Genomic DNA, 57,671 nt, shown 5'->3' on the forward strand with positions numbered 1-57,671 from the left:
TGTTAGAGTTCGATTATTAAGTTTAATATTATTGTTATTCTCCTTAATTCCATCATTAGTATCCTTATATGTTTTAGTTAAGCAAAACGACTTAATCAGAACTCAAAATGCACTTGTTGAAAGCTCTAGAAAAAGTGGATACGGATTTCAACTTTCTAGTATTTTTGATGCTGTAGATAGAATATACAAAACAGATGCTAGTGGAAAAGTTTTAAATGACGGAGTGATTGCCAGAATAGTTGGTATTACAAGTAGCTTAAAACCTTATAAAATTCTAGAAGAAGATGGTTTATCTACCAAACTTTATAGTCCGGAGAGAACGCAATTATTATTGTACTTACTTAACGCTGATATTAGCACTAATTCATTAAAAAAAATATATGGTGTTGCAGATTTTTCACATTGTGATTTACGTAACACCAATTTATCTCAAAAATATTTGGTTGGTATAAATTTAGAAAACTCTAATTTAGAAAACTGTGAACTAAATAGTAGTAATTTAAATGATGCTAATTTAAAAAACGCGAATTTAAAAGCTATTCAATTCTCAAACGGTAAAGCTATTGAAGCTTTTTTTAACAATGCAGACTTAACCAATGCTAATATTACAAAAACAAACCTGACAGGTGCAGATTTTACCGAAGCCACTGTTAGAAATATAAATTTAAACCTATCAGTAACAAAAGAAACCAAAGGTTTATAAGCATAAAAAAAGCGGCTAAAGCCGCTTTTTTTTATATTCTAAATAGATAAATCTTACCAATCAAAAGAATAAATAACACCAATATTTAATCCAAATGATGAATATGGCGCTTGGATAGATTCAGTTTCAGGCTGACCTAATGTTGGATTATCAACATATGTTACTTCATCAGCAATTAATCCACCTATTTGTAATTGAGACTCTAAAGGTAACGTAGCTAAAACAGCACCTAATTGCTCAGCACTAATTTCTTGACCACCTAAATAAGCAGTGTAAGTATCTAATACAGATTTTTCTGCATCAACATTAATACCTTGGTATTCCATTTCAGCAAATACTTGCCATTTGTCAGCAACTTTAAACTTAACACCAAAAGCAGCATTAAATCCTAATGGAAAACTTCCTTTATTGTCTCTTTCAAAATCAATTTTTAAACCGCCTTGCTCTAAAGTACCAACAATATCAGTTCTTCCTCCTAATTTAGATAATAAACCTGCTCTTACATAAACGTTTTCAGATAAGTTTACAACACCTGCTAAAGAAATACCAAAAGCTCTTGCTCTACCAACAACATCTAAACCACCACCTTCAGCAATTTGTTGATCGTTACCATATAAATAACCAACTCCTAAATCTACACCAAAAGTTTTATTGAATAAGTACCCCATTCTTAAATGAGCCTGGTAACCATCACCATAACTTCCTTGTAAATCACCACCAGTTCTCAAAGTTTTTTGTGAAGCTGCTCCTGTTGCTCCAGCACTAAATGCCGCATAAAAATCTTGAGCACTTACACTTACTGTAGCTAATAAAAAAGCTCCAGCTAAAATAATTTTTTTCATTGTTTTTATTATGTTAAATTAATTATTGATTCGTCACGAAATTCGCAAATTTTATCAGTATTTTTGATAAAATTATGTAAAAAAATTACGCTTTTTTGAATACTAAAATTTTACAATCTGAGGTTCAGCAATTTATTATAGATAATATCTCTTCAAATATAACCAAACTAGCCTTAAAAGGCAGTCCTTTTAATGAAATATCTACACAAGAATTAATAAACCAAGTGGTTGCGAAGCAGAAATCAGTAAAAAAATTACCTACTTGGTTTCAAACCAAAAATATATACTATCCTCCTAAAATTTCGATAGAACAAACCTCTTCTGAAATTACAGCTAATTATAAGTCAAATATTGTTTCAGGAAATTCTCTTATTGACATTACAGGTGGTTTTGGTATTGATGCTTATTATTTTGCCAAGAATTTTACAGAGGTAACACATTGTGAAATTAATGAGGAGCTATCCAACATTGTTAATCATAATTTACAGCAACTAAAAGCTACTAACATAAAAACAATTGCTGGTAGTGGATTGGAACACCTTAAAAAAAATAATAAAACGTACGATTGTATATATATTGATCCTTCCAGAAGAGATGATATAAAAGGTAAAGTTTTTTTATTAAGTGACTGTTTGCCTAATGTACCTCAAAATTTAGATTTTCTATTTTCAAAATCACACATAATATTATTAAAGAACTCTCCTTTATTAGACATCAAAGCAACAATTAACGAATTAAAATTTGTAAAAGAAATTCATATCGTTGCTGTACAAAATGAAGTAAAAGAATTATTGTTTCTGTTACAAAAAGGATATGATAAACATATTTTCATCAAAACTATAAACCTAGGTAAAAACAATAATAATGAGGTTTTTAATTTTACTTTTGATGATGTATTGGAACCTAGCTATAGTGAGCCTCAAGAATATTTATATGAACCAAATGCAGCTATATTAAAATCTGGAGGATTTAATACTGTTTCTAACAAATTAAAAATAAACAAACTACACAAACACTCCCATTTATATACTTCTGTAGAGTTTAAAGACAACTTTCCTGGGAGGTCTTTTAAAATTATAGAAGTAACAAACTACAATAAAAAAGAATTAAGAAAAATAAGTAATGGTAAAGCAAATATTACCACTAGAAACTTTCCAAAAACTGTTGCACAAATAAGAAAAGAAACCAAAATAAAAGATGGCGGTGATTTGTTTATCTTTTTAACAACAGACATAAACAGTAAACTATGTGCAATAATTTGTAAAAAATATATTAATTAGTGTAATCTATACAATTACCCAAAAATCATCAACATTTGAATCTGTATATTTGAATGTTTTTAATTGCGGAAATGCATAAGTGTTTCAACTGGGGGGTAGAAACATTTTGTTTAAGCTTCGGAATTGTTTCCGAAGCTTTTTCTTTTTTAGTAAGTTTGTTATGTGCAATTCAACAACTACAATGCTATCAAAATAACAAATCATTCATCAAACAAAATTGATGATGCAATTGTTATTGAAGCTCCTTTACAAATAAACATTAATAACAAACCTTATACTGTAGTAATGAGAACTCCCGGAGACGATTTACAATTAAGTTTAGGTTTATTATATGCTGAAGATATTTATAAAAATTCTGAAACACCAAAACATATATTAACTGTTGAAGACGATTATGCGGGTGTTATTAATTTTAATATTGATCAGCAACTATTAGGAAAAGGATATTTAAATAAACGAACTTTATTATCTGTTTCTTCTTGCGGAATTTGTGGAAAAACAGAACTAGATCATATAGCAATAAAAGGCAATAAATTAGCCAATACATTTCGTTTAAATCAAAATTTAGTTTCTGGTTTATTTGCAAAAATGCAAAAGCATCAAGATACATTTAAAATTACTGGAGGAAGCCATGCTTGTGCTATTTTTAATACTGATAAAGATTTAGTAATTTTAAAAGAAGATATTGGAAGACATAATGCGGTTGATAAATGCATTGGTGAATTATTAACACAAAATCAGCTATCAGAAGCTCAAATTATGCTTGTTAGCGGAAGAGTTTCTTATGAAATAATATCTAAAGCATTTTTTGCAAAAATCTCTATCATTATTGCAGTTTCTGCATGTTCATCATTAGCTATAGATTATGCTAAAGAATTTGGAATCTGTCTTATTGGATTTAGCAGAAACCATAAAATGACCATTTACGCCAATCCACAATATATAAACTATGAGTACTAAAAAAACTAACGCACAACCACCCAACAAGTTAACAGGAATACAACTTACAGAGGTACCTCAAAAAGCTGTAGGAACCAAAGCAATTCAATCTGCTCTTTCACATGTTTTTGAGGAAACAGGAGTTTTAAAAGGTATTGGTTTATTAAAAAACTTAAATCAAACCTACGGGTTTGATTGTCCGGGTTGTGCATGGCCTGACCCTGATGAAAAAAGAGCTTTTTTAGCTGAATATTGTGAAAATGGGGCTAAAGCGGTTGCAGAAGAAGCTACAAAAAACAAAGTGTCACCTATGTTTTTTGCCACTCATTCTGTTGAAGAGCTTTCTTCATGGTCAGATTATGAAATTGGTAAAAGTGGAAGAATTACACATCCAATGGTATTAGAAGAAGGTGATACTCACTATAAAGAAATAAGTTGGGAAAAAGCTTTTAACTTAATTGCAAATCAACTTAATAAATTAAACTCACCAGACGAAGCTATTTTTTACACTTCAGGTAGAACGAGTAATGAAGCTGCATATTTATACCAACTATTTGTAAGACAATTTGGAACCAATAATTTACCAGACTGTTCTAATATGTGCCATGAAAGTAGTGGCGCTGCTTTATCTGAAACACTTGGTATTGGAAAAGGATCTGTAACTCTTGATGATTTTAATCACGCTGATTTAGTTATTGTTATGGGGCAAAACCCTGGTACTAATCACCCAAGAATGCTGACTGCATTGGGAGAAACTAAAAAGAATGGTGGAAAAATAATCACTGTAAATCCACTACCAGAAGTTGGATTAATGCGTTATGTAGATCCACAAAACCCATTAGAATGGTTTGGTAAAGGACAAGAACTAACCGATTTGTTTTTACAAGTTAAAATAAACGGTGATGTTGCCTTGCTTAAAATTATTTTAAAATTGATGAAAGCTAAAGAAGATGAAAATCCAGGCGCCGTTTTTAATCATCAATTTATTAATGAAAAAACACACGGACTTGGTGATTTTTTAAATGATTTAGATCAATATACAATTGAAGATTTATTACCTCAAACAGGATTAACTCTAGGTAAAATTGAAAAAGCTACAGAACTAATAATTAATAACGATAAAATTATTATTTGTTGGGCCATGGGTTTAACTCAACACAAAAATGCTGTAGACAATATTAGAGAAGTTGTTAATTTACTTCTTTTAAAAGGTAGTATTGGTAAAAAAGGGGCAGGAACTTGTCCTGTAAGAGGTCACTCTAATGTACAAGGAGATAGAACGGTTGGTATTTGGGAAAAACTGAAACCTGAATTTGGTGAAAAATTAGCTAAAGAATTTGATTTTACACCACCAACTAAAGAAGGTTATGACGTTGTTAACGCCATTGAAGCCATGTATCATAAAAAAGCAAAAGTTTTTATGGGAATGGGTGGTAATTTTGTTTCTGCAACACCAGATACAGAATATACAGCTTCTGCCCTACGCAATTGTGAATTAACAGTTCATGTCTCAACAAAACTAAACAGAAGTCATCTTATTCACGGTAAAACTGCATTAATACTCCCTTGTTTAGGAAGGTCTGAAAAAGATATTCAACAGTCTGGAGAACAATTTGTTTCTGTTGAAAACTCAATGGGAGTTGTTCATAGTTCTAACGGACATTTAACTCCATGCTCTAATCATTTATTGAGTGAGCCTGCAATAGTTGCTGGTATCGCTAAGGCAACACTTAATGGTTCTAAAGTAGATTGGGAAAAACTTATTTCTAATTATGATTTAATTAGAAACAAAATAGAAGCTACAATACCCGGTTTTGAAAATTACAATCAAAGAGTTAGATTAAAAGGAGGGTTTTATTTACCTAATAATGCTAGAGACAATAACTTTTCTCCAACATCAACTGGAAAAGCTAATTTTACTTTAAACAAACCCTCAGACATACATTTAAACGATAATGAATTTATGTTAATGACTGTTAGAACTCATGATCAATACAACACCACAATTTATGGTTTAAATGACAGGTATAGAGGTGTTTTAAATGAGCGCAGAGTTGTGTTTATGAATTCTGATGATATGCTAAAATTAGGGGTTAAAAAACTAGATAAAGTGAACCTTATTAGCAATTTTAATAATGAAAAAAGAGTAGCTAATGGTTTTATAGCACTACCTTACAGCATTCCAAAACAATGTATGGCAACCTATTTTCCTGAAGCTAATGTATTGGTAGCTATAAAAAATAAAGCAAAAATTAGTAATACACCAGCATCCAAAACTGTGGTTATTACAGTGGAAAAAATTGATAATTAAAAAAGATTTGTATTTTTAGCAACCGATAAACCCTTAAACCTAATTAAATATGCCTTTTTTAGACGAACAAGAGCTAGCTAATCTACGTCAAGAAATTGATGAAGCAAATGCAAAAAGTGAGAATTTAGAAAATGAACTTCAAGAAAAAGAAGAAAAGATTCTAGATGTAAAACATGCAGCAAGAAATCAAAATATTGTACTTAGTGTACTTTTGGGTGTAGCTGGTTGTTTAGCATATTACTTTTACGCTAATCAAACTGTATCTAATATAGATGTTGCTGAAGTTAAAAGAATGGAAGCAGAACGTGTTATTGACAGCTTATCTTCAGTGTATGCTGAAAATTCAAATTCTTCTGAAGAAGTTGCATCTTTTTCTGTAGAAGAAGGCGCTACAGAAATTAGTAATCAAATGGATGGAGAAACGATATACTCTGTTCAAATAGGTGTTTTTACCAAAAGAAAGCATCCCCTATTATCAGAAACCTTTTTAGGAACTGCTTCTAGAGGTAATTTGTTTAAATATTCTGTTGGATTATTTAAAACATTACCTGAAGCACAAAAATTTAGACAAGAATTAGTAAGCATTGGTTTTGAGGACGCCTTTGTGGCTTCGTACATTAACGGTGTTCGTCAACAGATTCATAATCCAAATTAATAAATACAACACATGATACAACGTTTATCATTAAAAGCACTCATAATTATTTCAATTATGAGTGTTTATTTTTTAAAAGCACAAAACACCCCAGTAAAAAACACAGAAAACGGCTTTGGTCAAATAGATTTTCTATCTATTAAAATGCCTAATAACGAAGTTAATATGGATTATGCGGGAATCCATTATAATTTAAAGTTAAACGACTGGAGCTATGCTGGTGTAGGATTTTATGGTTCAATAGGAGGCATTAGAGGAGGTTTTTTTACATTAGGTGTTAATGCGGGAATTCAATATCCTATTACAAATAATTTGTTTGTAGATACAGGAATCCACTTTGGTGGTGGAGGTGGTGCCGCTGCTCCTGATGGAGGTGGTGCTTTTATTTTACCTCATTTTAATTTAGGATATGATTTAAAAAAAGTGGCATTAACAGCTGGTTGGAGTTATGTTAATTTTTTTGATGGTGGTGCAATAAATAGTAATCAACTATATGTAGCTGCACAAATACCTTTATCATTTGATTTTACAAATTTTAATCAAAAAGAAAAAGAATTTAAAATTGCCGATTTAGAAAATACACAATGGAATAAAACTACCAATAGAGTATCATTACTTGTACATGCTAATAATTTAAAAGTAGAAAGTGATGCACCTTCTTTTGCAAACGGTACAACTTTAAAAGGAAAAACTATAAGACTCGCTGGGTTTGAATTAAATAGTTACCTTAACAAAAACTGGTTTTATTTTATAAAAGCTGATGGTGCATACCACGGTATTAAAGCTGGTTACATGGATATTATTTTGGGAGCTGGTTATCATTTTTCTATGAATAAAAACAGAACCAATATCTTAGCAAAGTTTGGTGCTGGTGCTGGAGGTGGCGGTGGAGTTGATACAAAAGGAGGTTTTTTAATTTATCCTGATCTTTCTATTGAGCAAAAGTTATTTGGCAATGTGTATGCTTCAGTAAACAAAGGATATTTAATGTCTCCTGATGCTCATTTTAAAGCATCAACGTTTGGTTTTGGATTAAAATATTATGTAGATAAAGAAGGTATAAATTCTGAAGAAAGAACTTATACTACTGCTAAATTTAAAGGTTTAGAAACTATTATAAAACAAGATTGGTATATGGATGCTGCTAGAGATGGTGGTTTTGAACAAGACATGCATCAAATATCTTTGCAAATTAACTTCTTCTTCAATAAACATATATACGGTGCAGGACAAACCTCATTTGCTAATTTTGGAGATGCAGGCGCTTATGCTGAAGGTATTGTTGGTTTAGGAATACAATCAAATTCTTTTTTGAATAATAAATTAAGTACTTATCTACAACTTTTAGGAGGAGCTGCAGGTGGAGGTGGAATTAGTACAGGACAGGGTTTGATTGTTAAACCAAGTACTGGATTAACGTATCATATCACTGATAAACTTAATATTAGAGCTGGTGTTGGATATGTAAAAGCTAGAGGAGGAAATTTAAGTAGCTGGTATGGTAATTTTGGTATAAGTTACAATGTTTCTTTTTTAAGTTCGAAATAAAAAAAGCTCCTATTAAGGAGCTTTTTTTAATATTCTTCTAAGGTCATATTATCTACCTTTTTATTTTCATCTAACTTAATAAGCATTATCATGGTTGCTTTTTCAAACTCTAAAGTATACCCTACTCCTTGTTCTCCTTCCATCCAATACTCATAAGATGTTATTTTACCCAAACTATCATGCATACCATCTAATTTAGCTTTCATAGCTTCAACAGGAAGTTTTGCTTGGTAAGAAGGCGATAATAATTCGAATATAGTAGTAGCTTCTTTATTATTGAATAGCTTTGTGACGTTTTCTACAACCGCTTCATAATCTTGTTCGGTTTGTGTAAAACTAAATTGAGAAATTAGAAAAAAGGCTACAATTAAAATCTTTGTTTTCATGGGATTAGGTTAAATTTATAAATTAATTAAAATTAATAGCCACCCAATGCAAAGATACTTCTCAAGTTAAAAAATCACAAAAATAATGATATAAAAAGCTGATAATGTGACATTATTATCATTAATCTAAATTAGGCAATACAAAATCATTTAAAATGCTTTTTTTGGCCATCATTTTTTCAATATTCTCAACAGTTCTTGGTGCTTCGCCAGATAAATTTACAGGACCATTTTTTGTAATTAAAATATCGTCTTCAATTCTAACTGCAATTCCCCACCATTTTTTATCACATGGGCTTCCTTCAGGAATATAAATACCAGGCTCAACTGTAATTACCATATTTTCTTTAAAAGCACCATAAGTTCCTGGGTCATGAACATCTAAACCAATGTGGTGAGATGTACCATGTGGAAAATAATTATGCTTTGCAGATGGTGAACTTATGATACCTAAAGCTGCTAAACCTTCATTAATGATATTTTTAGTTTCTTGACCTGGTTGCCAAAATTGATTTCCAGGTTTGCAAACCTCAATTCCAGCATCTTGAGCTTCTAATACTAACTCATAAATAGCTCTTTGTTCAGGTGAAAATTTACCATTTGCAGGTATCGTTCTTGTAACATCAGCTGTATAACCTCTATATTCCGCTCCTAGATCCATCAAAACTAAATCTTTACCAACTTTCGTTTTATTGTTTTCGATGTAATGTAGAATACAACCGTTGTTACCTGCTCCTACTATAGATGGATAACCTTCATATTCTGCTCCGTATTTTTTATAAACAAACTCATGAATTCCTTGAATTTCTGTTTCAGACATTTCTGGCTGCATGGCTTTCATTACTTCAATTTGACCAACCGCAGAAATTCTAATAGCTTTTGTTAATAATTTTAATTCCTCTGGCGTTTTTACCTCTCTCATTTCTGCTAATACCTCTGGAAGTAATTTAAAATCGATGTTAGACTCTCTTTTATTAAGTGATAGTTTAATTTTTTGTTTTAATTCTTTTCTTAAAATATCAGAATCTGCGCTTATGTATTCATTAATTAAAGGATCTTTTTTATACTCTGGATAAATTTCTAGACTTTTAGATAAATTTTTAGCCAATTCTTCTAATCTAGCGTCTGGCACATTGGCTATAGCTTTATGAATATATTGAACATTTGGGTTTTTAATTTTCATACTATGATAGCCCGATTTATTTTTAAAAGCATTTACCAAATCGTATGTTTCACCTTTATCTCTTGAATTGTTTCTGTAGTCATCAGAAAATTTTACAATATGTACGTTATCAAACTTTTTAAAATCTAAAGATTCCATAGTAAATTCCTCTGATGTTTTAGCCATTGTAAAACCTAATTCTTCTTTAGCTCCGGCTACTCCTAACCTTTTTCCATTCCACATTTCAGAACGTGGATCTCTTTTAGGTACATAAATAATTTCATTGTAAGAATTTCCGTTAGCATCTGTTTGGTTTTCTGAGAAAATTAAAACAACTGCATTAGGTTCTCTAAATCCTGTTAAATAATAAAAATTAGGATCTTGATGAAAAACATAATCAACATCATTAGCCCTATTTCTTAATGGATTTGCAAAAACTACGGCCACAGAATTTGAGGGCATTTTACTACGTAAAATTTCTCTTCTTTTTTTATGAAATTCTTTTGGTAAATAATCCGTTGGAGTTTGTGACTTTAATAAGTTGGTACAACTTATAGTTAATAATAACACTAATAATTTAAGCTTCATAGATTTTGACATTTCGTTATTTCTATCAAAAATAAATTTATTTATGATTAATACTTAGTAATTAACAAAAAATTAGAGTTTGTACACTTAAATATTGCAGATAAACAAAAAGAATTTCATCTATTTTCAATATTTTTGAACATCTAAAAAAACAAACAAACTATAATGAAAAATACTGCATTAACGCATATTCATGAAGCTTTAGGCGCTAAATTAGTTCCGTTTGCTGGTTATAATATGCCTGTACAATATGAAGGAGTTAACATTGAACACGAAACTGTTAGAAATGGTGTAGGTGTTTTTGATGTAAGCCATATGGGGGAATTCTTTTTAAAGGGTGAAAACGCTTTGGCTTTGATTCAAAAAATAACTACTAATGATGCCTCTAAACTTGTTCCTGGAAAAGCTCAGTACACATGTATGCCTAATGCTGATGGTGGTATTGTAGATGATTTAATAATTTACATGATTGCCGAAAACGAATATATGTTGGTGGTTAACGCCTCTAATATTGAAAAAGATTGGAACTGGATTTCACAACACAACGATTTAAACGTTGTTATGGAAAATCGTTCTGATAACTGGTCGTTACTAGCCATTCAGGGACCAAAGGCTGCTGAAGCAATGCAATCTTTAACCTCTGTAGATTTATCAACCATTAAATTCTACACTTTTGAAATTACAGAATTTGCTGGAATTCCCAACGTTGTTGTTTCTGCTACTGGTTACACTGGTTCTGGCGGATTTGAAGTATACGTTAAAAATGAAGATGTAGAACAACTTTGGAATAAAGTTTTTGAAGCTGGTAAAGATTGGAATATAAAACCAATTGGTTTGGCTGCTCGTGATACTCTTAGACTAGAAATGGGATACTGTTTGTATGGTAATGATATTGATGACACTACTTCTCCTATAGAAGCTGGTTTAGGTTGGATTACCAAGTTTTCTAAAGACTTTGTAAATGCAGAAGCTTTAAAAGAACAGAAAGAACAAGGTGTTTCTCGTAAACTTGTTGCTTTTGAGTTAACGGAAAGAGGTATTCCAAGAAAAGACTATGAAATAGTTGATAGTGAAGGAACTATTATTGGTAAAGTTACCTCAGGTACAATGAGTCCTAGTTTAAGCAAAGGTATTGGCTTAGGATATGTTACTATTGAAAACTCTAAATTAGACGCTGATATTTTTATTCAAATACGTAAAAAACAAATTCCTGCTAAAGTGGTAAAATTACCTTTTTATAAAGGATAATCTTTTACACATAATTCAGAATAATAAAAAACCTGCTTTATAGCAGGTTTTTGTTGTTAAAAAGCGATGGTTTTGCTCCTTTAATATCTTTATAAAATTGATAGAAATGATTAAAATCAGCTTGCATATCGTCCGTTAAATAATAAGGTTCCGATAATTCAACTTGTTTATTACCAAAATCAAAAGAAAACATTACAATAGGTACATTAGCTCCTTTTGCTATGTAATAAAATCCTGTTTTCCATTTTTCTACATATTGCCTAGTACCTTCTGGAGAAATTGCCAATCTAAATTCATCGTTTTCATTAAAAACATTTATAATAGCATCTACTAAGTTGGTACTTTTTTGTCGGTTAACAGGTGATCCTCCAAGCCATTTAAAAATAAATCCAAAAGGTGGTTTAAATAGTGATTTTTTTCCAACAAAATTTAACTTTTCACCAGTAGCAAATCGTACTAAAACACCAATCATAAAATCTTTCCATGATGTATGTGGTGCTCCAATTAAAACATACTTTTTTTCGTTTTTAGGAAAACTTCCTACTAATTTCCATCCTAAAATGGTTTTAAATATAAATTTTGAGAGTAATTTCATTTAAAAAGTGAAAATTTAAAGGTTGCCAATGATACATCTTTTTCATAAAACAATAACTTAAAATCTACTTTTATTCGTAGTTATTTGTAATTTACTACTTTAAATTAACAATTATGAAAAAAAGTATCTTTTTAACGCTATTTTTTATTAGTCTTTTCGCTACTTCTCAAAACTTACAACCAATCATAAATAATTATGGAAAAACGTTTACAGTAAAAAATGTTGATTTACTATTAAACACCAACAAAACTTATAAGGTTATTTTTGATGTTTATACGGATAGTAATAGTCCTAAAAAAATAAATAAACACATAGAAACTGTAGCCCGATTTTTAAATATGCATGCAGCACAAGGTGTACCTAAAGAAAATATGAAAATAGCGCTGGTTTTGCACGGTAAAGCAACCAAAAACACTTTGAATAATGAGTATTATTTAAAAGAATACAAAACTAAGAACCCTAATTTAAACTTAATGGATGCCTTACAAAAAGCAGGTGTAGAAATTTTTGTTTGCGGTCAATCATTTGAAGCTTATGGTTATAAAAGAAAACATTTAGCTACTAGTGTTCAATTATCACTTTCCGCATTAACAGCCTTAGTTGAATACCAATCAAACGGATATCAAATCATTAATTTTAATTAGTAATAGTTTAAAAAAATTCATTTTAAAACAATAATTTTACTTTTCAATTTTAATTCAATGAGTGAACAACTAATCTATTTATTATTAACAGGTTTTATTGGTACTATTTTAGGTTTTTTAATCGCCTATGTTATCCAAAAAAACAAAACTAACGAGGTAGAACGTGAAAAAGCATCGTTATTAGAACGAACTTCCATATTAGAAGAGCATAAAATTAATGCTGAGCAGATATCTGAAGAGCTAAAAACTTCTCTTCAAAATATACAATCGGAAAAAGATACTTTAAAAGAAAGAAATAATACCTTAACTGAGTATAAAGCCAATGCTGATAAAGCTCTAGAAGAGTTAAAACATGAATTAAAGTTTTTACAAACAGAAAAAGAAAGTTTAATAAAGGTAAATACTCGTCAAGATGTAGATTTAAAAAACTTACAATCTAAACTAGACGAACAAAAAAGTGAGGTAGAAAAATTACAAGATAAATTTACCAAAGAGTTTGAAAATCTCGCTAATAAAATTTTGGAAGAGAAATCAACAAAATTTACCTCTCAAAATAAAGAAAACATCAAAACTATTTTAGACCCTTTAGAGAAAAAAATAAAAGAGTTTGAAGATAAAGTAGATAAAACACATAAAGAAAGTATTGATTATCATTCTGCTTTAAGACAACAAATTGTTGGTTTAAAAGAACTGAACGCTCAAATGAGTAAAGAAACTTTAAACTTAACCAAAGCTTTAAAAGGAGATAGTAAAACACAAGGAAATTGGGGTGAATTAGTTTTAGAACGTGTTTTAGAAAAATCTGGTTTAGAAAAAGATAGAGAGTATTTTGTTCAGCAATCCTTTACTAATGATGAAGGTAAACGTATTATGCCTGATGTAGTTATACATTTACCTGATAATAAAAAAATGGTAGTAGATAGTAAAGTATCTTTAACTGCATATGAGCAATTTGTAAATACCGAAGATGATTCACAAAGAGAATTGTTTTTAAAAGAACATGTAAACTCTTTAAAACGACATGTAGAACAATTAAGTGAAAAGAAATATGAAGATATTTATAAAATTGAATCTCCAGATTTTGTTTTACTATTTGTTCCTATAGAACCTGCTTTTGCAGTCGCATTAAGTGAAGATAATACACTTTATAACAAAGCTTTTGAAAAAAATATAGTAATTGTTACGCCAACTACTCTATTAGCTACTTTACGTACAATAGACACCATGTGGAATAATGAAAAACAGCAAAGAAATGCTTTAGAAATTGCTCGCCAAGCAGGAGCACTATATGATAAATTTGATGGGTTATTAAAAGACTTAATCAATATTGGTAAAAAAATTGATGCCACAAAAACAGACTACTCTGCTGCAATGAACAAACTTGTAGAAGGAAGAGGAAACTTAATAACGAGTGTAGAAAAACTTAAAAAAATGGGAGCTAAAGCTAAAAAAGCACTACCCGAAAGTATTATACAAAGAGCTCAAGACGAGGATTAAAAAAGACATATGCTTAATGGAAAAGTTAAAAAGAGGTTATTTATTTGATTATAAAAATCAAACTTGGAAAGTAACCAATATTTATGAAATTAAATGGAACGATGGCTCAAAAACACTTGAATACCAAGTAAAAAATAAAAAAGGAGAAGTTCGTTACCTTATGTTAGAGTTTGTTCGTAAACAAAAAACAAGCTTTACATTTTGGGAAAAGATTGCAGACATCAATCAATTTCTAAAAACAATCTCTAAAACAGAATCTGACTTTGTTTCTATTGGTAGTGCAAAATTCCCAAAACAATTTCAGTACAAGAATGTAACTTATACTTTCGATGAAAGATGCGATGGTACATGTCATTATGATTATGAAACTGAACGCGTAAATTCTCTAGATTATACAAATGCTGACGATAGTAAATTCTTTGCTATTCAGTTATGGGATGACGAAATTGAAATTTCTACAGGAATAAGTATTTTAAAATCTCAAATCTCCAACATTCAAGAACGAACTTCCTTCATATCTAGCGATTCTGTTTGGGACTTTATAAGTAAATATTTTGTTGGTATAATATTTACTCTATTCTTATTAATGACCTTTTTGTTGAACAAATGTTCTAGTAATTCTTGGGATGGTAATAGAGATCCTAATGATTCCACAAAGGTTTACAGAAATAGTAATAATTATTACAGAGGAAGAAGTTCACGAGGATTTGGTAAATAAAAAATTATGGAAGAAAATACAATTACTTGGTTAACACATACAGTTACTTACATTACACTATTTTATATTTCGTTTGTAATTGCTAAATTATTCTTCAAGCTTAAGAATAGAAAAATTAATATTGAAAACGAACTTACAATAAAGGATAATGTAGCTTTTGCAGTAACAGCTACAGGCTATTTTATAGGAACTACCATTATATTTTTAGGTGTTCTACATGGAGAATCTCATGGTTTACTTACAGATGTTATTCTTATATTATTTTATAGTATTTTTGGAAATTTTTTATTGATTTTATCATCTATAATTAATGAAAAAATTGTCTTTGGAAAGAAGTTCAAATTTTACCGTGAAGTAATTCTTGATGAAAACGTTGGAACTGGATTTATTGAAGCTGCAAATTTTATAGGATCTGGATTAATTATTTTCGGGGCCATTTCTGGAAGGAATATAAATCTATTTCCAGAACATGGAGAATTAGGTCATTATACATCAGATTTTTTAAGCCTATTGTTTTTCTGGGCTCTTGGTCAAATCATCATCTTTACCTTCCTAAAAGTGTACAAAAAAGTTGTTTCCTATGATTTTATCAAAGAAATCCAAAAAGATAATAATGCCATAGGAATTGTATATGCTAGTATTCTAATATCTGTAGCTTTTTTGTATTCATTTGCCTCAAAAGGAGATATAGATTCATGGGAAACGACTCTTGAAGATATTGCTTACCATCTTGGTTTAGCTATAATTCTTTTACCGTTGTCTAGACTTTTTATTGAAAAAGTTATACTTCCAAAAAGTAATCTTACAAAAGAAATTGTAAATCAAGAAATCCCGAATAAAGGAGTAGCTTTACTTGAAGCATTTGCCTATATCGGAAGTGCAATAATCATTAGTTTCTGTATGTAAAATGGCATCAACCAAGCTTAAAAAACGAATTTTATTCCTTGCTCTTTTCGCAACCGGATTATCTGGAATTGTGGCTGAATATTGTTTTGCTACATTATCTACCTATTTCATTGGCGATTCTGTAAAACAATGGTCTATTATAATTTCATTGATGCTTTTTAGCATGGGATTAGGTAGCAGAATTACTAAATCGTTCGATGGAAATGTATTTAAACTGTTCATTTATACCGAATTTGCATTATCTATCTTGGTCTCGTTCTCTGCTGTTACAACTTATTATTTAGCTACTCAGGTTGAATATATTTCCATTTACATTTATTCAATGGCTATTCTAACGGGAATGCTAATAGGAATGGAATTACCTCTTGCTATGAGGCTTAATGAAGATTTTCAGTCTTTAAAATTAAACGTGGCTAATATCCTGGAAAAAGATTATTACGGAAGTTTAATTGGAGGGTTATTTTTTGTTTTTATTGGTTTACCCTATTTAGGCTTATCTCATACTCCATTTATACTTGGTTTCATCAATTTAATGGTTGCCATTTTACTACTCTTTATCTTTAAAAATAAACTCAAAAAGAAGGAGAAAAATACTTTATATAGTGCGGCTGGATTTATAATTACACTTTTAATTATCGGTACTATATTTTCTAATAAAATCATTCTTTACGGTGAACAAACAAAATATAAAGACAAAATTGTTTTTCAAGAACAATCGATATATCAAAAAATAGTAGTTACCAAATGGAAAAAGAATTACTGGCTGTATTTGAATGATAATTTACAATTTTCAACATTTGATGAACCATTATATCATGAAGTATTAGTTCATCCAATAATGCAAATTCTAAACAAGCCAAGGAACATACTTATTCTTGGTGGTGGTGATGGCTGTGCTGCTAGAGAACTTTTGAAATATCCATCTATCAACAAGATTACTTTGGTTGATTTGGACGAGAAATTAACAGATCTATTTGTTAATGAACCAGAACTAACTCAAATTAATAATAACTCATTAACGAATTCGAAAGTACAAATTATAAATACAGATGGTTTTAAATATGTAAGTGAAACTCAAGACTTTTTTGATTTAATAATTATTGACCTACCTGACCCAAGAAATGTAGAATTAGCGCGCTTATATTCTAAAGAATTTTATGAGTTATGTAGGTTAAAATTAACTCCAAATGGTGGTTTAATTACACAAGCAGGAAGTCCGTATTATACACCATATGCTTATAAATGCATAGAACAAACCATGAATCAGGCTAACTTTAGTGTTTTACCAATTCATAATCAAGTATTATCTATGGGCGAATGGGGTTGGATTTTAGGAACAAAAACAATGCTTTCAAAAAATGAAATGATTAATCGATTAGGAAACTTTGATGAAGCTTCAATTCCTACCAAATGGTTGAATACTTCAAGTATGCGTTTAATTACATCATTTGGAAAGGATTTTTACAGTAAAACTAAGTTAGATTCACTTGAAACGAATCAAATCAGTAATCCTGTATTATATCATTATTATAACAAAGGAAACTGGGACATTTATTAATTATGAAAAGAAAAGAAGAATATATAGCCTTAGATGCACAAATGTTTCATTTTGATCTATGGATTAATCAATCAAATCCTGAAGAATTAAAAACAGAAATTGCTTTAATACTAGAAAAAAGTAAGTTTACTATCGTAAATTTTATTGAACATCATTTTCCTATAAAAGGTTATACAGCTGTTTGGCTTTTAGCAGAAAGTCATCTTGCAATTCATACGTTTCCAGATTCTAAAAAGACATATTTACAAATAAGCAGTTGTAATAAAGATAAACTTCAAAAACTAACTACTCTGCTGCAATGAACAAACTTGTAGAAGGAAGAGGAAACTTAATAACGAGTGTAGAAAAACTTAAAAAAATGGGAGCTAAAGCTAAAAAAGCACTACCCGAAAGTATTATACAAAGAGCTCAAGACGAGGATTAATAATAAGCACTTCTTAACCGAAGTGCTTTTTATTATCATCTTTTGCACATCAAAACAGATCATTATCAAATAGTTATCAACACGAAAACGATGTAGTTACTTCTTATCTTTTTTAAACTAAGGAATTATCAATAAATTAGATAAAAATTATTAATAATTCATTTTTTTATTAATAAAAAACAGAAGTATACAATTTTCACCCCCGAAATCAATGTAACTTCAATTCATTAAGCTTTAACCAAAAACAACTTAATTATGATGAAGCAATGCCTAAAAAAATTGCTCTTATCTTTATTGTTTATCAATGCAATAAATATAAGTGCACAAGACGAAGATGTACTATTTCAAGCGTTTGATTGGAATGTGCAAAATCAACCAACTGGTCAAACTTGGTTTAATGTAGTAACTCAGAATAGTTCCGAAATCAGTAATGCTGGTTTTGACATGATTTGGCTTCCACCCGTAAGTGATTCTGGAGCACCACAAGGCTACTTACCAAGAGAACTTTATAATTTTAACAGTGCATACGGTACAGAAAGTCAACTTAGAAATTTAATTAATACCTATCACAACTTAGATGTTAAAGTTATAGGAGATATTGTTATTAATCATCGTGTAGGTACAAACGATGCTGTAACTTTTACAAACCCATCTTGGCCAACAACTTTTATTACCGCAGATGATGAAGGTAGAAACTTTGTTAATTATCCTGTAGAATTTAGTATAAATGGCGATTATTTTCCTGGAACAGCCTTGAAAGCTGATGGATCTAACGGAACTTATGGACCAGCAAGAGATTTAGATCATTACAACCCAGCTGTTCGTCAAGAAATTAAAAATTGGATGAACTTCTTAAAAAACGATCTTGGTTTTGATGGCTGGAGATATGATTTTGTTCATGGTTATGATCCTATATTCAACAAAGAGTATAATGATGCTACAAATCCGTACTTTGCTGTAGGTGAACTATTAGAAAGTAGTAGAGTTCAAACAAATAATTGGATAAATTTTACTCAACAATCATCTTCAGCTTTTGATTTTAATACTAAAGTTACGCTACAAAACGCATTAAGAGACAACAATTTATCATATTTAAGAGATGGTAATGGAAAACCTTCTGGTATGATAGGAATTAATCCTACTAAATCTGTTACCTTTTTAGATAATCACGATACAGGAGCAGCGCAACAATGCTGCGGATCTGGTTATGTTTTTCCAAGTGATGAAAACAATCTTAGAAAAGGTTATGCCTACATTTTAACACATCCTGGAAACCCAATGGTATTTTGGACACATTATTTTGATGCTCCAACAGGTGTTAAAAATGCTATAAAAGATTTAATTAGTATTCGAAAAGAAGCTAGAGTTTTTGCAGGTTCAACCATAAATATAGCAGAAGCCAGAAACGATTTGTATGCGGCTTACATAGATGGTAGAAACGGTACTATTGCAATGAAACTAGGCCGTGGAAACTGGTCTCCTAATGGTAATAATTGGGTTTTAAGAACATCAGGAAATGATTATGCTGTTTGGACACAAGGGGGAACTCCTCCACCATCAGAAGAAATTACATTTCGTTTTAAAAAACCTAATAATTGGAATACAAATATTAATGCCTATTTTTTTGATTCAGCTAGTAATAGTACAATATCAGGAACTTCTGAATGGCCAGGACAAACTATGACCAGAATTTCAGGAACCCCTTGGTATGAATATACTTTAAACGTTCCAGTTGGGACATCAACTAATAACATAAGGTTGATTTTTAATGATGGTAATAATCAAACAGATGATTTAAGAAGAGGTTCTGACGGATGGTATGATATGGGAGTATGGTCAAATTCATGTCCGTCTAACTGTACAAACACTCCTCCATCTAATTCAACAGTAACTTTTAACTTTTTAAGAACTTCTTCTTGGGGTAATACAGCAAATGTTTATTTATATGATAAAAATACAAACACTACACTTACTGGATCTTCTAACTGGCCTGGAGAAAAAATGAATAATAATTCAAATTGGTCTAACATTACTTTTGATCTTCCAAATGGAGTTTCACCAAATAATATTGGTGTAGTATTTAATAACGGTAACGGACAACAAACAGTTGATTTAAGCAGAGGAACTGATGGATGGTTTAGAATTACTGATCAAACTAATGGTAAATATACAGGAATATGGACCCAAGATTGTCCTACTAATTGTAACAGCTCAAAAAATGATGTTATAACACCTAAAAGCAATACTAATAAACACTTTTACCTTGCACCTAACCCTATTATATCAAATGCTAACCTTTATATCAGCACAGATAAAAAAGGAACTTTAAAAGTGAGTTTAACTAATATTTTAGGACAAACATCAGTTATTGTTAACGAAAAAAAACAATCTGGGCTTCACAAGATACCTCTATCTGATTCTGATTTCTCAAATAAAGGTTTATTTATTATTAATGTAACGTTAGATGATATTCAAATAGCATCACCTTTAAAAATTATTAAACAATAAAATAAAAACCCCGATTGAATAATCAATCGGGGTTTTCTTATTATAAGTTAGAATTTACATTACAAATAACTTTCTGAAGTGCATTAAATCATACACTTTCTCTCCTATTTCATATAATTTATCTTCATTTTCTGCATTCTGAATAGCTTCGTCTATTAAATCTACAATCGTAACCATATCTTCTTCAACCAAACCTCTTGTTGTTATAGCTGGTGTTCCAATACGAATACCAGAGGTTACAAAAGGTGATTCAGTATCAAATGGCACCATGTTTTTATTTACAGTAATATCTGCCTTACCTAAAGCAATTTCAGCATCTTTTCCTGTAATATTTTTGTTACGTAGGTCAATTAACATCATATGATTATCGGTTCCTCCAGAAATAATATGATACCCTTTATCAACAAATGCTGCCGCCATAGCTTTTGCATTTTCTCTTACCTGAATTTGATACTCTAAAAACTCATCAGATAAAGCTTCACCAAAAGCAACCGCTTTAGCACCTATAACATGCTCTAATGGCCCACCTTGGTTTCCTGGAAAAACTCCGGAATTTAATAAAGTAGACATCATTTTTAGTTTACCATTCTTTAATTTTAATCCAAATGGGTTTTCAAAATCTTTACCCATCATAATCATACCACCGCGAGGTCCTCTTAATGTTTTATGAGTTGTTGTAGTTACGATATGACAATGAGGTAACGGATCATTTAATATTCCTTTGGCAATCAAGCCTGCTGGATGAGAAATATCTGCCATTAAAATAGCTCCAACGCTGTCTGCAATCTCGCGAAAACGTTTAAAATCCATATCTCTAGAGTACGCAGAAGCACCAGCAATTATTAATTTTGGTTGATGTTCTTTTGCTTGCTTTTCTAAATGATCATAATCTATATAACCAGTTTCTTTATCTACCCCGTAAAATACAGGATTGTATAATTTTCCAGAAAAATTTACTGGTGATCCATGAGTTAAATGACCTCCATGAGCTAAATCAAAACCTAAAATAGTATCTCCTGGTTGTAAACAAGCTGCAAAAACAGCTGTGTTTGCCTGACTTCCAGAATGAGGTTGTACATTAACATATTCTGCATTAAATAACTCTTTTGCTCTATCTATTGCTATTTGCTCTATAACATCTACTACTTCACATCCTCCGTAATAACGTTTACCTGGGTAACCTTCTGCATATTTATTAGTTAAAACAGATCCTTGCGCTTGCATAACCTGTTCGCTTACAAAGTTTTCAGAAGCAATAAGCTCTAAACCGTTTGTTTGTCTTTCTTTCTCTTCTTGAATTAAATCAAAAATTAAATGATCTTGTTGCATTGTTGTTGGTTTTGTCCCAAATATTACTCTGGGTTATTAAATTTATCTGAATTATCTTCTCTAAAAGAACTAGGTAAAATTGTGGGAATCAATTTTATAAGCAAAGGTAACAAAAGTGCCCCTCCTGGTAACATAAAAACTGTAAAAGCTGGAATACCTTTACAAATATCTAATGTTTGTTCTTTTACCTTTTTCTTTTCTTCATCTGTTAGTGAGGTAGTAATAGATTTTTTTAGCAAAAAAATTAATTCTTTACTTTCTTGAAGCTCTTGTAAAAACCGAGCTTTATTTTTTTGTAGTAATAATTTTATTTCCTCTACAGATGTCATTATAATTTACGACGTTGTTTTTCGGTTTTTATCAAAACTAATTCTCTTGATGTTTGCCCTTCTACAGAAGTGTTTTCTTCAGCTCTTCTAATTAAATACGGCATAACATCTCTAACAGGTCCAAAAGGAACATATTTTGCAACGTTATAGCCATCTTCAGCTAAATTAAAACTAATATGATCACTCATACCATAAAGTTGACCAAACCACATTCTAATATCGTCTTTTGCAATGTTGTATTGCTTGGCTAATTGCATTAATAAAAATGAACTTTCTTCATTATGAGTTCCTGCAAAAATTGCCATATTTTTATGTTCCATCATGTAACGAATTGCCTCGTTATAATTTTGATCTGTAGTGTATTTGTCTTTACAAATTGGTGATGGATATCCTTTTTCCTCTGCTCTAGCTCTTTCTTTTTCCATGTAAGCACCACGAACAACCTTCATACCAATATGAAAACCTTTTTGATAAGCTTTTTGATGAAGTTCTTTTAAATACTCCATTCTATCATGACGATACATTTGTAGCGTATTAAAAACAATAGCTTTGTCTTTATTGTAAGTAGCCATCAATTCTTCAACTAAATCATCAGCTGCATCTTGCATCCAGCTTTCTTCGGCATCAATTAGTAACGGAACATCTTTGTCTTTAGCCAATTTACAAACTTTGTGAAAACGGTCTTTTACGCGTTGCCACTCTGCTTGTTCTTTTTCTGTTAACTCTTTACCTTCTCCTATTTTTTGATATAAAGCAAAGCGACCAAAACCTGTTGGTTTGAATACAGCAAATGGAATTGATTTTTTTTCTTCGGAAAATTGAACAATTTTTATAATTTTTTCTAAAGCTTCATCAAAACTAGCTTCTTCTTCTTTTCCTTCTACAGAATAGTCTAAAACACTGCATACATTACCTTCTTCATACATTTTTTCAATCTTAGGTAAACAGTCTTCTTCGGTAACACCACCACAAAAGTGATCAAAAACCGTAGATCGGATTAAACCCTCTACGGGCAAATGCGCTTTTAATGCAAAATTAGTAACTGCAGTACCAATTTTAACCATTGGCTGACTTTGAATTAATCGGAACAAAAAATAAGCTCTTTCTAACTCAGAATCAGACTTTAATTTAAAAGCTATTTCAGTATTTTCAAAAAGATTCATTGAATGTTAATTTCAAATTTCAATATAGCCAACAAATATAAGTTTAGCGGTTTAAATATTTTAATAATTTCTATTTATTTTCGCTTAAATTTTTAGCAAATGAAAACAATACAAGCAGCAACTTATCCTGTTCATTTTTACGATGAAGCTTACCAAAAACTAACCGATTTTGTTACTAGTAAAAATTACTCATCAATCTTTTTATTGGTTGATGATAATACATTGGATTGTTGCTATCCAAGATTTATGCAAAATTTTGCCACCAATAATAGCATGGAAGTTATACAAATTGATGCCGGTGAAGAATTTAAAAACTTAGAAACTTGTGTTGGTGTTTGGAATGCAATGACAGAATTAGGTGCCGATAGAAAAAGTTTGCTAATCACTTTGGGAGGTGGAGTAATTACTGATTTAGGTGGTTTTGTTGCTTCTACTTTTAAACGAGGAATTGATTTTATTAATATTCCTACCACTTTATTATCTATGGTTGACGCTTCTGTTGGAGGAAAAACAGGTATTGATTTAGGAGTTCTAAAAAATCAAATTGGTTTATTTGCTAATCCTGAAATGGTAATTGTAGATCCTGAATATTTACATACATTATCTGCCAGAGAAATTAGATCCGGAACCGCTGAAATCATTAAATACGGATTAACTTTTGATATTAAACTATTTAATGAAATAAACAACAATAAAAAACTGGATATCAAGGATTTGATTTACGAATCGGTTAAGATAAAAAACAATGTTGTTTTAGAGGATCCTACTGAAAAAAATATTCGAAAAGTTTTAAATTTTGGTCATACAATTGGTCATGCTATTGAGAGTTATTTTTTAGATAGTTCTGAAAAAGAAAGCTTAACACATGGTGAGGCAATTGCTATTGGAATGGTATGTGAAAGTTACTTATCTAACGTCATATTAAATATGCCGATGGAACATGTAACCTTTGTAAAAAATGCTATTCTAGAAATTTATGGAAAAATTGATTTTACTTCAGATGATTATTCATCAATCATGGAGTATTTAAAACATGATAAAAAGAATGTTAACGGTGAGGTTAACTTTGTTTTATTAAACGATTATGAAAACTTTCAATTAGATTGTAGGGCTACTCCTAATGAAATTATAGACAGCTTAAACTATTATTTAGCATAACAACTTTCATATAGTTTTTCATATTGAGGTAAAATAGTTTCTAAAGAAAAAACTTTTGTTCTTTTTAGTGCATTTGCCTTAAATTGGTTTAAAATGCTGTCATCTTTTAATAGACTGATAGCATTTTTTGCCATATCATCTATATCACCTAGTTCACTTAAATATCCTGTTTCTCCATGAATATTAACCTCAGGTAATCCTCCCCTATTAGATGAAATTACAGCTGTACTAGCCGCCATAGCCTCTAATGCTGCTAAACCAAAACTTTCTGTAGCAGATGGTAATAAAAAGACATCTGAATAACATAAAATTTTTGCTACTTCATTACTATTACCTAAAAATAAAACTTTGTCTTTAATATCAAGCTCTTTAACAAGGTTTTCAGCCTTTTTTCTGTCTGGTCCATCGCCCACCATTAATAACTTTGAAGGAATTTCTTTTTGTACTTCATAAAACACTTTAACAACGTCTTCCGCTCTTTTAACTGGTCTGAAATTACTAACATGAGTTAATACTCTTTCATTTGGCTTTGCTAGTGCTGCTCTTTGGCATCCTTCATGTTGTTGAATATTATACTTAGAAGCATCTATAAAGTTGTAAACAACATCAATATCATTTTCAATAGTAAATAAACGTAAAGTGTCTTTTCGTAAACTCTCTGAAACTGCTGTAACCACATCTGATTTATTAATACTGAATTCAACCGCCGTTTTATAAGTTGGATGACTTCCAACAAGAGTTATATCTGTACCATGTAATGTTGTTACTACACGAATGTTAATTCCTTTTTCTGCTAACATTTTTTTAGCCATATAAGCTGCATAGGCATGCGGAATTGCATAATGAACGTGTAAAACATCTAGCTGATATTTTCTTACCACTTCAACCATTTTGCTTGATAAGGCTAATTCATAAGGTTGGTATTGAAAAAGCGGGTATTCTTCTAAAACTACTTCATGAAAATGTAAATTGTGAGAAATAAAATCTAACCTAACAGGTTGGTTATAAGTAATAAAGTGTACTTCATGACCTTTATCTGCCAAAGCCATTCCTAATTCTGTAGCTACTACTCCACTACCTCCAAATGTTGGGTAACAAACAATCCCTATTTTCATGTATTTTGATTTTGATATAAGCTTAGTCGTAAAAAAATTATACTCCTAAAAAATAAACGCTATTACTTTCGTAACAGCGTTATTATAATTTTATTTTGATTATTAGTAATCACCTAAAGTTGCAGGGTTTTGTTCTAATGCACTAGCTAATTGCTCATCATTAGGTGCTTTTCCATGCCAAGCATGTGTATGCATCATAAAGTCAACTCCATTACCCATTTCTGTGTATAATAAAACACATACTGGCTTGCCTTTACCTGATCTTTGTTTAGCTTCTGCTAAACCAGCTAAAACAGCCTCTACATTATTTCCTTCTTTAACTTCTAAAACATCCCAACCAAAAGCTTCAAACTTTTGTTTTAGGCTACCCATTGCTAAAACTTCATCGGTTGTTCCGTCAATTTGTTTTTCATTAACATCAACAGTAGATATTAAGTTATCAACTTTTTTGGCAGCAGCATACATAGCAGCTTCCCAAATTTGACCTTCTTGTAATTCACCATCTCCATGTAATGAATATACCAATTTATCATCATTATTAAGCTTTTTAGCTTCGGCAGCACCAATAGCCACACTCATCCCTTGCCCTAAAGATCCAGAGGCAATTCTGATACCTGGTAAATCTTCATGAGTAGTTGGGTGACCTTGTAAACGAGAATCTAACTTTCTAAATGTTGCTAATTCTTCAACAGGAAAGAAACCACTACGTGCTAATGTACTGTAATAAACTGGTGAAATATGCCCGTTTGATAAAAAGAATAAATCTTCATTTTTACCATCCATCGTAAATTCTGTAGAATAATCCATTACCTCTTGGTACAAACAAGTAAAAAACTCGGCGCAACCTAAAGAACCTCCAGGGTGTCCAGAATTAACGGCATGAACCATTCGTAAGATATCTCTACGAACTTGTTGTGTAAAATCTTGTAATTGTTGTGTTGTTGGCATTTTATGTTTTGTTTATGCGAGCAAATGTACAAAATCAACTTAGAGAATTAAAAAAAACTTAAACTTTATAAAGTATTGTTAATTTGGTTTTTATTAACAACCTTTTTTAGACGACTGCTATAGTATTGTACTGACAATTAATTACATAAAACTATGAAAAAACTATTACTTTTTAGCTTGTTGGTATCTGCATCTATTTCGGCTCAAAACTTTTCTACAAAAAAAACAAATCAACAATCTGAACAAACAACTTATCAATATAAACCTATTACTACCAAACATAAAAAAACATCAGAAATACTACCATTTGTTAATATTAGTAACGAAAAAAGAGGAATTTTTAGAGTGACTAATGATCATGGAGAAATTGAATTCCCATATTTAGAAACACATTTAAACGATACTATAACTTTTAGCGGTATTGATATAGAAACTTTTAAAGTACCACTTAAACGTCTTAAAAACACTGTATATATTGACCCTATTTTTAATACCTTAGATGAAGTAATAATTGCAGGAAAAAGAAGTCCTGAATCTGTACTATTGGAGACTATTAAAAAAATTAAAAAGAATCACCCTACAAGTCTTCATAATTACAAACGATATAGTAAAGTTACATCTAATGACAACTTTAAAACTTTTTTTGAATTAGAATTACTAGCGAATGAATGTAATTTAGGGTATCATCAAGATTATATTTCTACGCTTGCACTAGATAAATTACATTGGATTGTTGAGCCTAAAAAGAATCATTTTCAATACACCTCTCAACTTTTTGCTTTTAGAGAAAACCCTATACAATACGCTAATATTTTACATAAAAGAAAACATAAAAAGTTTGAAATATCATATGTAACCTCAGATTCTGAAAAGAATGATGAGTACTACATTATTGCATTTAAAACTGATAAAAAAAATTGGAACTTTACTAATAAAACATATCCAACTTCATACTTTGGAACTGTATTTATTAGGAAAAAAGATTTTTCTATAGCTAAAGTTGTCGAAAAATGGGAAACAATGCTTACGGGTAACGAAATGGATTTATTTACCAACAGTAAAAAAATATCAAAGAAATTATCATCAATATTAATTAAAGATGAAAAAACTGCGCTATTTAACACAAAAATCGACGGTAAATACTATGCTAGCACTTTTGTAAATAAGACTTTTAAAAATTATCATTACAACAGTGGAAAAAAAATAAATAGAAATTTTATTGTTAAAAGTAGGCTTTTTGATCATGAACTTGAAAATGTAAAAGAAATTCCTTTTGAACAATATGAGAATGAAAAAATTGAAACAGCTTTAAAAAACAAAGAAACACCGGAATCATTTTGGAAGCAATTTTCTGAATATTAATAGAAAAACAAAAGACCAATAAAATTGGTCTTTTGTTTTTTCTTAGTCATTAATTTTCCCACCGAAGCAATTTAAACAATTTTGATACTCTTTTTCGTTGTTCAAATAAATAACTATTCCTCTTTTCACACAACACATTATACCCAACATTCATGAAAACAAGGTTATAAAAAATATGTATGACGCTAAAAATCAGACAAAAAACCACTTTAGTTTTTTTGTAAAAAAACACTAGTTTTGTGCCTTTACTTTTAAAATAATTGATGAAACCCTATTCTTTTTACATATTAAACTTGTTATTTTTTATCTTTTTTAAAATTACTTATTCTCAAAATGATATAAAAAAAGACTCTCTTATAAAACTAAGTTATGATGAATTATCAAATGGGTTTTATGATAATTATGGAACATCAGGAAATGGAAAAAAATTTGCCTTAGCTTATATTAAAAAAAGTATAGCTGATAAAGATACCCTTAAAATTTATTACGGAAATAAATTTTTGTCATTACAAACAAATAATGATGTCTTTATTAATAAAGCAGGAAATTTAGCAATTGATTTTTTTGAGAAAACAAAGAATAAGAAAATAGCAATTAACATACTTCTCGATAGATCGGAATATTTTTTACAAAAAAATAAAACAAGTAAATCTTTACTTGATGCTTTAAAGGCTAAAAAGATACTGAGTAAATATAAAAATGATAGTTTAGAAGCATTAACTAAAATTTATATAGCATTTTGTAAAAGTGATATAGGAAAAGAAAATGAAGCCTTACAATTAATGAAAAGTGCTAATAAATATATATTAAGATGTAACAACTTCCATAAAAATAATCTTTTTGCTTCATTACAAATTAATATACCTTTGAGATATATGAAGTTGAAACAATATGACTCTGCTCACATATACAATAACAAAGCTTATAATTTATTTAAAAAGATTGACTATAGTGTTTTCATCAATATAATAAGTTTTATTAGAGCAAAAATAAACTATGAATCTAAAAATTTTCATAAAACGATTATTGACTTAAATAGTTCTATTAAAAATATAAAAGCAGATAAAAACTATAAAAATTTAATTGATGCTTATTGTATGCTAGGTTACAGTCATAATAAAACAAATAACAAATTAGCTTCATTAAAATTTAATTTACTAGCAGATTCTTTACATAATATTTACAAAATTAATAACCCTAAGTTAGAAAGTGTATTTAACTCTTTAATTATATATTATAAAAATAAAAAAAACTTAAAAAAACAATTATACTATACCAATAAACTAATTAAATTTAAAGAAACAGATTATTTGAATGTCCAACAAATAACTAAAAATCTCTCTGAAAACTACGACAAACCTAAACTCATTGAAGAACGAAATAAAATTGTAGCAAAACTTAAACAAGAAGCACTATTTAATAAACTTTGGTATGCTATTTCAATATTAATAGTAATTAGCGTTCTATTATATCAAATCTATAGAAAGAAAAAATATAAAAAACAGTTCTTAAAAATTGTAAATCAAGAAAAATTAGCTCAAACCGAAAATATTAAAAACTCTTCAACATCCCTTTCTGAAGAAATTGTTCAAGATTTATCTCAAAAGTTAATTGAATTTGAAAAAAATAATTCTTTTTTAAATAAGAACCTCAATTTAAAATCATTAGCGGATGATTTTAATACTAATTCTAATTATTTATCTAAAGTAATTAATCAAACTAAAAATCAGTCATTTAGCAACTATGTAAATCAATTACGAATTTCTTATGCTGTAAATCAATTAAAAAAAGATACTCTTTTACGAAAATACACCATTAAAGCCATTGCTTCTGAAGTAGGTTTTAAAAATCCTGAATCATTCTCAAAAGCTTTTTATAAGTTTACCAATTTAAAACCTTCTTATTTTATTAAACAATTAAATGAAAAATCTTAAGTTTTCTGTTTTTTCTTTTTTGCGGCTGGAAATAATACATTGTTTAAAATCAAACGATAACCTGGGGAAGTTGGATGTAAATCTAACTCTGTTTTAGGGTCTCCGACTCTATGCTGATAATCTTCAGGATCGTGACCACCGTAAAAAGTAAACATTCCTTTTCCTTTGGTTCCATGAATATATCTGGCTTCACCGTTAGTTTTATTTTCACCTAAAATCATAACTGTTGATTTTATATGTTTGCTATCAAAAGAAGTAGTTTGTCCCATAAATCCTTTTACAACTTGTGTATGATTTTGACAAAGCATGGTTGGAACTTGATCCCATTTGGCAGAAAAATCATTCAATACAAAATAGTCAGATTCTTTTTGAATTCTTCTTTTACGAGTCATATCAATACTCGAAAATTCATAAGTAGTAGGATTTCTAATCAATTCAAAATCTGTAAACGCAAAAGAATTTGTAAAGTTTAATTTAGACTGATAATTAACCTCCGATGCATCACCATCAAACATCGCTTCACAAATATCTACACCATCGGCAGATAATGCAATATCAAAACTATCTGTTGCCGAACACATAGCAAACATAAATCCACCACCAACAACATAATCTCTAATCTTTTTGGCTACATCTCTTTTTTCTTCAGATACTTTAGCATAACCTAACTTTTTAGCCAATGCTTCAGCATCCTTTTTTTGTTGAATATACCAAGGCGCAGTTCTAAAAGAACCGTAAAACCTTCCATACTGACCAGTAAAATCCTCATGATGCAAATGCAACCATTCGTAAAGAATTAATTTATCATTTAATACCTCTTCGTCATAAATAACGTCAAAAGGAATTTCTGCATAAGTAAGTACCATGGTAACAGCGTCATCCCAAGGCATCTTATCTTTTGGTGAATAGACTGCTATTTTAGGTGCTTTTTCTAGAGTTACAGCTTCTTGATTTTTAGAGGGTGATGAAATTTCTTCTAAAATTAAAGCGGATTTAGCATCTGAAATCACATCATAGGAAACACCCCTAACTTTACATTCTCTAATTACATCCTCGTTATTTTCTATTAAAAAAGCACCACCATCATAATTCAATAGCCATTTTGCTTTTAAACCATTTTCTAAAGCATAATAAACTATTCCGTAAGCTTTTAAATGATTTTTTTGAGTATCATTACTCATAGGTACATAAATAAATGTTGCCCATGTTATTTTAGAAATTAATACAAACAGAAGTGTTACAGTTAATTTATTCATAGTAAAAACTAAAATACACAATTACTTTGGGTAATTGTGTATTAATTTATTTTTCTGTCCAATTTTTAATTGGTTATAAAATTTTAGATATCCTATTAAAATTATTGATTAAAAAGGAACATCATCTCCTCCAGTATCGGCTGGACCAAAAGCGTCTTCTGGTGAAGCAAAATTGTTAGAAGAAATTTCATCAGAAAAATTATTCATACTAGATTGAAATTCACTACTAAAACTTTCTTCTAAATCAGAGAATTTAGCTAAATGTCCTGTAAACTTTAATCGAATATTTTCTAAACCACCATTACGGTGTTTTGCTACAATAAATTCTCCTTGTCCTTCACATGGTGAATGGTCATCATCATCCCATTCTGTCATACCATAGTATTCTGGACGATAAATAAATGATACAATATCGGCATCTTGCTCAATCGCTCCAGATTCACGAAGATCGGATAATAAAGGTCGTTTACTTCCTCCACGCGTTTCTACGGCACGTGATAACTGAGATAAGGCTATTACAGGCACATCTAATTCTTTAGCTAATGCCTTTAAGTTTCGAGAAATTGTAGATATCTCTTGTTCACGGTTACCTCCTGCACCACCGGCTGTCATTAACTGTAAGTAATCAATAACTAAAATTCTTACACCATGCTGTGAAACTAACCTTCTAGCTTTAGCTCTTAAATCAAAAATAGAAAGTGCTGGTGTATCATCTATATAAATAGGCGCATCTGATAATTTTTTAACTTTTACGTTAAGTTGCTCCCACTCATGAGGTTCTAGGTTTCCTTTTCTTAATTTTTCTGAAGTTAAGCCCGTTTCTGAAGAAATCATACGGGTTATTAACTGAACAGAAGACATCTCTAACGAAAACAATGCAACAGGATGACCAAAATCAATTGCCATGTTTTTTGCCATAGAAATTACAAATGCTGTTTTACCCATACCAGGACGAGCAGCAATAATAATTAAATCGGTTGGTTGCCATCCAGAAGTTAACGCATCTAACTTAGTAAAACCAGTAGCTAAACCACTCATTCCTTCTTGATTAGATATGTCTTGAATCTTATTAATTGCCTGTTGAACAAGCGATTGTGCGTTTTCTGCTCCTTTCTTAAGGTTTCCTTGAGTTACTTCAAAAAGCTTTCCTTCAGCATCATCTAACAAATCAAAAACATCGGTAGTTTCATCATAAGCATTTTCTATAATTTCTGATGATATTGTAATTAATCTTCTTTGAATATATTTTTGAAGAATGATTCTAGAGTGAAACTCAATATGTGCAGAAGAAGCTACTTTTTGGGTTAAACCAATTAAATAAAAATCTCCTCCTGCTATCTCTAACTTTCCTTCTTTTTTTAATTGATTAGATACAGATAATAAGTCAATAGGTTCTGAGTTTTGAAACAATGCGTAAATAGCTGCATAAATTTCTTGATGACGCTTATCATAAAAAGCATCAGGATGTAAAATATCAATTACTTCATCAATCCCTTTCTTGTCTATCATCATGGCACCTAAAACCGCTTCTTCTAATTCTAAAGCTTGTGGTGGCAATTTTCCTTTTTCAAGACTGATGATACGAGCTCTGTCTATTTTTTTTCCTTTAACCGATTGTGTTCTCTCCATAGCCGCAAAAGTAAATTATTAGGTTTAATTTTATAGAAGGGTTTTTTAATTTCTTTATCAACTATTTTTTGAATATTATTGTTATAAACTTGTTGATAAATTTTTTACCATATTTTTTATATAATGAACGTTTCTAAAAAGTATTTATTTTTTGCTTTGACTCTTCCTTTACAAATTGTAATCGTAAATTTTTTAAGTACAAAACCTCGTTTTATAGAAACGTACTACGCTACTGGTATTTACCCTTACATAGCTTCTTTATTGAGAATATTACTTGGTTGGCTACCATTTTCTTTTGGTGATTTACTAGGTATAACACTCATTATCATATTTTTAAAAAAAGCTTATAAACTTATAAAAAATAAGTTTAAAAACACGATTAATATTTTTTTAAAGTTAATTTCTTTTGCAAGCCTACTTTATTTCTGTTTTTATTTTTTTTGGGGGCTGAACTATTTTAGAGAACCATTATCTAAAAATATCAAGCTTACACATGGAAGCTATACAACTGCTGAACTAGAAACTACGACAAATTGGGTTGTAGAAAAATTAAACACTATTCATTTATCTATCACAAATAATGATTCAATAATTATTAAGGTACCTTATAGCAGAAAAGAAATTTATAGTAAAGCCTCTGAAGCTTATAAATTATTAGCCAATAAATATCCACAATTTAATTACCAATATCCCTCTGTTAAAAACTCATTAGTTAGCACATTACAATCCTACAACGGAACCTCTGGCTATCTTAATCCTATTACTAATGAAGCACAAGTAAATGCTAAAATACCTAAACAAGGTTATGCTGCTACAGCTTGTCATGAAATAGCACATCAATTAGGTTGGTCTGCAGAAAATGAAGCTAATTTTATTGCCTTTTTAGCTACTTCATTTAGCAATGATGTTTATTTTAATTATTCTGGCTATCGAATGGTTTTTGCTTATTGTATTGGAGAACTAAGAAAACGTAATCCTGAAAAATATAAAGAAGTTCTAGCAAAGGTTAACAAAGGTATTCTAAAAGACTTTTCATTAAACAATTCTTTTTGGAAGGCTTATAAAAACCCAATTGAACCCTATATAAAAAAAGGATATAACTCCTATTTAAAAGCAAATAATCAAAAAAACGGAATAGCTTCATACAGTTATGTAGTTGATTTATTAATAGCTTACAGAAATCAACAATTATAGGATTTGTATTTACTATTTAATAATGAAATGGCTATTTTTGAAATCAAATAAAAACACACAATGAACAAGCAGCATATTACCGATAGATTTATAAAATACGTTACTATTGATACAGAATCTGACCCAAATAATCCAGCTTTTCCTAGTACAGAAAAGCAATGGAATTTAGCAAAAGTTCTTGAAAAAGAGTTAAAAGAAATTGGTTTAGAAGACGTAGAATTAGATAAAAACTGTTACTTAATGGCTACTTTGCCAAGTAATTTAGACTATGAAGTACCAACTATAGGCTTTGTAGCACATATAGATACTAGTCCAGATTTTACTGGTGCTAATGTAAAACCTCAAATTCATGAGAATTATAATGGAGAAGATATCATTTTAAATAAAGAAGAAGATATTATTTTATCCCCATCTTATTTTGAAGATCTACTTCAATACAAAGGTCAAACCTTAATTACTACTGATGGTACAACTTTATTAGGAGCTGATGATAAAGCAGGGGTTACAGAAATAGTATCTGCAATGGAATATTTAATCCAGAATCCTGAAATTAAACACGGAAAAATCAGAATCTGCTTCACTCCTGACGAAGAAGTTGGTAAAGGTGCACATTTATTTGATGTGGATAAATTTGGTGCTGAGTGGGCTTATACAATGGATGGCAGTCAAATTGGAGAATTAGAATATGAAAACTTTAATGCTGCTGGTGCCGTAGTAACTATTAACGGAAAAATTGTACATCCTGGCTACGCAAAAGGTAAAATGGTAAATTCTATGACCATAGCAAGTGATTTTATTAATGCATTACCAGCAAATGAGGTACCAGAAAAAACATCTGGATATGAAGGTTTTTTCCATTTACACACTATGGAAGGTAAAGTTGAACAAACGGTATTAAAATATATTATTAGAGATCATGACATGGATTTATTTCAAAAAAGAAAAGAAACCATGTTAACAGCTGCTAAAAATATTAATGAAAAATTAGGTAAAGAAGCCATTGAAATTGAAATAAAAGATCAATATTTCAATATGAGAGAAAAAGTTGAGCCAGTAATGCATATTGTAGATATTGCAGAAGAAGTAATGAAAGACCTTGGTATTACACCATTAATTAAACCAATTAGAGGTGGTACAGACGGTTCTCAATTATCTTATAAAGGTTTACCATGTCCTAACATATTTGCTGGAGGACATAATTTTCACGGCCGTTATGAATATGTTCCTGTAGAAAGTATTTTAAAAGCTACAGAGGTAATAGTTGGAATTGCCCAAAAAGTAGCTACTAAATTCGCAAAATAAGAGAAGTATTCTTTTTAAAAAGTAAAACCCTGGCCTAAGCCAGGGTTTTATGATATTACCTACCCCTTAAAAGCAATATCACAAATAAAATAAAGCCCCTTATCTTTATTTCACAACAAATATGCATATAATTTCAATGCTTTTTGAGGGGAAAAATACCCTAAATAGTAAACTAATGTGTAATTTTTTATAAGGTTCTACACATTCGTTATAATTTTTCAAACAATTTTATAACGTTTATTCATTATATACTTTTGGATAAAATTTATAAGTATAAAATGGATAGAAATCAACTTTTAGAGCTTACCAATAAATATGGTGGACCTTTGTATGTGTACAACACAGATACTATTAAAAATCAATATAACAACATTACTACCGCTTTTTCTAAAGTTAAAAATGTAAAAATTAACTACGCAGTAAAAGCTTTATCAAATGTTAATATATTAAAGGTTTTTAAACAGTTAGGTAGTGGTTTAGACACAGTTTCTATTCAGGAAGTTCAGCTAGGATTGTTAGCTGGATTTGATCCAAAAGATATAATTTATACCCCAAATGGTGTGTCTTTAAAAGAAATAGAAGATGTTGCTAAACTAGGTGTACAAATTAATATTGATAATTTATCTATACTAGAATTATTTGGACAAAAGCATCCTAAAATTCCTGTTTGTATTAGAATTAACCCACATATTATGGCAGGAGGAAATAGTAAAATTTCTGTTGGTCATATAGATTCTAAATTTGGTATTTCTATACATCAAGTTCCACATATTAAAAGAGTAGTAGAAAATACAGGTATGCATATAAATGGAATTCACATGCATACAGGTTCTGATATTTTAGATATTGATACTTTTTTAATGGCTACTGAAATACTTTTTGATGTTGCTAAAAATTTTAAAAACATCGAGTTTATTGATTTTGGTAGTGGTTTTAAAGTACCTTATAAAGAAGGAGATATACAAACCAATATTTCTGATTTAGGTAAAAAACTTAGTAAAAGATTTAATGATTTCTGTAAAGAATATGGAAAAGATTTAACCTTAATGTTTGAACCCGGTAAGTATTTGGTAAGCCAGTCTGGATATTTTTTAGCCAAAGTAAATGTAATTAAACAAACAACTTCAACTGTATTTGCTGGTATTGATAGTGGTTTAAATCACTTAATAAGACCAATGTTTTATAATGCTTATCATAAAATAGAAAACATCTCAAATCCAAAAGGTAGAGAACGTTTTTACAGTATTGTAGGGTATATATGTGAAACAGATACTTTTGGATCTAATAGACGAATAAATGAAATACGTGAAGAAGATGTTTTATGTTTTTACAACGCTGGTGCGTATTGTTTTTCAATGGCGTCAAACTATAATTCAAGGTATAGACCTGCCGAAGTTATGATTCATGACGGAAAAGATTATTTAATACGTAAACGTGAAACTTTTGAAGACATTATAAGAAATCAAGATATTGTTATTTAAAAAAAGAAACTCTGGCCGCTAAGCCAGAGTTTTTCTAATATAATCCAATCCCCAAAAGATCATATTAAAATAAAGTTTAATAAAGTCCCCTTATTCTTTATTAACACTACAAATATCTGATACTTAAACCAATATTCACAGAGGAAAATCCCCTTTTTAACTATTAAAAATATTATTTAAACGAAAAAACCACTCTTAAAGAGTGGTTTTTTATAAACTATTAATTAATAGGTTTAGAAAATATAACGTAAACCTACTTGCATTTGCCATCTAGACAATAAACTTGTGTCATAAACAAAAGTCTCTACTTGATTTGGATCAAATGTATAGGTTGGTGTGCTTGTATTTTCATCAACAGAAACTCCTATTGGTTGAACATTACCTATTTGTTGTACAAGACCCCATTCAGAGTTTATTAAGTTTCCAAAGTTTAAAATATCAATACTTAATTGTATTGTATTTTGCTTATTATCAGACACATTAAAATTGAAATCTTGTAAAATTTTCACATCCCAACGAGATCTCCATGGTGCGGTAGCTCCGTAACGCTCAGCATACTGTCCTCTTCTTCCACTTAAGTAATCATCTTGTGCAATGTATTGTTTTAAACCTTCACGTTGTAATGCTACTGGATAGTTTGCACCATCAAAGTTCATTAAATCAATTTCTGCATCTGTAGGAATATAAATTAAATCATTTCTTGATCCATCTCCAGGGTTTACATCATCATTATTTATATCTCCTGCATACGTATAACTAAATCTTCCACCTTTAGCATATTCGAAAAATGTAGAAAGTGTTGTCGCAAATTTATCATTAGTTCCATAAGTAAACTTTTTAGAAGCTACACCAATAATTCTATGGGTATCACCATATTTTGAGTAACCTAAAACATCATTATTTACATTTCCTAAAGATGGGTTAAAATTCCAAGCATCACCTGTAATTTCAGCCTCAATTGAATTAACATCTTTAGAATTTAAGTAACTGTAGGCAACATTAGTATATAATCCGTTTTCAAAAGATTTTTCAACTTTTGCAGAAAAATTATAAGTTCTTCCTTTATCTGAATTTGTAAATACATAAGCCGCATTTCCTGCTTTATCAATATCAGTATAAATAGGTCTTGTATCAAAAGGGGTATTTAATGAACCTGAAGGAGTATCTAATCCCCAGTTTTGAACGTGCGCACCATTTAAATCTTCTGTATAAGAAATATCTCCAGTTAAAACCCATCCATCCTCTAATCTATAATCAACACCCACGTTTGTTCTCCATACCTGAGGGAATTGGAAGTCAGGATCAACCATTTGTAAAAAGAATGTATTAGGGTTTGCGATTTGATTCCCTAACCAAACAAAAGGCAACCTACCTGTAAACAAACCAGTACCTCCTCTTAACTGTATTTTACCTTCTCCATTCACATCCCAATTGAAACCTAATCTTGGAGAAATTAACCACTCATTTGTTGGCATGTTTCTGTTATCTAAAGTAACAGACTCTCCTGAATTTGGATTCGTATACGTTGCGTTTGGATTAAAACAACAAGCGTTATCAATAACATCTTGAGCTCTTTCAGCAGTATCAAAGAATAATGGTTTATCAAATCTAATTCCTAAAGTTACTTTTACATCATTATTAACTTCCCATTCATCTTGTAAATAGAATGCTAACTGCCCAACATTAGTTTCTGCTAATGCGAAACCACCAGGATTTCCTTGTCCTGAAGCTGTTAAAGAGTTATGTGCAGCAATTGCTGAATTAAATTGCGCTTGATAATCAGCAACTAAATTAGCTTCTGCAGTTGCATCTAAATTTCTAAAATCACTTATAGAACCTGTAGGGAAAAATACTCCTTGCGCTCCATAAACTCCTAAGTTAAAAGAGTTGTCAAACATGAATTTTTCAAATGAGAAACCTACTGTAATTGTATGATCTCCTTTAAAAAAGTTCATATTGTTTGTTAATTGAAATACTCGTTGATCTAATTTATTGTTAATAGAAAATGGTTCGTGACCTGCAATAATATAGTTAGAACCACTAAATTCATCTAATAAAGTTATTGATGGTGCAGGTGATGATAATGGATTTCTAAAATCATCAAATAGAGTATATCCTATTTGTAATTTATTGGTAGTGGTTTCATTAAACGTAGAGTTTAATTCTAATAAAAATGAATCTATATTATTATTAATCTCGTAACCAGCATTTTCAAACTGTAATGTTTGAAAGCTTGGTCCTCTAAACCCTAATGCTGTTGGGTGAGCTGGCTTTTCTTTTGATGATCTTAAGAAATTATAAATTAATGCTAATCTATGATTCTTATTAACATTCCAATCTAATTTAAAAATACCTTTTGTAGACTCTTGATCATAAGTAAAGTTTTTATAAGCTCCCGGGTTATAGAAAATATCATTTCCTTGAGCATCTTGACCAATTACAACCTGACTTAAAATATTACTAACTGCTATTAAATCAGACTCTAAAACTCTAGATTCATTTATACTTCCTTGCCCTGTTGAAGGTTGAAAGTTTGAACCTAAATCTACTCTATCATCTTTTTCAAAGTTTGCAAAAAAGAATAGTTTGTCTTTTACAATTGGCCCTCCTAAACTAGCACCATATTGCGCTTGATTTAATTTTGGTTTAAATACTTCTTGCTTTAAAATTTTACCTCCTGTCAAGTCTTGGTTTCTGTAAAACCCATATACAGTCCCAGTAAATTCATTAGTTCCACTTTTTGTTACAGCATTTACAGAAGCACCTGTAAAACCAGCTAAAGTAACATCATATGGTGCTACTGAAACTGAAATTTGTTCAATTGCATCTAAAGAAATTGGCTGTGAACCAGTTTGACCACCTGGAGTAGCGGCATCTAAACCAAATGGATTATTAAAAATAGATCCATCTAAAGAAAAGTTATTGTATTGATCATTTCTACCTCCAAAAGAACCATTACTTGCTGTTGGCTCTAAACGAGTAAAATCTGAAGCAGATCTGGAAATGGTTGGTAATGTTTTTAATTGTGTTGCAGACACACTTGTTTGTGCTCCTGTTCTGTCACTATTAAAAATTTTACTTTTTGATGATGAAATTACAACCTCTTCAAGTTGTTCACCATCTTCTGCTAAAACACCATTAATATTGGTTGTTTTTCCAAGAGTTAAATAGATTCCTTCTACTTCCTGAGATTTGAACCCTATATAACTAAATGTTACTTTGTAAGGCCCACCAACTCTTAAGTTAGGTACTGTATAACTCCCATTATCTTGTGCCACAGCACCAGATACAGTTCCTGTTGGTACATGAAGTACAACAATGTTTGCTCCAAATAAAGGCTCTCCAGCTTTATCTAAAACAGTTCCTTTAATTTTTGATGTTGTTACCTGAGCATTTACACTAAACGATAACAACATTAAAAAGGATAAAAATAAAAGTTTTTTCATTTTTAAGTTTTTAATTGTATTGCTTTTGTTTAGCGTGAAATTAAGCAAAAAACCCGTTCATTTAGAACGGGTATAACTTTTTTTTAACAGATATTTAACAGTTGCTTATTTCTCTGCTACAACTTCAAATACTATATCGGCAATTACAGATCTGTGTAAACGAACAGATGCATTGTATTTACCTAATCTTTTTACGTTTCCACCAACTACTTTGATGAATTTCTTATCTAATTCAGTTCCTGCTTTAGCTAAAGCCTCTGCAACATCAATGTTGTTAACAGAACCAAATAGCTTATCTCCAGATCCTACTTTAGATGCTATCTTGATTTCGTAACCTTTAATAGTTTCAGCTAATTTATTAGCATCTTCTACTAATTTAGCTTCTTTGTAAGCGCGTTGCTTTAAGTTTTCTGCTAATACTTTTTTAGCTGATGTAGTAGCTAAAACAGCAAATCCTTGTGGGATTAAGTAGTTACGACCATAACCATTCTTAACAGTTACGATATCATCTTTAAAACCTAAGTTTTCTACGTCTTGTTTTAATATCAATTCCATAATCGTACTGTTTTATTATTTTAACATATCACCAACATATGGCATTAAAGCTAAGTGACGAGCTCTTTTAATAGCTTGTGCAACTTTACGTTGGTATTTTAATGATGTTCCTGTTAAACGTCTAGGTAAAATTTTACCTTGCTCATTTACTAAATACATTAAGAAGTCTGCATCTTTATAATCGATGTACTTAATACCGTTTTTCTTAAAACGACAGTATTTAGCTTCTTTTTTTGTTTCAATATCTAACGGAGTTAAATATCTAACGTCTCCTTGTTTTCCTCCTTTTGCTTGTTGTTCAATAGATGCCATTTCTTACTTCTTTTCAGATTTAACACGATTTCTTCTTTTCTCAGCCCAAGCTGCAGCGTGCTTGTCTAACTTTACAGTTAAATAACGCATAATGCTATCGTCACGTCTAAACTCTAATTCAAACGGCGCAACAACATCTCCTGATGCTTTGAACTCAAATAAGTGGTAAAATCCACTTTTTTTCTTTTCGATTGGGTAAGCTAATTTCTTTAAGCCCCAGTCTTCTTTGTGGATCATTTCGGCACCCTTGCTAGTCAATAAGTCCTCAAACTTTTGAACTGTTTCCTTTATCTGACCTTCAGATAAAACGGGATTCAAAATGAAAACAGTTTCGTAATGATTCATAATAAAATTATTTAAAATTTATTTTAAGCCTGCAAATATACAAATATTTTGCTAGTATGCATATTTATTTAGAAGTTCTTTTTTATTAAATTTGAATTAAAATTTTACATTATTTATATGCAAGCCCCAGAATTACCAAACTTAATTCATTACGCAATCCCTTTTTTTGTGATAACCGTAATTATAGAAGCTATTTTAACCGTAAAAGTTAAACTTGAAGATTATGAATTTAAAGATAGTGCCACCTCTATAACAATGGGATTAGGTAATGTTTTTGTAGGATTACTTACTAAAGGACTTATACTTGGAGCTTTTATGTTTATGTATCAATTTAGATTATTTACTATTGGTTTTGAATGGTGGGCATGGTTATTATTATTGTTTTTAGAGGACATTGCTTATTATTGGAACCATAGAACAGCTCATGAAAGCAGATTGTTTTGGGCAAGTCATGTTGTTCATCATTCGTCTCAAAAATACAATTTAAGTACCGCACTACGTCAAACTTGGACCGGCAGTTTTTACACTTTTATTTTTTGGCTACCACTCATTATAATTGGCTTTCATCCAATAATGGTTGTTATGCAAATGTCTATTAGCTTGCTATATCAATATTGGATCCATACTGAATTGATTGATAAAATGCCCAAGTGGTTTGAAGCTATTTTTAATACTCCAAGTCATCATAGAGTTCATCACGCTACAAATCCGCAATATTTAGACAGAAACCATGCTGGTATATTTATTATATGGGATAAGTTATTTGGAACTTTTGAGCCAGAGGTTGAAAAACCTGTTTATGGTTTAGTTTCTAATATTGAAACCTACAACCCTGTAAAAGTTGCTTTTATTGAGTGGATTAATATGTTTAAAGATGCATTTTCATCAAAAACTAGTATTACTAATAAATTAAAATATTTCATAAAACCTCCTGGTTGGAAGCATGATGGAACCGGTAAATTATCCAATGATTTAAGAAAAGAATGGGAAGAAAAAAGAGCTGCTAAATAATAGCAGCTCTTTTTAATTTTAACGAACCTTAATTAATATCAAATCGAACACCTAATGAAATGTTTCTTGTATCAGTATTTTTAAAAAGTGGATTTAAATCATATTTAACATACAAACCATACCATTTATAAGCTAAATAAGCACTCAACCCGTAATTTAACACGTTGGTATTAAAGTCATCTTTCTGAACTTGTTCAACTCTTACTCCTTCTGCATTTTTATATTCTATATATTGACGAGTTCCTAATTTAAAACCTACAAAACCCCCAAATCCTAATCTTACAGATTGATGCGTTTTATCTTTTATAAAACCATCATCATATTTTTTATTTTTAGAAAAATCAAATTCTAAATGCATAGGAAATGTCATTTGAACATGACGCAATCTACTTTCTGATAAATTCTCTGGAAACAATTCTAAATTAGTATAATCACCCGTTACTACATGATATTGATTATCATCTGCTCTTAAATTATTCCACAGAAAAGATAATCCGTACTTAAAATAAGTAGCTGATGGTTCTTTAGATAACCTTGTTTTCCAAGTGAATCCTAATTCATAAAAATGAGATTGCCAAAATTTATATGGAGAATCATTTAAAGAACCAATATCATGATTATTTAACACATTGTTGACTCCCATAGCAAACAATAATTGTGTTGTTGTTCTTTTGTTTCGTCTTTTTCTGTTGTTCTTTGGTTTATTGTTTTCAATAGTAAACACCGTAATATCTTTATCAAATACCTTAAATGAAACTTTATCTTCATGTACATCTTCACTCGCAATTTTACCATTAGTTTTATCTTGCACTAATTGTTGCAATTTTCGTTCTTCAACCCCTACTCTATTTTCTATGTTTGACGCATGTAATTTTGCTGCTTGTTGCTTTTTTAGAGTTGCTTCATCTATTGAAATTAAACCATTATCTAAGGCCGTGTTTATTTTCTCAACCTTTATTTTTAAGCTATCTTTCTCTTGCTGAGTTATCAAGCCTATTTTATCTGATATCCTTTTAACTTCACTCTCAAAAGTTTTTTCTTGAGAATAGGCAATAGTTGTGCATAACAACACTAGTGTTAGTAGTATTCTTTTCATGTTTAAGTTTTTAAAAATTTAACGAATAATAAAATTTGGAAAGTTTAATTATCGATAATTAAGTAAGCGCTTTTTAATTATTTCTTTCTGCAAATGCTACAAGAACATTTGATAATTTCCCTTTGATTGTTTGCATAAAATTTTGCTGAAAATCTTCCTCTTCAATATCATTTTCAACCTCAGCTAATATGGTCTCTGCATCAACTTTTAAGTTAGATTTAATTAACTGTTTTTTTATAGTGTCTAAAACATCATTTCTATTAATTTGATATTTTGCATAGTATGCTTTTACCTCTTCTCTTGAATGAGTAACAGCAAACAGTAAATAATCTGCATCAACCTTTATACCTTTTTTAGCTACTTTAACCTTAGTTTTTAAATTGTTTAATTCTGAGATATTATTCGGTTCATCAAACAAAGCAACAGTATTTTTTTTAGAAATTATTTTTTCATCAGTGTTTTGATGAAGTTTATTTATTTTCTTTTTTACTGAAGATTTTCCTTTAACTAGATTTCTTTTTTCATTTTTAACAACCTCATCAATATTTATTTTAGTAGACACATGTATTCCATTTTCTTCTGAGTCGGAAGGAACCTCAACAATAATATCTACACTTGGCTCAGTTGATTCTTTAGCAACATCAAACTTCCATAAAAAGCTACTTACTAGAAGAGCAATTGTAGCTGCATAACCTATAAACTTATAGATTTTATTCTTTTTTTTATGCAAAACAGGAGTTTCGTCTAACTTTGTTTCTAAACGCTCCCATGCTGATAATGACGGTGTCAATTCTCTATCTTTTAATTTATCAGCAAATACTTTGTCAAATTTATTTGTCTGCATTTTTAATCTCGTTGATTTTTACATAACTAGTTTGCAACCATTTTCTGGCTTTAAACAATTGCGATTTTGATGTACTCTCAGAAATTTGAAGCTTTTCGGCTATTTCTGAATGTTTATAACCTTCTATGGCATATAAATTAAACACCATTTTGTATCCGCTTGGTAATTGGTCTATCAATTTTTGAATATCTTCAACAGATGTATTTTCTAAACTATCTGTAGCTTGCTCGTTAAACGCATAATCATCGTCTGTAAATTCAATAGGTTGTTTTTTTCTTAAATAAGAAATACAAGTGTTTACCATTATTCTACGAATCCATCCTTCAAAACTACCTTCATGTTTAAAAGCAGCTAAGTTTGTAAAAACTTTTAAAAAACCTTGTAACATTAAATCTTCTGCATGATGCATATCTTTAACATACTGTCTACACACCCCTAACATTTTGGGTGAAAATAAATGAAACAATTCTTGCTGAGCTTCTCTATTTTGCTTGAGAGCTTTTTGAATTAGTTGTTTCTCTTTTGTATGTATGGATATAATTTTCAAAGCAACGGCTTTTTATCGTCTTACAAATATATAGACTACATAGTTTTAAAAAAGGTTGCCTAAAGTTTTAAAAAAATAAAAAAAAGAACTTTCGATACAATTTACCGAAGGTTCTTAAACCACATAAGTGATATTCCGGGGCGTAATAATCAATAGTTAAACACAAATACTTTTTTAAAATCAATTGCATTATAAATTTACTATTTACAATTATACTTATACACAGGAAAAACACTTGTTAATATAGATTTAACATGATATTTACGCTTAAGCATTAATACGCATCAACATCTATAATAAATCGGATGGGTCTAAAATCTTTAATAGCTTCAAAAGTATTTTTAACCTTTTGAAGTTGCTCTTTTGTTTTTACTAAAGATTGTTTTGGTGGTATTTTAATTATTAAGTTTTTTATATACTGATTCCTTATCCTAGAAACAGCTGGCGCAGAAGGACCTAAAACATTATCATGAAAAACATTTTGAAGCGCTTTTGCTAACCAATTTATACCTGAATCAACCTTAGTATAATCTCTATGTTTTAACGTAATTTTGATTAGTCTATAATAAGGCGGATAATGGTATTGCCATCTATCTTGTAATTGCTCTTTATACATTTCTTCATAGCTATTGGTAGATACTTGTTGTAAAATTTGATGATACGGATTGTAGGTTTGTATAGCTACTTTTCCTTGTTTTTTACTTCTACCAGCCCTTCCAGAAACTTGAGTCATTAATTGATAAGCACGTTCATGAGCTCTAAAATCAGGGAAATTTAACATCGCATCAGCATTTAATATACCTACCAATGAAACATTATTAAAATCTAACCCTTTAGATAACATTTGAGTACCTACTAAAACATCTATTTCTTGAGCTTCAAAAGCTTCTATTATTTTTTGATATCCAAACTTTCCTCGTGTCGTATCAGAATCCATTCTTCCTATATTATGTTTAGGAAATAATTCTTTTAACTCAAGCTCTATTTGTTCGGTTCCAAAACCCTTAGTATCTAAAGTTGCATTTCCACAGGCTCCACAACTTGTTGGCATTGCTCTTTGATAATGACAATAATGGCATTTTAATTCACCTCTGTATTTATGATATGTTAAACTCACATCACAATTTGGACATTGTGGAGACGTACCACATGTAGTACATTCTACAATTGGAGAAAAGCCTCTTCTATTTTGAAATAATATTACTTGCTCTTTTTCCTCTAGTGCATCTTTAATTAAGCTAATTAATCGATCAGAAAAATGCCCTTTCATTTCTTTCTTTCGGTGTTTTTCTTTTATATCGATTAACTCAATACTTGGCATTTGAATATTACCATGTCTTCTTGTTAAAGAAACTAACCCATATTTATTATTAACAGCATTAAATTTGCTTTCTAATGATGGTGTGGCAGATCCTAATAATATTTTAGCTCCATGTAGTTTTGCTAAAACAACTGCTGCGTCTCTGGCATTATATCTTGGTGAAGGTTCATACTGTTTATATGAAGCTTCATGCTCTTCATCAACAACAATTAACCCTAAATTAGAAAATGGAAGAAAAACACTAGATCGTGCACCTAACACAATTTGAGCTTTTGATTTTTGTTGAAGTACATTATTCCACACCTCTACTCTTTCATTAACAGAATATTTAGAGTGGAAAACAGCTATATTATTTCCAAAATAATTCTCTAAACGTGTTATAATTTGTGTTGTTAATGCTATTTCTGGCAACAAAAACAATACTTGCTTACCTGTGGTTAAAGTATCTTGAATTAATTGTGTATATACTTCTGTTTTCCCTGAACTTGTTACACCATGTAGTAATGTTATATCATTACTATTAAAACTTTCTTTTATTTCTTTTAAGGCTGTTTGTTGGTATTCGTTCAGTTGTTTTAATCCGTTAGTATTACTTTTAAAGGCTACTCTATCTGTTTGTAAATGATAAAATTCAAAAACACCTTTATCCACCAAGGCTTTTAAAATAGAACTTGAAACATTTGATTTCTTTTCTAAATCTTTAGCTTTTATTGGTTTCTTAGTAGATTTTAATTGAAAATAGGTTAAAACAGCATCTCGTTGCTTTTTAGCTCTAGATAATTCTTCCAACAGCACTTGCAATGAAGATTCGTTTTCATAATTAACATGTAAACGAACATATTTTACCATTTTAGGCTTATATGTTTCGTAAATCTCTTCTCTAACTTCTATTACCAATTTTTGAATTAATTGATTTATAATTGGTAATACTTTCTTCTTTCCTAAAATATCTACAACTTGATGAACCGATAATTGGGGTTGATGTTGAAGTGCTTCAAATATTAAAAACTCCTCATCTGTTAGAATACTCTCATCACCAAATCCTTCATTTTTATATAAAATTGTTTCACTTTCTAATAAAAATGCAGACGGTAATGCAGCTTTATAAACATCTCCTAAAGAACATAAATAATAACTAGCTATCCATTGCCAATGTTTTAATTGTTGAGGAGAAACAATAGGTTTCTCATCTAAAATTTGATGAATATCTTTGGCTTCATAAAGTTGTGGTGCTTGCGTATGAATATTAACAACCAAAGCGGTATATACTTTAGACTTTCCAAACTCTACTGCAACACGCATTCCTTTTTGTAAAAATTCAGCCTCTGACTCATTTACTTTATATGTAAATGTTTTTTGTAAGGGAATGGGTAAAATAACATCTATATAATGTGCTGCCAATGTTCTGGGTTTTATAAAATATTTTTGAAGAAAACTTAACTCAAAACTACATAAAATCTAGCTAATATTACTCCAAACACCACTCTTGCGTTGTAATAATTGATAACGATTTAATATTGAGCTATTTTCAGGTAAATTTAAACCAGGATCGGTATTTAACAACGCAATAGCAGCTTGCCTTGCCTGATATAGTATTGGACTATCTTTTACTACATCTGCAATTTTAAGATTTAAAACCCCACTTTGTTGTGTTCCCATTATATTTCCTGGTCCACGTAATTTTAAGTCTACCTCTGCTATTTTAAAACCATCAGAAGTATCTACCATGGTTTTTAATCTTGTTTTTGCATCAGATGATAATTCGTAACTAGTTAGCAAAATACAATAACTCTGTTCTGCTCCTCGCCCTACTCTTCCTCTTAATTGGTGTAATTGACTTAATCCAAAACGCTGAGCACTTTCTATAATCATAACCGAAGCGTTTGGAACATTCACACCAACCTCAATTACAGTTGTTGCAACCATAATTTGTGTTTCTCCTTTAATAAAACGATCCATTTCATGGTCTTTATCCTCTGGTTTCATCTGACCATGTACAATACTTATTTGATATTTTGGAGATGGAAATTCTCTTGAAATACTTTCGTAGCCATCCATTAAATCTTTATAATCCATTGACGCAGACTCTTGAATCAACGGATATACGATATAAATTTGTCTTCCCTTAGCTATTTCATCTCTTATAAACTTAAATACTGAAAGTCGGTTACTATCGTACCTATGAACCGTTTTAACCTCTTTTCTTCCTGGTGGTAATTCATCAATCACAGAAATATCTAAATCACCATATAAAGACATAGCCAATGTTCTTGGAATTGGTGTTGCAGTCATCACTAAAATATGAGGAGGAATGTTTTTATTTTTATCCCAAAGCTTTCTACGTTGAGCAACTCCAAATCGATGCTGCTCATCTATAATTGCTAATCCTAAATTTTGAAATTGAACTTTATCTTCTAAAATAGCGTGTGTACCTATTAAAATATGTAAAGAACCTTCTTCTAATCCACTATGTATTTCTCTTCTCTTTTTAGTTTTGGTAGAACCGGTAAGTAAATCAACCTTTACAGAAGTTCCAGCTAAGAGTTCAGTAATTCCGTTGTAATGTTGAGTTGCTAATATTTCTGTGGGCGCAACAATAGTAGCCTGATAACCATTATCTATAGCTAACAACATACTTAACAAACCTACAATAGTTTTACCGGAACCTACATCTCCTTGAAGCAATCTGTTCATCTGTGCACCAGAACCTACATCTTTTCTAACTTCTTTTAATACACGCTTTTGAGCATTTGTTAAATCAAACGGTAATATATTTTTATAAAAATGATTAAAATGCTCACCTACATGCTCAAAAACAAAACCTCTATTTTTACTTTTATTGATAAGTTTTTTCATCAATAACTGAAGTTGAATAAAAAATAACTCTTCAAATTTTAATCTATACTGAGCTTTTGCTAATAATTCTTGATTTTTAGGATAATGAATATTTAAAATTGATTCTTTTTTACCTAATAACTTATGCTGATCTAAAAAATACGCAGGAAACGGGTCTTGAATTCCACTAAAAGCTTGCTGTAATAAATGCTGAAGCATACTACGCATGATTTTTTGTGAAACGCCTTTATTGGCTAACTTCTCTGTTGACGGGTAAACTGGTTGCATTGCTGTTTGAAGCTTCTTTTTATATTCAGAAACTAATTCTAATTCTGGATGCGGCATGTTTGCAACGCCATTAAACCAGTTAAGTTTTCCGTAAATAACATAAGGAGTATTTAGTTTTAAGCTGTCTTTTATCCATTTCACACCTTTAAACCAAACTAATTCCATGCTACCTGTAGCATCAGAAAAAGTAGCAACTAATCTACTACCTCGTTTTTGTTTCACCGTTTGCACATTGGTAATTTTTCCAACAATTTGAACTTCAGCAGAACTTTGTTGTAACTGTTTAATTGTATAAAACTGTGTTTTATCAATATAACGAAATGGAAATAAGTGCAATAAATCATTACACGTTCTAATTCCAAGCTCACTGTATAGCAATTCTGCCCTTGCTACACTTACTCCTTTAACATATGTTACCGGTTGATTTAAATTCATTGAAAACGAAAATACAAAAAGCCAATTAATCGTACTATCTTTGTAGCCTTAAATTAAACAAATGAGATTACATAGAAACCTTGTTTTTGCTGTTATTGATAGCTTACGAGATATATTTAATGAAGGGGTTTATGCCGATAAAGCAGTAGAAACTGCCTTACGAAGAGATAAACGATGGGGAGCACGTGACAGAAAATTTGTTGCTGAAACTATATATGAGATTGTAAGATGGAAGCGTCTTTATGCTGAAATAGCAAATGTGAAAGATCCTTATTCTCGTCAAGATTTATGGAGAATGTTCTCTGTTTGGTGTGTTTTAAGAGGAATTCAATTACCAGATTGGAATCAAATAGAGCCTACACCTACAAGAAGAATTAAAGGAAGATTTGATGAACTATCTAAAATAAGAAAATATAGAGAATCTATTCCTGATTGGATTGATGAGATAGGTGTAGCTGAATTAGGAGAAGAAGTATGGACTAAAGAAATTGCTGCTCTTAACAAACAAGCAGAAGTAATTTTAAGAACAAATACATTACGTACTACAAAAGAAAAACTTCAAAATAAATTAGCAGCAGAAGGAATTGACACTGAATTCATAAAGGGATATCCAGATGCATTAAAATTAGTAGAACGTGCCAATGTTTTTAAAACAGAAAGCTTTAAAAACGGTTTATTTGAGGTTCAAGATGCTTCTTCACAACTTGTAGCTGCCTATCTTGACGTTAAACCAGGAATGAAAGTAGTAGATACTTGCGCTGGTGCAGGTGGTAAAACATTACACTTAGCCTCTTTAATGGAAAATAAAGGGCAAATTACAGCCATGGATATTTATGAAAGTAAGCTTAAAAAACTTAAGGTTAGGACTAGACGAAATGGTGTGCATAATGTAGACACTAAAGTAATTGATTCTACTAAAGTAATTAAAAAATTGTACGGCAAAGCAGATAGGGTTTTAATAGATGCACCATGTTCTGGATTAGGAGTTATTAGAAGAAATCCCGATAGTAAATGGAAATTACAACCTGAATTTTTAGACAACATTAGAGATGTTCAACAAGAAGTTTTACAAAACTATTCTAAAATGGTAAAACCAGGCGGAAAGCTAGTATATGCTACATGTTCAGTACTTCCATCTGAAAATCAGCAACAAATTGAGCTTTTTTTAGCCTCAGATAACGGAAAAGATTTTACTTTTGCAGGAGATCAAAAAGTATTAGCCCATAAATCTGGTTTTGACGGATTTTATATGGCTTTATTAGAAAGAAAATAAATATTTTATGATGAAAAAACTACTTTCAACCCTTTTCTTATCAGCTTCTTTCATACTTAGCGCACAACAAGCCTATTATGATGATGTTGATTTAACCAAAGCTGGTATAGCATTAAAAAATGAACTAGCTACCAAAATCACAGCCACACATACAACTTTCTTAACATATACTCCTGGGGTATGGGAAGCAAGTAAGGCAACTGATGTTAACCCAGATAACACTCAAGAAGTACTACTTGTTTATGGTTTCGAAAACGGAACTGATCAAGATATTACAAATGACCGTCAAAGAGGAATTAACAATAATGGTGGTGGTAATACACAATGGAATAGAGAACATGTATTTCCAAGATCATTAGGAAACCCTAACCTTGGAACTGAAGGTCCTGGTGCTGACGCACATCATTTAAGGCCTGCTGATCCTTCAAGAAACTCTAGTAGAAGTAATAGAAAATTCGGAAGAGGCTCTGGAAATTCTGGTTTTTCTTCTATTGATTTTCATGATGGTAACGAAGGACCTAATACCGCTGCTTGGTACCCTGGAGATGAATGGAAAGGAGATGTTGCACGTATGATGATGTACATGTATCTTAGATATGGTGAACAGTGTTTACCAACTGCCGTTGGTGTTGGAAGTGACGAATTTACTCCAGACCAAATGATTGACTTATTCTTAGAATGGAATGTTGAAGATCCTGTTTCTGATTTTGAAAGAGCTAGAAATGATTTTCATGAAAGCAATAATCAATATGCTCAAGGAAATAGAAACCCTTTTATAGATAATCCATACCTAGCTACAAGAATTTGGGGAGGTGATTCTGCTGAAGATACTTGGGGTATTTATACAAGTAGCGACACAGAAGCTCCTACAGTACCCGCTGATGTTAGTTTAAGTAATATTACAATGACTTCTATAGATGTTTCTTGGACTGCCTCTACTGATAATGTAGAAGTTACTGGTTATGAAGTATATGTAAATAACGTTTTAGAGGTTATTACTACAAACACTATGGTAACAATTGGTGATTTAAGTAGTAATACTACTTATAGTTTTACAGTTTTAGCAAAAGATTTAATCAATAATAAATCAGAATTAAGTACACCTGTAAATGGAACTACGTTAGCGGATAATGAAGCTCCTTCTACTCCAGCTAATGTTGTTGCTTCTAATATTACTGATACTTCATTTAATGTATCATGGGATGCCTCAACTGATAATATTGCTGTTGTGGGTTATGATATCTTTTTAGATGGATCTTTTCATGCTACAACTACAGATCTTACTTATAACATAACTGGTTTATCTCCATCAACAAGCTATTCGGCAAGAGTTGTTGCTAAAGATGCAGCTGATAACTTGTCAGACCCAAGTATTGCTGTTAACATAACTACTAATGACGGTAATACTGGTGGTGCAGCTACTGAATTATTTATATCTGAATATGTAGAACCAAATGGAGGTAATAACAAAGCTATAGAAATTGTAAACTTAACAGGAAGCACTGTTGACTTAACAGGTTACTCTTTAAGAAAACAATCCAACGGAGCTGGTGGATGGATTGATGATTTTGATTTAGCATCGGGAACTGTTACCTCTATTGTTCCAAATGATGTTTTTGTAGTTATTCATGAAGGAGCTGATGATGCTACTTTAGTTCAAGAAGCGGATTTATTAAGAGCCAGTAACAACTCAACTAATAACGGCTCTCCTTTAAACTTTAACGGTAATGACCCTATCGGACTATTTAAAAATGGGGTTTTAATTGATGTTGTAGGTAATTTAGATGGAGGAAGTGGGAATACATTTGCTCAAAACGTTACATTAAGAAGAAAAAGCAGTATTAGTGCTCCAAATAATATTTATGATGCAAATGAATGGGACGTATTTTCAGAAAACACTTTTGATGGAATAGGAAGCCATACTTTTGATAATAGCTTAAGTACCACAGATTTTAATCAAATTGCTTTTAAATACTATCCTAACCCTTCATATAACGGTGAAGTTACTATTCAAGTTAAAGAAAGCACAGATATTAAAAATGTAAAAATTTACTCTGTAATTGGTAAAGAGGTGTATAATAATAAAAAACCAGAGTTTGTTAATAACAAATTAAAGATTACTAATTTACATAGTGGTGTATACTTGTTAAAAATCTCTGACAGTAAAAATAGCACTACAAAAAAACTTATTATTCAATAATAAGTAAGTAAAATAAAACATACAAAAAGTCAAAAAGGCTCGAGAAATAACCATCTCGAGCCTTTTTTCAATCAACTATTAAAAACTAACTAATCATTAACTTTCTTTACGAAAGTGATCTATATAATAGACGACCAGTTAGTTTATTTGTTACAGTTTATTATTTCTTTAACAATACTTTAAGAGCCTATTGATCTCCTAAAATAATAGGTAATCCATTTTTACCAGACCCTACAACAATAACTTTACTATTTGAAGACTGAGATAACTTTAAGGTTGCTTCTATACCTTTTTCTTGTAATATTTTGTCGGTTAATGAAGCGCTTAATATTTTATTAGCAGCAGCTTTACCTTCAGCATCAATTTTTTGTCTTTCTGCTTCTTTTTTAGCTTTAGCAATTCTAAACTCATATTCCAAAGCTTCTTGCTCTTGCTTTAATTTACGTTCAATAGCGTCTTTAATAGTTGGCGGTAGCTCTACATCACGAACTAACACCTCATTTAATTGAATGTATTGTTTATCTAATATCTTTTTAGTTTCTGCGTAAATTTCATCTTGAATTACATCTCTTTTACTAGAATATAATTGTTCAGGTGTATATCTTCCAACTACACTTCTTGCGGCAGAACGAATAGCTGGTTTTATTACCCTGTCTAAATAACTTTCACCCTTTTCTCTGTGTAATAATCCTAATTTTTCCACTTGAGGATGATACCAAGCTGATGCTTCTAATTTTATTTCTAATCCGTTTGAAGATAAAACTTGCATTTGTTCAAATAACTCTTGCTGACGAACCTCATAAACATAAACTTTATTCCATGGTAAAACAAAATGAAATCCTTCTCCCATAGGTGGTTCATCTACAGCAACTCCGCCTCCAAATGTTTTATATAAGACTCCTGCTTCACCAGAAGATATTGTTTCTGTAGACTTGGATATAAATATTAATAAGAAAATTATTACAGGGATAATAAATACACCTGCTTTTGGAAATTTTAAATCTATTTGGTTTCTTGACATTTTATTTAATTTATTGGTTGGCTAATCTATCTTTTACAAACTCTACTTTTGTTTTTCCATGCGCTACAGGGTTTCCTGTTTCATCTAAAGAAACCATAATTATTTTATCTATGGCAATAATGGTTTTTCTGGTAATTTTGTTTCGAACCTCACAACCTAAAGTAATTGATGTTCTTCCAAATTTTATTACATCTATTCCAATTTCTATAATATCACCTTGTTTTGCTGAACTCACAAAATCTATTTCTGACATAAATTTGGTTACAGTTTTTGGAATTTCTAATTGAATTATTGCATATAAAGCTACTTCTTCATCTATCCATTGTAATAACCTACCTCCAAATAAAGTTCCGTTTGGATTTAAATCTTCTGGTTTTACCCATTTTCTTGTATGAAATCTTTTCATTGTTCTATGCTATTTGCGTCAAAGTTTATTAATTCATTTTGTTCAAAATTGGCTGTAATTTGAATTGGATTACAACACACTTCACAATCTTCAATGTATGTTTGTGATGAGACTGTGGTATCTAAAATCATAGATATTTGTTCCCAACAATGTGGACATTGAAAAAAATGCTCTAACTCCATCATATTTTACCTAAATATTTTCTTAAAAACCATTCAATGGCCAATAAACCTGCTATTAAAAGTAATAACCATTTCCAGTTAATAAGGCTTTCTTCTTTGGTTATTAATTTTTGAGTGATTTTATATTGTTTATCATTAATTAACCCATTTATTAACTCTTCTTCTTGGTTTGAAAAAAACAATTTCCCATTTGTTTTTAATGCTAATTGGTTTAACTTGTAATAATTAGCACTATTAAATTGTTCTTCAATATTATAATCTAGCACCTTAAACTTTCCAGTTTTTTTAAAGCTTTGCCCGTTTACAGAAACCGTATATTTATATTCTCCTGAATCTAAGTTTTCTAAATTTACTTGATATGAGTTATCAGCTAATGAAAACGGATATTCTTTAACAGTATTTGTATTTGTATTGGTCACTTTAACAGTTAAAGAAGCTCTATTATCAAACTTATAGTTACTATCTAAAAATAATGCCGAAAAATTGATTATTTCATTCGCTAAGTATAAGTTTTTAACAGATACATTTAACCTATTTCTTTTTTCGTTAGATGATAAATATTGAACAATATTACCTACAAATGCATCAAAATATTCAAATGAGTTTTGTTGCCTAAAATTAGCTGCTCTCCACTTCCAAATACCTTCGCCAAATAACGTAGCATATTTATTTTCTCCTTTTTCAAAAAAAGCTAACATTGGGGTTTCAGTTTCAATAGCTCCTATTTTTTGATATAACAAGGCTTGATGTTCCTCTAAATTCATCGCTCCAAAAACATCTTTTAACGGTGGAAAGTCATCAAAACCTATATCTTTCTGTAAAAAGGTTAAAAAATTAGCATTATACGCTGCATTATAATCCTCAGTTTGCCCAGTGTAACTTTTCGTAAATCCTAAAGAAAGCCTGTTTACATAATTCCAATCTGTATTTTTACCAGTTACAATTAAGTAATTAGAATCTCTTTTAGATAAATAATTTGCAAATGTTCTATCTGGTTGATAGAAAATCACAAATTGATAATTATCAATATTTTCTTTAAAAGCAGTTGGTTTTGCAATCGTTACTTTTCGTTGTTGATTACTTTCTATAGCTTTTTTTAAAGCCCCCAAATCAGGATGTAAAACATTACTTAATACTAAAACTTTAACTTGCTCATCTAAAACTTCTAAAGAAAAACTTTTACTGTTATTTACTGTATTTTTTTCGTTAGGTAATTTAGATACAACTACATTGTAGTAATGAATACCTTTTGAAGTAGCTGTTAAATTAGTATTAATAGTAGTTGACTTATTATTAGGTGATAATTTAAGAGCTTTACTAAAAACTTTAACTCCTTTTTTATAAACACCTAACTGTGCATCAATTGTTTTATTACCATTATATAGTACACTTACTTCAACCGGAAAATTATTACCAACATAACTGTATTTGTTTACATTTAACTGAGTAATCGCTATATCTTCAAATTTAGTGGTATCTCCAATAATAACTGGATAAACAGGATTTTTAATATTGATGTAAGAATAATCATTACCAATAGTTTGATTTCCATCAGAAATTAAAATTATTGGAGATTTATGCGTATTTTGAATAGACTTCACACGAGATAACGCATTATAAATATTAGTTTGCTTTCCATTAAACCCAATACTATCAGCAACCGAAATAGCTTCAGAAAATTTAAAATACTGGATATCAAACTTATCTTTTAAAGTAGCATTAGCTTTAAAACTGTTTAAAATCTTCTGTTGTAACTCTTGTTGTTTTAAATACTTAATAGAATATGAATCATCTACTAAAACAGACAATACTGGCTTATAGTTTTCCGTAGTTGTTTTAATTAACTTAGGATTAATCAATAATAAAATCAGAAAAAAAATACTTAATGACTTTAAGAAAAATAAAATTACAGTATGTTTAGGTGTGTTTTTCTCTTTAAAAAAATACTGAAAATAACCAATTATAACACCTATTAAAACCGCTAAAACTATATAAAGAAGTGTAATACTCTGCACATTTTTTTGTTTAGATTGTGAAGATAAAAATATATGCTAAAAAACTGTAGGTAAACCTTACATTTTTGATATTTTTGTTTCTTTGAACACAACTAACAAAAATGAATTTAACAACACTAAACGCCATTTCACCTATAGATGGTAGATATCGTAACAAAGTTAACGATTTAACAAAGTATTTTTCTGAAGAAGCATTAATAAAATACAGAGTAAAAGTAGAAATTGAGTACTTTATAGCTTTATGCGAAATACCTTTACCTCAGTTAGAAAATGTTAATAAAGAGGTTTTCCCTAGCTTACGTGCTATATACCAAAACTTCACTACTGAAGATGCTTTACGTATAAAAGAAATAGAAAGTGTTACCAATCATGATGTAAAAGCTGTTGAATATTTTATAAAAGAAAAGTTTGATACTTTAGATTTAAGTGCTTATAAAGAGTTTATCCACTTCGGGTTAACGTCACAAGATGTTAATAATACGGCAATTCCATTAAGTATTAAAGATGCTGTGGAAGAAGTATACTTCCCTACTTTAGACAGTTTAACATCTAAACTAGCAGAATTGTCTGAAGAATGGGAAAACATACCTATGTTAGCCAGAACTCACGGACAACCTGCATCCCCTACTCGATTAGGTAAAGAAATTTTTGTTTTTGTAGAACGTATAAATCAGCAAATATTATTCTTACAGAATATACCAAATGCCGCTAAATTTGGCGGAGCTACAGGGAATTTTAACGCTCACAAAGTTGCATATCCAACTATAGACTGGAAAAACTTTGGAACTAATTTTGTTGAGGAAGTTTTAGGTTTACATCATTCATTC

At 30.3% G+C, this 57,671-nt stretch carries 48 protein-coding genes and 1 pseudogene (2 of these 49 running past the window's edge); 25 read left to right on the forward strand and 24 right to left on the reverse strand.

Annotated elements, in window-relative coordinates; translation table 11 throughout:
• A protein-coding gene (locus tag ACFQ1U_RS01705; RefSeq protein WP_386104658.1) for a pentapeptide repeat-containing protein crosses the window boundary here: on the forward strand, positions 1–703 show its 3' portion. 257 nt of this gene lie to the left of the window's left edge; only the last 703 of its 960 coding nucleotides appear in the window; the start codon falls outside the window, past its left edge; the stop codon is at positions 701–703.
• Between the two features lie 53 nt (positions 704–756).
• On the opposite strand, the gene ACFQ1U_RS01710 is transcribed toward ACFQ1U_RS01705, so the two are convergent.
• Positions 757–1,545, reverse strand: a complete 789-nt coding sequence (locus tag ACFQ1U_RS01710; RefSeq protein WP_386104660.1) for an outer membrane beta-barrel protein — start codon at positions 1,543–1,545, stop codon at positions 757–759.
• A gap of 95 nt (positions 1,546–1,640) precedes the next feature.
• Between ACFQ1U_RS01710 and ACFQ1U_RS01715 the strand changes: the two genes are divergently transcribed.
• From ACFQ1U_RS01715 to ACFQ1U_RS01735, 5 genes are all read left to right on the forward strand, one after another.
• Positions 1,641–2,825: a class I SAM-dependent methyltransferase gene (locus ACFQ1U_RS01715; RefSeq protein WP_386104662.1), complete on the forward strand. Its 1,185-nt coding sequence runs from the start codon at positions 1,641–1,643 to the stop codon at positions 2,823–2,825.
• A 162-nt stretch (positions 2,826–2,987) separates the two neighbouring features.
• The gene (gene fdhD, locus ACFQ1U_RS01720) at positions 2,988–3,785 is read left to right on the forward strand and encodes a formate dehydrogenase accessory sulfurtransferase FdhD (protein WP_386104664.1); all 798 of its coding nucleotides are present in this window, start codon (positions 2,988–2,990) and stop codon (positions 3,783–3,785) included.
• Positions 3,775–6,075, forward strand: a complete 2,301-nt coding sequence (locus ACFQ1U_RS01725) for an FdhF/YdeP family oxidoreductase (protein ID WP_386104666.1) — start codon at positions 3,775–3,777, stop codon at positions 6,073–6,075. Before fdhD ends, ACFQ1U_RS01725 begins: the two co-directional genes overlap by 11 nt.
• 49 nt (positions 6,076–6,124) lie before the next feature.
• Complete coding sequence (locus tag ACFQ1U_RS01730) at positions 6,125–6,730, forward strand: SPOR domain-containing protein (RefSeq protein WP_386104668.1); 606 nt, start codon at positions 6,125–6,127, stop codon at positions 6,728–6,730.
• 12 nt (positions 6,731–6,742) lie between these two features.
• The gene (locus ACFQ1U_RS01735) at positions 6,743–8,278 is read left to right on the forward strand and encodes a hypothetical protein (protein ID WP_386104670.1); all 1,536 of its coding nucleotides are present in this window, start codon (positions 6,743–6,745) and stop codon (positions 8,276–8,278) included.
• A 26-nt stretch (positions 8,279–8,304) separates the two neighbouring features.
• Here the strand turns inward: ACFQ1U_RS01735 and ACFQ1U_RS01740 are convergent, their stop codons facing one another.
• On the reverse strand, positions 8,305–8,664 hold the full coding sequence (locus tag ACFQ1U_RS01740; RefSeq protein ID WP_386104672.1) for a DUF3887 domain-containing protein: 360 nt from the start codon (positions 8,662–8,664) through the stop codon (positions 8,305–8,307).
• A gap of 121 nt (positions 8,665–8,785) precedes the next feature.
• Positions 8,786–10,414 carry an aminopeptidase P family protein gene (locus ACFQ1U_RS01745; RefSeq protein WP_386104674.1) on the reverse strand — a complete coding sequence of 543 codons (1,629 nt, stop codon included), beginning with the start codon at positions 10,412–10,414 and terminating at the stop codon, positions 8,786–8,788.
• Positions 10,415–10,579: 165 nt separating this feature from the next.
• Between ACFQ1U_RS01745 and gcvT the strand changes: the two genes are divergently transcribed.
• On the forward strand, positions 10,580–11,662 hold the full coding sequence (gcvT, locus tag ACFQ1U_RS01750; protein WP_386104676.1) for a glycine cleavage system aminomethyltransferase GcvT: 1,083 nt from the start codon (positions 10,580–10,582) through the stop codon (positions 11,660–11,662).
• Positions 11,663–11,699: 37 nt separating this feature from the next.
• Here the strand turns inward: gcvT and ACFQ1U_RS01755 are convergent, their stop codons facing one another.
• Positions 11,700–12,257, reverse strand: coding sequence for a 1-acyl-sn-glycerol-3-phosphate acyltransferase (locus tag ACFQ1U_RS01755; protein ID WP_386104678.1), 558 nt, complete (start codon positions 12,255–12,257; stop codon positions 11,700–11,702).
• A gap of 113 nt (positions 12,258–12,370) precedes the next feature.
• Here ACFQ1U_RS01755 and ACFQ1U_RS01760 point away from each other — a divergent pair, with 113 nt between their 5' ends.
• From ACFQ1U_RS01760 to ACFQ1U_RS01795, 8 genes and pseudogenes are all read left to right on the forward strand, one after another.
• Positions 12,371–12,901: a DsrE family protein gene (locus tag ACFQ1U_RS01760; RefSeq protein ID WP_386104680.1), complete on the forward strand. Its 531-nt coding sequence runs from the start codon at positions 12,371–12,373 to the stop codon at positions 12,899–12,901.
• 57 nt (positions 12,902–12,958) lie between these two features.
• Positions 12,959–14,398, forward strand: coding sequence for a DNA recombination protein RmuC (gene rmuC / locus ACFQ1U_RS01765; RefSeq protein ID WP_386104682.1), 1,440 nt, complete (start codon positions 12,959–12,961; stop codon positions 14,396–14,398).
• Between the two features lie 16 nt (positions 14,399–14,414).
• Positions 14,415–15,116: a DUF4178 domain-containing protein gene (locus ACFQ1U_RS01770; RefSeq protein ID WP_386104684.1), complete on the forward strand. Its 702-nt coding sequence runs from the start codon at positions 14,415–14,417 to the stop codon at positions 15,114–15,116.
• 6 nt (positions 15,117–15,122) lie between these two features.
• Positions 15,123–16,022, forward strand: coding sequence for a DUF350 domain-containing protein (locus ACFQ1U_RS01775; protein ID WP_386104686.1), 900 nt, complete (start codon positions 15,123–15,125; stop codon positions 16,020–16,022).
• A 1-nt stretch (position 16,023) separates the two neighbouring features.
• Entirely contained in the window at positions 16,024–17,580 is a 1,557-nt protein-coding gene (locus ACFQ1U_RS01780) for a polyamine aminopropyltransferase (RefSeq protein WP_386104688.1), read from the forward strand.
• A 2-nt stretch (positions 17,581–17,582) separates the two neighbouring features.
• Complete coding sequence (locus tag ACFQ1U_RS01785; RefSeq protein ID WP_386104690.1) at positions 17,583–17,882, forward strand: S-adenosylmethionine decarboxylase family protein; 300 nt, start codon at positions 17,583–17,585, stop codon at positions 17,880–17,882.
• Positions 17,855–18,004: pseudogene (locus tag ACFQ1U_RS01790) on the forward strand (DNA recombination protein RmuC); the annotation flags it as partial. The gene ACFQ1U_RS01785 and the pseudogene ACFQ1U_RS01790, both read left to right, overlap by 28 nt.
• Positions 18,005–18,259: 255 nt before the next feature.
• The gene (locus tag ACFQ1U_RS01795) at positions 18,260–20,512 is read left to right on the forward strand and encodes a starch-binding protein (RefSeq protein WP_386104692.1); all 2,253 of its coding nucleotides are present in this window, start codon (positions 18,260–18,262) and stop codon (positions 20,510–20,512) included.
• Between the two features lie 54 nt (positions 20,513–20,566).
• Here ACFQ1U_RS01795 and glyA read toward each other — a convergent pair whose 3' ends face one another.
• Genes glyA through ACFQ1U_RS01810 form a run of 3 tightly spaced genes read right to left on the reverse strand, consistent with a single transcriptional unit; the run spans position 20,567 to position 23,333 of the window.
• A complete protein-coding gene (gene glyA, locus ACFQ1U_RS01800; protein WP_386104694.1) occupies positions 20,567–21,841 on the reverse strand; it encodes a serine hydroxymethyltransferase in 1,275 nt (424 codons plus the stop codon).
• Positions 21,842–21,864: 23 nt separating this feature from the next.
• Positions 21,865–22,170: an LETM1 domain-containing protein gene (locus ACFQ1U_RS01805; RefSeq protein WP_386104696.1), complete on the reverse strand. Its 306-nt coding sequence runs from the start codon at positions 22,168–22,170 to the stop codon at positions 21,865–21,867.
• Positions 22,170–23,333 carry a proline dehydrogenase family protein gene (locus ACFQ1U_RS01810; protein WP_386104699.1) on the reverse strand — a complete coding sequence of 388 codons (1,164 nt, stop codon included), beginning with the start codon at positions 23,331–23,333 and terminating at the stop codon, positions 22,170–22,172. The genes ACFQ1U_RS01805 and ACFQ1U_RS01810 overlap by 1 nt, the downstream gene beginning before the upstream one ends.
• Before the next feature lie 99 nt (positions 23,334–23,432).
• Between ACFQ1U_RS01810 and aroB the strand changes: the two genes are divergently transcribed.
• Positions 23,433–24,491, forward strand: a complete 1,059-nt coding sequence (gene aroB / locus ACFQ1U_RS01815; RefSeq protein WP_386104702.1) for a 3-dehydroquinate synthase — start codon at positions 23,433–23,435, stop codon at positions 24,489–24,491.
• Here aroB and bshA read toward each other — a convergent pair.
• Positions 24,479–25,606: an N-acetyl-alpha-D-glucosaminyl L-malate synthase BshA gene (bshA, locus tag ACFQ1U_RS01820; RefSeq protein WP_386104704.1), complete on the reverse strand. Its 1,128-nt coding sequence runs from the start codon at positions 25,604–25,606 to the stop codon at positions 24,479–24,481. The genes aroB and bshA overlap by 13 nt on opposite strands.
• Positions 25,607–25,708: 102 nt before the next feature.
• Positions 25,709–26,554, reverse strand: coding sequence for a transketolase (locus tag ACFQ1U_RS01825; RefSeq protein WP_386104706.1), 846 nt, complete (start codon positions 26,552–26,554; stop codon positions 25,709–25,711).
• A 153-nt stretch (positions 26,555–26,707) separates the two neighbouring features.
• Between ACFQ1U_RS01825 and ACFQ1U_RS01830 the strand changes: the two genes are divergently transcribed.
• Both ACFQ1U_RS01830 and ACFQ1U_RS01835 read left to right on the forward strand, forming a co-directional pair.
• Positions 26,708–27,916, forward strand: coding sequence for a hypothetical protein (locus ACFQ1U_RS01830; protein ID WP_386104708.1), 1,209 nt, complete (start codon positions 26,708–26,710; stop codon positions 27,914–27,916).
• Positions 27,917–28,179: 263 nt separating this feature from the next.
• Positions 28,180–29,850 carry a helix-turn-helix domain-containing protein gene (locus ACFQ1U_RS01835; protein WP_386104710.1) on the forward strand — a complete coding sequence of 557 codons (1,671 nt, stop codon included), beginning with the start codon at positions 28,180–28,182 and terminating at the stop codon, positions 29,848–29,850.
• On the opposite strand, the gene ACFQ1U_RS01840 is transcribed toward ACFQ1U_RS01835, so the two are convergent.
• The gene (locus ACFQ1U_RS01840) at positions 29,847–31,031 is read right to left on the reverse strand and encodes an asparagine synthetase B (RefSeq protein WP_386104852.1); all 1,185 of its coding nucleotides are present in this window, start codon (positions 31,029–31,031) and stop codon (positions 29,847–29,849) included. The genes ACFQ1U_RS01835 and ACFQ1U_RS01840 overlap by 4 nt on opposite strands.
• A 183-nt stretch (positions 31,032–31,214) precedes the next feature.
• The gene (gene dnaB / locus ACFQ1U_RS01845) at positions 31,215–32,735 is read right to left on the reverse strand and encodes a replicative DNA helicase (protein ID WP_386104712.1); all 1,521 of its coding nucleotides are present in this window, start codon (positions 32,733–32,735) and stop codon (positions 31,215–31,217) included.
• Between the two features lie 123 nt (positions 32,736–32,858).
• Here dnaB and ACFQ1U_RS01850 point away from each other — a divergent pair, with 123 nt between their 5' ends.
• The 3 genes from ACFQ1U_RS01850 to lysA all read left to right on the forward strand — a co-directional run bounded on the left by ACFQ1U_RS01850 (position 32,859) and on the right by lysA (position 36,712).
• Positions 32,859–33,929 (forward strand): DUF3810 domain-containing protein, encoded by a 1,071-nt coding sequence (locus ACFQ1U_RS01850; protein WP_386104714.1) that lies wholly within the window; start codon positions 32,859–32,861, stop codon positions 33,927–33,929.
• Positions 33,930–33,989: 60 nt separating this feature from the next.
• A complete protein-coding gene (pepT, locus tag ACFQ1U_RS01855; protein ID WP_386104716.1) occupies positions 33,990–35,231 on the forward strand; it encodes a peptidase T in 1,242 nt (413 codons plus the stop codon).
• A 278-nt stretch (positions 35,232–35,509) separates the two neighbouring features.
• Positions 35,510–36,712 (forward strand): diaminopimelate decarboxylase, encoded by a 1,203-nt coding sequence (gene lysA / locus ACFQ1U_RS01860; protein ID WP_386104718.1) that lies wholly within the window; start codon positions 35,510–35,512, stop codon positions 36,710–36,712.
• 233 nt (positions 36,713–36,945) lie between these two features.
• Here lysA and ACFQ1U_RS01865 read toward each other — a convergent pair whose 3' ends face one another.
• The 4 genes from ACFQ1U_RS01865 to rpsF form a co-directional block, all read right to left on the reverse strand.
• Positions 36,946–40,158, reverse strand: coding sequence for a TonB-dependent receptor (locus tag ACFQ1U_RS01865; RefSeq protein ID WP_386104720.1), 3,213 nt, complete (start codon positions 40,156–40,158; stop codon positions 36,946–36,948).
• 105 nt (positions 40,159–40,263) lie between these two features.
• On the reverse strand, positions 40,264–40,713 hold the full coding sequence (gene rplI, locus ACFQ1U_RS01870; protein WP_386104722.1) for a 50S ribosomal protein L9: 450 nt from the start codon (positions 40,711–40,713) through the stop codon (positions 40,264–40,266).
• A 15-nt stretch (positions 40,714–40,728) separates the two neighbouring features.
• Entirely contained in the window at positions 40,729–41,025 is a 297-nt protein-coding gene (gene rpsR / locus ACFQ1U_RS01875; protein WP_320417265.1) for a 30S ribosomal protein S18, read from the reverse strand.
• Between the two features lie 3 nt (positions 41,026–41,028).
• The gene (gene rpsF / locus ACFQ1U_RS01880) at positions 41,029–41,370 is read right to left on the reverse strand and encodes a 30S ribosomal protein S6 (protein ID WP_386104725.1); all 342 of its coding nucleotides are present in this window, start codon (positions 41,368–41,370) and stop codon (positions 41,029–41,031) included.
• Between the two features lie 117 nt (positions 41,371–41,487).
• On the opposite strand from rpsF, the gene ACFQ1U_RS01885 reads away from it, so the two are divergent.
• A complete protein-coding gene (locus ACFQ1U_RS01885) occupies positions 41,488–42,381 on the forward strand; it encodes a sterol desaturase family protein (RefSeq protein ID WP_386104727.1) in 894 nt (297 codons plus the stop codon).
• 28 nt (positions 42,382–42,409) lie between these two features.
• Here ACFQ1U_RS01885 and ACFQ1U_RS01890 read toward each other — a convergent pair whose 3' ends face one another.
• The 5 genes from ACFQ1U_RS01890 to recG all read right to left on the reverse strand — a co-directional run bounded on the left by ACFQ1U_RS01890 (position 42,410) and on the right by recG (position 49,747).
• A complete protein-coding gene (locus ACFQ1U_RS01890; protein ID WP_386104729.1) occupies positions 42,410–43,477 on the reverse strand; it encodes a hypothetical protein in 1,068 nt (355 codons plus the stop codon).
• A gap of 73 nt (positions 43,478–43,550) precedes the next feature.
• Entirely contained in the window at positions 43,551–44,321 is a 771-nt protein-coding gene (locus tag ACFQ1U_RS01895; RefSeq protein ID WP_386104731.1) for a hypothetical protein, read from the reverse strand.
• Positions 44,308–44,868 carry an RNA polymerase sigma factor gene (locus ACFQ1U_RS01900; protein WP_386104733.1) on the reverse strand — a complete coding sequence of 187 codons (561 nt, stop codon included), beginning with the start codon at positions 44,866–44,868 and terminating at the stop codon, positions 44,308–44,310. The genes ACFQ1U_RS01895 and ACFQ1U_RS01900 overlap by 14 nt, the downstream gene beginning before the upstream one ends.
• A gap of 274 nt (positions 44,869–45,142) precedes the next feature.
• A complete protein-coding gene (gene priA, locus ACFQ1U_RS01905; protein ID WP_386104735.1) occupies positions 45,143–47,590 on the reverse strand; it encodes a replication restart helicase PriA in 2,448 nt (815 codons plus the stop codon).
• Positions 47,591–47,647: 57 nt separating this feature from the next.
• Complete coding sequence (gene recG, locus ACFQ1U_RS01910; RefSeq protein WP_386104737.1) at positions 47,648–49,747, reverse strand: ATP-dependent DNA helicase RecG; 2,100 nt, start codon at positions 49,745–49,747, stop codon at positions 47,648–47,650.
• Between the two features lie 61 nt (positions 49,748–49,808).
• Here recG and ACFQ1U_RS01915 point away from each other — a divergent pair, with 61 nt between their 5' ends.
• The gene (locus ACFQ1U_RS01915) at positions 49,809–51,020 is read left to right on the forward strand and encodes an RsmB/NOP family class I SAM-dependent RNA methyltransferase (RefSeq protein ID WP_386104739.1); all 1,212 of its coding nucleotides are present in this window, start codon (positions 49,809–49,811) and stop codon (positions 51,018–51,020) included.
• 7 nt (positions 51,021–51,027) lie between these two features.
• Positions 51,028–53,220 carry an endonuclease gene (locus tag ACFQ1U_RS01920; RefSeq protein WP_386104741.1) on the forward strand — a complete coding sequence of 731 codons (2,193 nt, stop codon included), beginning with the start codon at positions 51,028–51,030 and terminating at the stop codon, positions 53,218–53,220.
• A 187-nt stretch (positions 53,221–53,407) separates the two neighbouring features.
• Here ACFQ1U_RS01920 and ACFQ1U_RS01925 read toward each other — a convergent pair whose 3' ends face one another.
• The 4 genes from ACFQ1U_RS01925 to ACFQ1U_RS01940 are packed head-to-tail and all read right to left on the reverse strand — an operon-like array spanning position 53,408 to position 56,844.
• Positions 53,408–54,241, reverse strand: a complete 834-nt coding sequence (locus ACFQ1U_RS01925; protein ID WP_386104743.1) for a prohibitin family protein — start codon at positions 54,239–54,241, stop codon at positions 53,408–53,410.
• Between the two features lie 10 nt (positions 54,242–54,251).
• Positions 54,252–54,647 carry an acyl-CoA thioesterase gene (locus ACFQ1U_RS01930; RefSeq protein WP_386104745.1) on the reverse strand — a complete coding sequence of 132 codons (396 nt, stop codon included), beginning with the start codon at positions 54,645–54,647 and terminating at the stop codon, positions 54,252–54,254.
• Positions 54,644–54,832 (reverse strand): CPXCG motif-containing cysteine-rich protein, encoded by a 189-nt coding sequence (locus ACFQ1U_RS01935; protein WP_386104747.1) that lies wholly within the window; start codon positions 54,830–54,832, stop codon positions 54,644–54,646. Before ACFQ1U_RS01935 ends, ACFQ1U_RS01930 begins: the two co-directional genes overlap by 4 nt.
• Positions 54,829–56,844: a VWA domain-containing protein gene (locus ACFQ1U_RS01940; RefSeq protein ID WP_386104749.1), complete on the reverse strand. Its 2,016-nt coding sequence runs from the start codon at positions 56,842–56,844 to the stop codon at positions 54,829–54,831. Before ACFQ1U_RS01940 ends, ACFQ1U_RS01935 begins: the two co-directional genes overlap by 4 nt.
• Positions 56,845–56,945: 101 nt before the next feature.
• On the opposite strand from ACFQ1U_RS01940, the gene purB reads away from it, so the two are divergent.
• Positions 56,946–57,671 carry the 5' portion of an adenylosuccinate lyase gene (gene purB, locus ACFQ1U_RS01945; RefSeq protein ID WP_386104751.1) on the forward strand. Its footprint extends 618 nt past the window's final position, so 726 of the gene's 1,344 nt are visible here — the first part of the coding sequence; its start codon is at positions 56,946–56,948; the stop codon falls past the right edge of the window.

The sequence above is a fragment of the Tenacibaculum geojense genome (assembly GCF_042676005.1).
In the GTDB taxonomy this organism is placed as follows: Bacteria; Bacteroidota; Bacteroidia; order Flavobacteriales; family Flavobacteriaceae; genus Polaribacter; species Polaribacter geojense.

What these genes read in the sequence shown, in the direction of transcription:
- ACFQ1U_RS01755 (WP_386104678.1), bottom strand. Translation starts at nt 12,257, where the DNA reads ATGAAATTACTCTCAAAATTTATATTTAAAACCATTTTAGGATGGAAA.
- bshA (WP_386104704.1), bottom strand. Translation starts at nt 25,606, where the DNA reads ATGAAAATAGGGATTGTTTGTTACCCAACATTTGGAGGTAGTGGAGTA.
- ACFQ1U_RS01805 (WP_386104696.1), bottom strand. Translation starts at nt 22,170, where the DNA reads ATGACATCTGTAGAGGAAATAAAATTATTACTACAAAAAAATAAAGCT.
- ACFQ1U_RS01770 (WP_386104684.1), top strand. Translation starts at nt 14,415, where the DNA reads ATGGAAAAGTTAAAAAGAGGTTATTTATTTGATTATAAAAATCAAACT.
- ACFQ1U_RS01775 (WP_386104686.1), top strand. Translation starts at nt 15,123, where the DNA reads ATGGAAGAAAATACAATTACTTGGTTAACACATACAGTTACTTACATT.
- ACFQ1U_RS01925 (WP_386104743.1), bottom strand. Translation starts at nt 54,241, where the DNA reads ATGTCAAGAAACCAAATAGATTTAAAATTTCCAAAAGCAGGTGTATTT.
- recG (WP_386104737.1), bottom strand. Translation starts at nt 49,747, where the DNA reads ATGAATTTAAATCAACCGGTAACATATGTTAAAGGAGTAAGTGTAGCA.
- ACFQ1U_RS01850 (WP_386104714.1), top strand. Translation starts at nt 32,859, where the DNA reads ATGAACGTTTCTAAAAAGTATTTATTTTTTGCTTTGACTCTTCCTTTA.
- ACFQ1U_RS01795 (WP_386104692.1), top strand. Translation starts at nt 18,260, where the DNA reads ATGATGAAGCAATGCCTAAAAAAATTGCTCTTATCTTTATTGTTTATC.
- ACFQ1U_RS01825 (WP_386104706.1), bottom strand. Translation starts at nt 26,554, where the DNA reads ATGCCAACAACACAACAATTACAAGATTTTACACAACAAGTTCGTAGA.
- ACFQ1U_RS01785 (WP_386104690.1), top strand. Translation starts at nt 17,583, where the DNA reads ATGAAAAGAAAAGAAGAATATATAGCCTTAGATGCACAAATGTTTCAT.
- rpsR (WP_320417265.1), bottom strand. Translation starts at nt 41,025, where the DNA reads ATGGCATCTATTGAACAACAAGCAAAAGGAGGAAAACAAGGAGACGTT.
- gcvT (WP_386104676.1), top strand. Translation starts at nt 10,580, where the DNA reads ATGAAAAATACTGCATTAACGCATATTCATGAAGCTTTAGGCGCTAAA.
- dnaB (WP_386104712.1), bottom strand. Translation starts at nt 32,735, where the DNA reads ATGGAGAGAACACAATCGGTTAAAGGAAAAAAAATAGACAGAGCTCGT.
- ACFQ1U_RS01890 (WP_386104729.1), bottom strand. Translation starts at nt 43,477, where the DNA reads ATGAAAAGAATACTACTAACACTAGTGTTGTTATGCACAACTATTGCC.
- pepT (WP_386104716.1), top strand. Translation starts at nt 33,990, where the DNA reads ATGAACAAGCAGCATATTACCGATAGATTTATAAAATACGTTACTATT.
- ACFQ1U_RS01930 (WP_386104745.1), bottom strand. Translation starts at nt 54,647, where the DNA reads ATGAAAAGATTTCATACAAGAAAATGGGTAAAACCAGAAGATTTAAAT.
- ACFQ1U_RS01710 (WP_386104660.1), bottom strand. Translation starts at nt 1,545, where the DNA reads ATGAAAAAAATTATTTTAGCTGGAGCTTTTTTATTAGCTACAGTAAGT.
- lysA (WP_386104718.1), top strand. Translation starts at nt 35,510, where the DNA reads ATGGATAGAAATCAACTTTTAGAGCTTACCAATAAATATGGTGGACCT.
- ACFQ1U_RS01865 (WP_386104720.1), bottom strand. Translation starts at nt 40,158, where the DNA reads ATGAAAAAACTTTTATTTTTATCCTTTTTAATGTTGTTATCGTTTAGT.
- glyA (WP_386104694.1), bottom strand. Translation starts at nt 21,841, where the DNA reads ATGCAACAAGATCATTTAATTTTTGATTTAATTCAAGAAGAGAAAGAA.
- rplI (WP_386104722.1), bottom strand. Translation starts at nt 40,713, where the DNA reads ATGGAATTGATATTAAAACAAGACGTAGAAAACTTAGGTTTTAAAGAT.
- ACFQ1U_RS01885 (WP_386104727.1), top strand. Translation starts at nt 41,488, where the DNA reads ATGCAAGCCCCAGAATTACCAAACTTAATTCATTACGCAATCCCTTTT.
- rmuC (WP_386104682.1), top strand. Translation starts at nt 12,959, where the DNA reads ATGAGTGAACAACTAATCTATTTATTATTAACAGGTTTTATTGGTACT.
- ACFQ1U_RS01920 (WP_386104741.1), top strand. Translation starts at nt 51,028, where the DNA reads ATGATGAAAAAACTACTTTCAACCCTTTTCTTATCAGCTTCTTTCATA.
- ACFQ1U_RS01895 (WP_386104731.1), bottom strand. Translation starts at nt 44,321, where the DNA reads ATGCAGACAAATAAATTTGACAAAGTATTTGCTGATAAATTAAAAGAT.
- ACFQ1U_RS01730 (WP_386104668.1), top strand. Translation starts at nt 6,125, where the DNA reads ATGCCTTTTTTAGACGAACAAGAGCTAGCTAATCTACGTCAAGAAATT.
- rpsF (WP_386104725.1), bottom strand. Translation starts at nt 41,370, where the DNA reads ATGAATCATTACGAAACTGTTTTCATTTTGAATCCCGTTTTATCTGAA.
- ACFQ1U_RS01735 (WP_386104670.1), top strand. Translation starts at nt 6,743, where the DNA reads ATGATACAACGTTTATCATTAAAAGCACTCATAATTATTTCAATTATG.
- ACFQ1U_RS01760 (WP_386104680.1), top strand. Translation starts at nt 12,371, where the DNA reads ATGAAAAAAAGTATCTTTTTAACGCTATTTTTTATTAGTCTTTTCGCT.
- ACFQ1U_RS01740 (WP_386104672.1), bottom strand. Translation starts at nt 8,664, where the DNA reads ATGAAAACAAAGATTTTAATTGTAGCCTTTTTTCTAATTTCTCAATTT.
- ACFQ1U_RS01780 (WP_386104688.1), top strand. Translation starts at nt 16,024, where the DNA reads ATGGCATCAACCAAGCTTAAAAAACGAATTTTATTCCTTGCTCTTTTC.
- ACFQ1U_RS01840 (WP_386104852.1), bottom strand. Translation starts at nt 31,031, where the DNA reads ATGAGTAATGATACTCAAAAAAATCATTTAAAAGCTTACGGAATAGTT.
- ACFQ1U_RS01810 (WP_386104699.1), bottom strand. Translation starts at nt 23,333, where the DNA reads ATGAATCTTTTTGAAAATACTGAAATAGCTTTTAAATTAAAGTCTGAT.
- aroB (WP_386104702.1), top strand. Translation starts at nt 23,433, where the DNA reads ATGAAAACAATACAAGCAGCAACTTATCCTGTTCATTTTTACGATGAA.
- ACFQ1U_RS01745 (WP_386104674.1), bottom strand. Translation starts at nt 10,414, where the DNA reads ATGAAGCTTAAATTATTAGTGTTATTATTAACTATAAGTTGTACCAAC.
- ACFQ1U_RS01835 (WP_386104710.1), top strand. Translation starts at nt 28,180, where the DNA reads ATGAAACCCTATTCTTTTTACATATTAAACTTGTTATTTTTTATCTTT.
- ACFQ1U_RS01830 (WP_386104708.1), top strand. Translation starts at nt 26,708, where the DNA reads ATGAAAAAACTATTACTTTTTAGCTTGTTGGTATCTGCATCTATTTCG.
- ACFQ1U_RS01725 (WP_386104666.1), top strand. Translation starts at nt 3,775, where the DNA reads ATGAGTACTAAAAAAACTAACGCACAACCACCCAACAAGTTAACAGGA.
- ACFQ1U_RS01935 (WP_386104747.1), bottom strand. Translation starts at nt 54,832, where the DNA reads ATGATGGAGTTAGAGCATTTTTTTCAATGTCCACATTGTTGGGAACAA.
- ACFQ1U_RS01915 (WP_386104739.1), top strand. Translation starts at nt 49,809, where the DNA reads ATGAGATTACATAGAAACCTTGTTTTTGCTGTTATTGATAGCTTACGA.